This window comes from Paenibacillus sp. GM2FR, assembly GCF_002803325.1.
GTDB classification, from domain to species: domain Bacteria; phylum Bacillota; class Bacilli; order Paenibacillales; family Paenibacillaceae; genus Paenibacillus_AQ; species Paenibacillus_AQ lautus.
Map to the genome: position 1 here is coordinate 3,284,027 of NZ_MKZM01000008.1, position 57,671 is coordinate 3,341,697.

Annotated in this window: 57 protein-coding genes, 1 pseudogene and 1 riboswitch (2 of these 59 running past the window's edge); of the genes and pseudogenes, 18 read left to right on the forward strand and 40 right to left on the reverse strand. The window is 49.4% G+C overall.

The window, feature by feature from the left end; translation table 11 throughout:
* The 3 genes from PAEVO_RS14780 to PAEVO_RS14790 form a co-directional block, all read left to right on the forward strand.
* Positions 1-751 carry the 3' portion of a Gfo/Idh/MocA family protein gene (locus PAEVO_RS14780; RefSeq protein ID WP_100538219.1) on the forward strand. 272 nt of this gene lie to the left of the window's left edge, so the window shows 751 of its 1,023 coding nt (coding positions 273-1,023); its start codon lies off the left edge, out of view; it ends in the stop codon at positions 749-751.
* Between the two features lie 237 nt (positions 752-988).
* On the forward strand, positions 989-1,972 hold the full coding sequence (locus PAEVO_RS14785) for a Gfo/Idh/MocA family protein (RefSeq protein WP_100538220.1): 984 nt from the start codon (positions 989-991) through the stop codon (positions 1,970-1,972).
* Positions 1,973-2,165: 193 nt separating this feature from the next.
* The gene (locus PAEVO_RS14790; protein WP_100538221.1) at positions 2,166-3,128 is read left to right on the forward strand and encodes a Gfo/Idh/MocA family protein; all 963 of its coding nucleotides are present in this window, start codon (positions 2,166-2,168) and stop codon (positions 3,126-3,128) included.
* A gap of 158 nt (positions 3,129-3,286) precedes the next feature.
* Here the strand turns inward: PAEVO_RS14790 and PAEVO_RS14795 are convergent, their stop codons facing one another.
* From PAEVO_RS14795 to PAEVO_RS14815, 5 genes are all read right to left on the reverse strand, one after another.
* A complete protein-coding gene (locus tag PAEVO_RS14795) occupies positions 3,287-4,711 on the reverse strand; it encodes an NAD-dependent succinate-semialdehyde dehydrogenase (protein ID WP_100538222.1) in 1,425 nt (474 codons plus the stop codon).
* A 178-nt stretch (positions 4,712-4,889) separates the two neighbouring features.
* Positions 4,890-5,861, reverse strand: coding sequence for a siderophore ABC transporter substrate-binding protein (locus PAEVO_RS14800; RefSeq protein WP_100538223.1), 972 nt, complete (start codon positions 5,859-5,861; stop codon positions 4,890-4,892).
* Positions 5,862-6,063: 202 nt separating this feature from the next.
* Entirely contained in the window at positions 6,064-6,822 is a 759-nt protein-coding gene (locus tag PAEVO_RS14805; RefSeq protein ID WP_076325073.1) for an iron ABC transporter ATP-binding protein, read from the reverse strand.
* A complete protein-coding gene (locus PAEVO_RS14810; protein ID WP_100538224.1) occupies positions 6,819-7,766 on the reverse strand; it encodes an iron chelate uptake ABC transporter family permease subunit in 948 nt (315 codons plus the stop codon). The genes PAEVO_RS14805 and PAEVO_RS14810 overlap by 4 nt, the downstream gene beginning before the upstream one ends.
* The gene (locus PAEVO_RS14815; RefSeq protein WP_100538225.1) at positions 7,756-8,709 is read right to left on the reverse strand and encodes an ABC transporter permease; all 954 of its coding nucleotides are present in this window, start codon (positions 8,707-8,709) and stop codon (positions 7,756-7,758) included. The genes PAEVO_RS14810 and PAEVO_RS14815 overlap by 11 nt, the downstream gene beginning before the upstream one ends.
* Positions 8,710-9,232: 523 nt before the next feature.
* Here PAEVO_RS14815 and PAEVO_RS14820 point away from each other — a divergent pair.
* Both PAEVO_RS14820 and PAEVO_RS14825 read left to right on the forward strand, forming a co-directional pair.
* Positions 9,233-9,835 (forward strand): nitroreductase family protein, encoded by a 603-nt coding sequence (locus PAEVO_RS14820; RefSeq protein WP_100538226.1) that lies wholly within the window; start codon positions 9,233-9,235, stop codon positions 9,833-9,835.
* 182 nt (positions 9,836-10,017) lie between these two features.
* A riboswitch (TPP riboswitch) is annotated at positions 10,018-10,120 on the forward strand.
* Between the two features lie 84 nt (positions 10,121-10,204).
* On the forward strand, positions 10,205-10,810 hold the full coding sequence (locus PAEVO_RS14825) for a YkoF family thiamine/hydroxymethylpyrimidine-binding protein (RefSeq protein WP_100538227.1): 606 nt from the start codon (positions 10,205-10,207) through the stop codon (positions 10,808-10,810).
* Positions 10,811-10,883: 73 nt separating this feature from the next.
* Here PAEVO_RS14825 and PAEVO_RS14830 read toward each other — a convergent pair whose 3' ends face one another.
* Together PAEVO_RS14830 and PAEVO_RS14835 are read right to left on the reverse strand one after the other, a co-directional pair.
* Positions 10,884-10,979 (reverse strand): sporulation protein YjcZ, encoded by a 96-nt coding sequence (locus PAEVO_RS14830; protein ID WP_100538228.1) that lies wholly within the window; start codon positions 10,977-10,979, stop codon positions 10,884-10,886.
* Positions 10,980-11,101: 122 nt separating this feature from the next.
* Positions 11,102-11,800 carry a nucleotidyltransferase domain-containing protein gene (locus tag PAEVO_RS14835; protein WP_100538229.1) on the reverse strand — a complete coding sequence of 233 codons (699 nt, stop codon included), beginning with the start codon at positions 11,798-11,800 and terminating at the stop codon, positions 11,102-11,104.
* A 143-nt stretch (positions 11,801-11,943) separates the two neighbouring features.
* Between PAEVO_RS14835 and PAEVO_RS14840 the strand changes: the two genes are divergently transcribed.
* Positions 11,944-12,666 carry a class I SAM-dependent methyltransferase gene (locus PAEVO_RS14840; RefSeq protein WP_100538230.1) on the forward strand — a complete coding sequence of 241 codons (723 nt, stop codon included), beginning with the start codon at positions 11,944-11,946 and terminating at the stop codon, positions 12,664-12,666.
* Between the two features lie 184 nt (positions 12,667-12,850).
* On the forward strand, positions 12,851-14,101 hold the full coding sequence (locus PAEVO_RS14845) for a methyl-accepting chemotaxis protein (RefSeq protein WP_100538231.1): 1,251 nt from the start codon (positions 12,851-12,853) through the stop codon (positions 14,099-14,101).
* Positions 14,102-14,301: 200 nt separating this feature from the next.
* On the opposite strand, the gene PAEVO_RS14850 is transcribed toward PAEVO_RS14845, so the two are convergent.
* From PAEVO_RS14850 to PAEVO_RS14930, 17 genes and pseudogenes are all read right to left on the reverse strand, one after another.
* Positions 14,302-14,817, reverse strand: a complete 516-nt coding sequence (locus tag PAEVO_RS14850) for a histidine phosphatase family protein (protein WP_100538232.1) — start codon at positions 14,815-14,817, stop codon at positions 14,302-14,304.
* Positions 14,814-15,278 carry an NUDIX hydrolase gene (locus PAEVO_RS14855; protein ID WP_100538233.1) on the reverse strand — a complete coding sequence of 155 codons (465 nt, stop codon included), beginning with the start codon at positions 15,276-15,278 and terminating at the stop codon, positions 14,814-14,816. Before PAEVO_RS14855 ends, PAEVO_RS14850 begins: the two co-directional genes overlap by 4 nt.
* 3 nt (positions 15,279-15,281) lie before the next feature.
* Positions 15,282-15,989 carry a class I SAM-dependent methyltransferase gene (locus PAEVO_RS14860; protein ID WP_100538234.1) on the reverse strand — a complete coding sequence of 236 codons (708 nt, stop codon included), beginning with the start codon at positions 15,987-15,989 and terminating at the stop codon, positions 15,282-15,284.
* Positions 15,990-16,090: 101 nt separating this feature from the next.
* Positions 16,091-16,638 (reverse strand): annotated as a pseudogene (locus tag PAEVO_RS14865) (nucleotidyltransferase family protein).
* 348 nt (positions 16,639-16,986) lie between these two features.
* Positions 16,987-17,172 carry a hypothetical protein gene (locus PAEVO_RS14870; RefSeq protein ID WP_100539464.1) on the reverse strand — a complete coding sequence of 62 codons (186 nt, stop codon included), beginning with the start codon at positions 17,170-17,172 and terminating at the stop codon, positions 16,987-16,989.
* Positions 17,173-17,434: 262 nt separating this feature from the next.
* Positions 17,435-18,346, reverse strand: coding sequence for a ribokinase (gene rbsK / locus PAEVO_RS14875; RefSeq protein WP_100538235.1), 912 nt, complete (start codon positions 18,344-18,346; stop codon positions 17,435-17,437).
* Positions 18,347-18,366: 20 nt separating this feature from the next.
* Positions 18,367-20,487 carry an ADP-ribosylglycohydrolase family protein gene (locus PAEVO_RS14880; RefSeq protein ID WP_100538236.1) on the reverse strand — a complete coding sequence of 707 codons (2,121 nt, stop codon included), beginning with the start codon at positions 20,485-20,487 and terminating at the stop codon, positions 18,367-18,369.
* Positions 20,488-20,533: 46 nt separating this feature from the next.
* Positions 20,534-21,688: an ADP-ribosylglycohydrolase family protein gene (locus PAEVO_RS14885; RefSeq protein ID WP_100538237.1), complete on the reverse strand. Its 1,155-nt coding sequence runs from the start codon at positions 21,686-21,688 to the stop codon at positions 20,534-20,536.
* Positions 21,689-21,701: 13 nt separating this feature from the next.
* Positions 21,702-23,195 carry an extracellular solute-binding protein gene (locus tag PAEVO_RS14890; protein ID WP_100538238.1) on the reverse strand — a complete coding sequence of 498 codons (1,494 nt, stop codon included), beginning with the start codon at positions 23,193-23,195 and terminating at the stop codon, positions 21,702-21,704.
* Between the two features lie 70 nt (positions 23,196-23,265).
* Positions 23,266-24,138, reverse strand: a complete 873-nt coding sequence (locus PAEVO_RS14895; RefSeq protein ID WP_100538239.1) for a carbohydrate ABC transporter permease — start codon at positions 24,136-24,138, stop codon at positions 23,266-23,268.
* A gap of 14 nt (positions 24,139-24,152) precedes the next feature.
* The gene (locus PAEVO_RS14900; protein ID WP_100538240.1) at positions 24,153-25,046 is read right to left on the reverse strand and encodes an ABC transporter permease; all 894 of its coding nucleotides are present in this window, start codon (positions 25,044-25,046) and stop codon (positions 24,153-24,155) included.
* Positions 25,047-25,049: 3 nt separating this feature from the next.
* Positions 25,050-25,376 (reverse strand): DUF4387 domain-containing protein, encoded by a 327-nt coding sequence (locus PAEVO_RS14905; protein ID WP_100538241.1) that lies wholly within the window; start codon positions 25,374-25,376, stop codon positions 25,050-25,052.
* Between the two features lie 13 nt (positions 25,377-25,389).
* Positions 25,390-26,739, reverse strand: a complete 1,350-nt coding sequence (locus tag PAEVO_RS14910; RefSeq protein WP_243390775.1) for an acyclic terpene utilization AtuA family protein — start codon at positions 26,737-26,739, stop codon at positions 25,390-25,392.
* Between the two features lie 90 nt (positions 26,740-26,829).
* On the reverse strand, positions 26,830-27,528 hold the full coding sequence (locus tag PAEVO_RS14915) for a FadR/GntR family transcriptional regulator (protein ID WP_100538243.1): 699 nt from the start codon (positions 27,526-27,528) through the stop codon (positions 26,830-26,832).
* 349 nt (positions 27,529-27,877) lie between these two features.
* Entirely contained in the window at positions 27,878-28,171 is a 294-nt protein-coding gene (locus PAEVO_RS14920) for a hypothetical protein (protein WP_243390776.1), read from the reverse strand.
* A gap of 48 nt (positions 28,172-28,219) precedes the next feature.
* Positions 28,220-29,011 (reverse strand): lipid II flippase Amj family protein, encoded by a 792-nt coding sequence (locus PAEVO_RS14925; protein WP_100538244.1) that lies wholly within the window; start codon positions 29,009-29,011, stop codon positions 28,220-28,222.
* A gap of 157 nt (positions 29,012-29,168) precedes the next feature.
* The gene (locus PAEVO_RS14930) at positions 29,169-30,251 is read right to left on the reverse strand and encodes a Gfo/Idh/MocA family protein (protein ID WP_100538245.1); all 1,083 of its coding nucleotides are present in this window, start codon (positions 30,249-30,251) and stop codon (positions 29,169-29,171) included.
* A 365-nt stretch (positions 30,252-30,616) separates the two neighbouring features.
* On the opposite strand from PAEVO_RS14930, the gene PAEVO_RS14935 reads away from it, so the two are divergent.
* From PAEVO_RS14935 to PAEVO_RS14945, 3 genes are read left to right on the forward strand one after another with little or no spacing between them, the layout of a single operon-like run.
* Positions 30,617-32,155, forward strand: a complete 1,539-nt coding sequence (locus PAEVO_RS14935) for a spore germination protein (protein WP_100538246.1) — start codon at positions 30,617-30,619, stop codon at positions 32,153-32,155.
* Positions 32,156-32,180: 25 nt separating this feature from the next.
* Positions 32,181-33,272: a spore germination protein gene (locus tag PAEVO_RS14940; RefSeq protein ID WP_100538247.1), complete on the forward strand. Its 1,092-nt coding sequence runs from the start codon at positions 32,181-32,183 to the stop codon at positions 33,270-33,272.
* The gene (locus tag PAEVO_RS14945; protein ID WP_207797480.1) at positions 33,269-34,471 is read left to right on the forward strand and encodes a Ger(x)C family spore germination protein; all 1,203 of its coding nucleotides are present in this window, start codon (positions 33,269-33,271) and stop codon (positions 34,469-34,471) included. The genes PAEVO_RS14940 and PAEVO_RS14945 overlap by 4 nt, the downstream gene beginning before the upstream one ends.
* Here PAEVO_RS14945 and PAEVO_RS14950 read toward each other — a convergent pair.
* From PAEVO_RS14950 to PAEVO_RS14960, 3 genes are all read right to left on the reverse strand, one after another.
* Entirely contained in the window at positions 34,450-34,878 is a 429-nt protein-coding gene (locus tag PAEVO_RS14950) for a GNAT family N-acetyltransferase (RefSeq protein WP_100538248.1), read from the reverse strand. The genes PAEVO_RS14945 and PAEVO_RS14950 overlap by 22 nt on opposite strands.
* A gap of 14 nt (positions 34,879-34,892) precedes the next feature.
* On the reverse strand, positions 34,893-35,267 hold the full coding sequence (locus tag PAEVO_RS14955; protein ID WP_207797481.1) for a sensory rhodopsin transducer: 375 nt from the start codon (positions 35,265-35,267) through the stop codon (positions 34,893-34,895).
* A 101-nt stretch (positions 35,268-35,368) separates the two neighbouring features.
* Positions 35,369-36,475 carry a rhamnogalacturonan acetylesterase gene (locus PAEVO_RS14960; RefSeq protein WP_100538250.1) on the reverse strand — a complete coding sequence of 369 codons (1,107 nt, stop codon included), beginning with the start codon at positions 36,473-36,475 and terminating at the stop codon, positions 35,369-35,371.
* Positions 36,476-36,702: 227 nt separating this feature from the next.
* Between PAEVO_RS14960 and PAEVO_RS14965 the strand changes: the two genes are divergently transcribed.
* The 6 genes from PAEVO_RS14965 (at position 36,703) to PAEVO_RS14990 (ending at position 44,413) form a co-directional block, all read left to right on the forward strand.
* Complete coding sequence (locus PAEVO_RS14965; RefSeq protein ID WP_100538251.1) at positions 36,703-38,436, forward strand: cache domain-containing sensor histidine kinase; 1,734 nt, start codon at positions 36,703-36,705, stop codon at positions 38,434-38,436.
* Between the two features lie 13 nt (positions 38,437-38,449).
* Positions 38,450-39,997 carry a response regulator gene (locus PAEVO_RS14970; protein WP_100538252.1) on the forward strand — a complete coding sequence of 516 codons (1,548 nt, stop codon included), beginning with the start codon at positions 38,450-38,452 and terminating at the stop codon, positions 39,995-39,997.
* 143 nt (positions 39,998-40,140) lie between these two features.
* On the forward strand, positions 40,141-41,481 hold the full coding sequence (locus tag PAEVO_RS14975) for an ABC transporter substrate-binding protein (RefSeq protein ID WP_100538253.1): 1,341 nt from the start codon (positions 40,141-40,143) through the stop codon (positions 41,479-41,481).
* Positions 41,482-41,599: 118 nt separating this feature from the next.
* Entirely contained in the window at positions 41,600-42,499 is a 900-nt protein-coding gene (locus PAEVO_RS14980) for a carbohydrate ABC transporter permease (RefSeq protein ID WP_100538254.1), read from the forward strand.
* 5 nt (positions 42,500-42,504) lie between these two features.
* Positions 42,505-43,338 (forward strand): carbohydrate ABC transporter permease, encoded by an 834-nt coding sequence (locus PAEVO_RS14985; RefSeq protein ID WP_100538255.1) that lies wholly within the window; start codon positions 42,505-42,507, stop codon positions 43,336-43,338.
* 43 nt (positions 43,339-43,381) lie between these two features.
* Positions 43,382-44,413, forward strand: a complete 1,032-nt coding sequence (locus PAEVO_RS14990) for a glycoside hydrolase family 88/105 protein (RefSeq protein WP_100538256.1) — start codon at positions 43,382-43,384, stop codon at positions 44,411-44,413.
* Positions 44,414-44,513: 100 nt separating this feature from the next.
* Here the strand turns inward: PAEVO_RS14990 and PAEVO_RS14995 are convergent, their stop codons facing one another.
* Positions 44,514-46,583, reverse strand: coding sequence for a peptidoglycan D,D-transpeptidase FtsI family protein (locus tag PAEVO_RS14995; RefSeq protein ID WP_100538257.1), 2,070 nt, complete (start codon positions 46,581-46,583; stop codon positions 44,514-44,516).
* A 24-nt stretch (positions 46,584-46,607) separates the two neighbouring features.
* Positions 46,608-47,225: an NUDIX hydrolase gene (locus tag PAEVO_RS15000; RefSeq protein ID WP_100538258.1), complete on the reverse strand. Its 618-nt coding sequence runs from the start codon at positions 47,223-47,225 to the stop codon at positions 46,608-46,610.
* Positions 47,226-47,371: 146 nt separating this feature from the next.
* On the opposite strand from PAEVO_RS15000, the gene PAEVO_RS34350 reads away from it, so the two are divergent.
* Positions 47,372-47,515, forward strand: a complete 144-nt coding sequence (locus tag PAEVO_RS34350) for a hypothetical protein (RefSeq protein WP_243390778.1) — start codon at positions 47,372-47,374, stop codon at positions 47,513-47,515.
* Positions 47,516-47,618: 103 nt separating this feature from the next.
* Positions 47,619-47,861: a hypothetical protein gene (locus PAEVO_RS34355; RefSeq protein ID WP_243390779.1), complete on the forward strand. Its 243-nt coding sequence runs from the start codon at positions 47,619-47,621 to the stop codon at positions 47,859-47,861.
* 172 nt (positions 47,862-48,033) lie between these two features.
* Here the strand turns inward: PAEVO_RS34355 and PAEVO_RS15010 are convergent, their stop codons facing one another.
* The 11 genes from PAEVO_RS15010 to PAEVO_RS15050 all read right to left on the reverse strand — a co-directional run.
* Entirely contained in the window at positions 48,034-48,372 is a 339-nt protein-coding gene (locus PAEVO_RS15010; RefSeq protein WP_100538259.1) for a potassium channel family protein, read from the reverse strand.
* Between the two features lie 100 nt (positions 48,373-48,472).
* Positions 48,473-51,808, reverse strand: a complete 3,336-nt coding sequence (locus tag PAEVO_RS15015) for a DEAD/DEAH box helicase (RefSeq protein ID WP_100538260.1) — start codon at positions 51,806-51,808, stop codon at positions 48,473-48,475.
* Between the two features lie 245 nt (positions 51,809-52,053).
* A complete protein-coding gene (locus PAEVO_RS15020; RefSeq protein WP_100538261.1) occupies positions 52,054-52,563 on the reverse strand; it encodes a GNAT family N-acetyltransferase in 510 nt (169 codons plus the stop codon).
* A 106-nt stretch (positions 52,564-52,669) separates the two neighbouring features.
* Positions 52,670-53,560, reverse strand: coding sequence for a TIGR01777 family oxidoreductase (locus PAEVO_RS15025; RefSeq protein WP_100538262.1), 891 nt, complete (start codon positions 53,558-53,560; stop codon positions 52,670-52,672).
* A 129-nt stretch (positions 53,561-53,689) separates the two neighbouring features.
* On the reverse strand, positions 53,690-54,058 hold the full coding sequence (locus PAEVO_RS34360; protein WP_243390780.1) for a hypothetical protein: 369 nt from the start codon (positions 54,056-54,058) through the stop codon (positions 53,690-53,692).
* A gap of 14 nt (positions 54,059-54,072) precedes the next feature.
* Entirely contained in the window at positions 54,073-54,807 is a 735-nt protein-coding gene (locus tag PAEVO_RS34365; protein ID WP_243390781.1) for a hypothetical protein, read from the reverse strand.
* Between the two features lie 21 nt (positions 54,808-54,828).
* Positions 54,829-55,398 (reverse strand): methyltransferase domain-containing protein, encoded by a 570-nt coding sequence (locus PAEVO_RS15035; RefSeq protein ID WP_100538263.1) that lies wholly within the window; start codon positions 55,396-55,398, stop codon positions 54,829-54,831.
* Between the two features lie 23 nt (positions 55,399-55,421).
* On the reverse strand, positions 55,422-55,595 hold the full coding sequence (locus PAEVO_RS33845; RefSeq protein ID WP_165789669.1) for a hypothetical protein: 174 nt from the start codon (positions 55,593-55,595) through the stop codon (positions 55,422-55,424).
* A 21-nt stretch (positions 55,596-55,616) separates the two neighbouring features.
* Positions 55,617-56,831: a glycosyltransferase family 4 protein gene (locus tag PAEVO_RS15040; protein ID WP_100538264.1), complete on the reverse strand. Its 1,215-nt coding sequence runs from the start codon at positions 56,829-56,831 to the stop codon at positions 55,617-55,619.
* Positions 56,832-56,891: 60 nt separating this feature from the next.
* Positions 56,892-57,503 carry a hypothetical protein gene (locus PAEVO_RS15045; RefSeq protein ID WP_100538265.1) on the reverse strand — a complete coding sequence of 204 codons (612 nt, stop codon included), beginning with the start codon at positions 57,501-57,503 and terminating at the stop codon, positions 56,892-56,894.
* Positions 57,504-57,622: 119 nt separating this feature from the next.
* Positions 57,623-57,671: the 3' end of a phosphotransferase family protein gene (locus tag PAEVO_RS15050; protein ID WP_100538266.1), read on the reverse strand. The gene runs 881 nt beyond the window's last position; the window shows 49 of its 930 coding nt (coding positions 882-930); its start codon lies beyond the right edge, outside the window; the stop codon is at positions 57,623-57,625.

Sequence of the window (57,671 nt, forward strand, 5' to 3'; positions counted from 1 at the left end):
TGTCATATGTGAGAAACCGCTGGCCAGAAGCGAGGAAGACGCGCGCTTCATAATCAACTATTGCCACGAAAAAGGAGTACGATTATTTGTCGGTCATGTGCTCCGCTTTTTCCCGGAATATGTGAAGGCCAAGTCGCTTCTGGATCAGGGCAGCATCGGAAAACCCGCGGTCATTCGGGCAGGCCGTGGCGGCGGTTATCCTGTGGGCTGGAACCATTGGTACAGCGACTTCGGAGCGAGCGGCGGAATTACGCTGGACGCGATGATTCATGATTTTGACTACCTGCGCTGGTGCTTCGGCGAGGTGGAGCGCGTTTATGCCAAAGGGCTCCATGGTCGTCACCAGGCCCAGCTGGATTATTCGCTGGTAACCCTTCGTTTTCGAAGTGGTGTCATCGCGCATGTGGAAGGCACCTGGGCGCACGAGGGTTTCTCCATGAATTTAGAGATGGCGGGCACAAGCGGCATTATCGATTATGACAGTGCCAAGGACAGCCCTCTCCTCTTCAAAACACGGAGCAGTTCCGCCACCATCCCCGGCGTCGTCGTGCCGGAAAGCCCGCTGGAGCATAGTCCCTATTACCGGGAACTGGAGCACTTCATGTCGTGCATCCGCGATGGCTGCGAGCCGCTCGTAACGGCTGAAGACGCATACGAAGCGCTTCGCATCGCGCTTGCCGCTATAGCCTCGATGGCCTCCGGCGAGCCCGTGGTTATCGAAGATGCTGCGTTTACACTTACTTCACCATAAGAAAAATACGTATCGACGTAATTTCTCAGAAGACAGACCGCATATAGGGGAAATTTTTCTTGCGAGATAAGGAGGCTAAGCCTCTGATGTTTATCCTTTCTTATCTCTAAAGAAAATACGTATCGATGTAATTTCTCAGAAGACAGACCGCATACAGCGGAAATTTTTCTTGCGAGATAAGGAGGTTTAGCCTCTGATGTTTATCCTTTCTTATCTCTTTAAAAAGGAGTGAAGGCCATGAAATTAGGAGTGATCAGCTTTGCGCATATGCATGCGTTCAGTTATACCAAAGCGCTGCAGGGGATCGAAGGCGTAGAGCTTGCCGGGATAGCCGATCCTGTAGAGGAGCGCGGACGGAAATACGCCGAGTATTTCGGAACAGCCTATTATCGGGATTATCACGAGCTGCTTAGTCAGGGCCTGGATGGCGTCATTGTCACATCCGAGAATGTCCATCATAAGGAGCACGTTCTGGCCGCCGCTGCAGCCGGGGTGCATGTGCTCTGCGAAAAACCGCTTTCGACTAACATACAGGATGCACAGGTCATGATTGATGCGTGCAAAGCAAGCGGCGTGCTGCTGCAAACGGCATTTCCCGTACGTTACCATGCTGCGGTCGTTCGGGCCAAACAGATGGTTGATGATGGAAAACTAGGCCGTATCCTGGCGATGAAGGGGACCAACCGCGGGCGCAATCCCGGCGGTTGGTTCATCGATCCGGAGCTATCCGGCGGAGGTGCCGTCATTGATCATACGGTGCATGTCGCCGATATCATGCGCTGGATTACAGGTGCCGAGGTGAAGGACGTGTATGCCGAAGTCGACCATCTCATCTCGGAATCTCCCATTGATGATTGCGGCATTCTGACCATGGAATTCCATAATGGTGTGTTTGCCACGCTGGATTGCAGCTGGTCCCGCAATAAAGAGTTTCCGACATGGGGCGACGTCACCTTGGAGATTGTCGGCTCTGCCGGGACCCTAAGCGTTAATGCCACCAGCCAGAAACTGCACGTATACACCGATGATTCCGGCTACCGCCATCATGCATGGGGAGACAGCATGGATGTCAGCCTGATCCGGGATTTCGTATCCTCGATCTCCTCCGGCGCTGCAGAGGCATCCGTCACCGGTGAAGATGGTCTCAAGGCACTTGCCGTGGCTGTAGCCGCCTACCGATCGTCCGAGAGCCATCGGGCCATCACCATGTCGGAGCTGTAATCGTTAACCGGCACAGAAGGCATGCTCGTGGTATTTGAGGAGGTCTTCTGTGCTTTTTTTCATAGCGGATCCGTCAATCCAGGTTCAAATGAATGCTTGAATAATATGGATAGCGGGGCTATAATCACGTGTGAGTAATCGAGTTACCGGAATATGTAACCATCATCTTATACGATCAGGAGTGAGGCAATCTATGATTAAAGCAGGCGTGCTTGGAGCGGGAGGCATGGGCGCTGTCCATATCAAAAACCTTCACGGGAACGAATATGTTCAGCTGGCCGCGATATGTGATACGAATGAAGCGTTAGCCAAGCAGCAGGCCGAGCTGTACGGTACGGCTTATTACACGGACGGCAGCACGATGCTGGAGCAGGAGCAGCTGGATGTGCTGTATGTATGCATTCCTCCATTTTGCCATGGGGATATCGAAGAGCAGGCAGCCGCGAAGGGCATTCACCTGATGGTGGAAAAGCCGCTGGGTCTGGACGCCCAGTCCGTCCGCCACAAAGCCAAGGTCATTGCTGAAAGCGGAATCATTGCAGCCTCCGGCTATTGTCTGCGATACCTGGACACCGTTGCGATCGCCAAAGACTTTCTCAAGGACAAAAAAATCGGCATGGTCCGCGCCCACTACATAACAACGCCTGTACCAACTCCTTGGTGGCGAAAGAAAGCATTATCCGGGGGGCAGCTGGTTGAGCAATCCACGCATACCATGGATTTGGTTCGCTACCTGTGCGGCGATATCACCCGCCTGTATGCCGATATGAAGCTGCTGCTGGTGGACGACATTCCGGACCTCGACATACCGGATGTGGGCGCCATCCAATTCGTGTTGGATTCCGGAGCTGTCGGCCATATGCAAACTGGATTTATCCAGTTCGATCACCGCAGCGGGATCGAGATCATGGGCCGCGACTTCCGCGTCGTTCTGGACGGAACTACGCTCTCCATTGTAGACAAGGAGAAAGAAATCGTGTACCGGAGCAAAACGGACTTTTACAAAAAACTCACCAATGCCTTGATCGACGCCATTCGTAACAACGACCCGAGCCTCGTGCTGGCATCTTATGAAGACGGCTTCAAGACGCTGGAAGTGACGCTGGCCGCCAATGAATCCGCGGAAACCGGTAACCCTGTCATCCTACAGTCATAATAAAAAGGGGCATGCTCGTGGTCTGTAGACCCTGAGCATGCCCCTTCATGTTTGGTAAAAATGTTTAGTTCATATCGCGCAACACGGCAAGCTGCATTGTCTCCGGGCAGCTTGCCGCTTGCGCGTAATCATATGGGAGAGTTGAGCCCATTCCACTCTTATAAACCAAGCGAAATGTACTTCACCTCCAGGAACTCATCCATTCCGTAGTGCCCGCCTTCCCGGCCGAGTCCACTCTCTTTGAATCCGCCGAACGGCGCTTGCGCCGTTGAAGGTACGGGATCATTCACGCCCACAATCCCGTAATCCAGCGATTCCGCAATGTTCACCGCTTCGCCCAGATTCTGCGTAAATACATAGGCAGCTAATCCATAGGGACTGTTATTGGCACGCTGCACCGCTTCGTCTATCGTTTTGAACGTGGTAATCGGGGCAAAGGGGCCGAAGGTTTCCTCGTTCATGCATTCCATGTCGTCGGTTGCGTTCATTATGACCGTAGGCTCAATATAGTTGCGGCCCAGCTCAGATAATGCTTGACCTCCTGTCAGTATGACGCCGCCCTTCTCTTCTGCGTCCTTAATCTGCCTTACGACTTTATCCACAGCGTCCCGGTTAATCAAAGGACCGATATCGACGCCGTTCTCCAGTCCATTTCCTACCTTCAATTGCTTTACAAGCTCAGCAAACCTCGCGGCAAACTCCTGCGCAATGCCTTCCTGAACATAAACCCGGTTGGCACATACGCAGGTCTGTCCCCCGTTGCGGAACTTGGAGGAGATTAATCCCGCAGCCGCTTGATTCAGGTCAGCCTGATCCGTCACGATAAACGGCGCATGACCGCCCAGCTCCAGCGATATTTTCTTGACGTTAGCGGCAGCTCCGGCCATCAGCTGTTTCCCCACTTCGGTTGATCCTGTAAACGACAGCTTTCTTACGCGGCTATCCGCCTGCCACACGCCGGAAATGTCGCTTGAAGATCCGGTTACGATGTTCATGACCCCGGCAGGAATCCCGGCCTGATCGGCAAGCTCCACCAGCTTGATGGCCGTGAACGGCGTCTCACCGGATGGTTTGATCACCACGGTGCATCCGGCGGCCAGAGCAGGCGCCACCTTACGGGTAATCATGGAGGCCGGGAAGTTCCACGGCGTAATCGCTGCTACGACACCAACAGGCTGCTTGGTTACGATGATGCGTTGGCGGCTGGATGATCCGGGTATGGTCTCGCCGTAGATTCGCTTGCCTTCCTCCGCATACCAGGACACAAAGCTGTTGGCATATTGAATCTCGCCCGCTGCTTCCTTAAGCGGTTTCCCCTGCTCTGTTGTCATAATCCGCGCCAATTCATCCGTATGTTCCTCTATGAGCTGATGCCAGCGGCGCAGCAGTTCCCCCCGCTCATTCGCCGTTCTGCGGGACCACGCCGGAAAAGCATCGGCTGCCGCATCGACGGCAAGCCCGGCTTCCTTCTTGCCGGCCTTGGACACGGTGCCGATCACCTTTCCATCCGCCGGATTATATACATCCATCTGTTCCTCGGTCTGAATCCATTGTCCAGCAATATAGATTTGATTTCGAAACATAGTAAAGACCTCCTCATCGTCTCTTCATGGCTGCGAGTGCTTGTTGATCATCATCTGCTAATGTACGATCTGTCCTTCTTATTATCCGATACCCACTTACCCTAATGCAAAAAAATAAAACACTGGGGCTTCATGGGAAGCTCCAGTGTTTCCTCTATTCATAACGACTACGCTAAACTTATTTAATAGCTGCGTCTACTTCCGTGATCATTTCGGATACGGACGTCAGGCCGCCACCGGAAAGATACCAGAAATCCGGGTTCAAGTAAACGATGTGACCCTCTTTCGCCGCATTCGTTGTTTTCACAAGTTCATTCTCAACCACCGCTTTAGCGCCTGAATCCCCTTCACCGGTGGCAACCGCTGCGCCACGGTCAACAACAAAGAGATAATCCGGGTTCATCTCAACGATGTACTCATTCGAAATGTCTTTACCATGTGTGCTGACTTCAATGTTAGGATCTACGGCTCCGAAACCGAACACGTCATGCAGAATCCCAAAACGGGAACCTGGTCCGTATGCACTGATTTTGCCTTCGTTAGCCAGGATGATCAATGCCTTCTTGCCGGTTGCTGTAGCTTTCTCATTCAAAGCTTTGATGTTCTCATCGATCGCAGCAAGCTCTTTTTCAACTTCTGCTTCTTTACCGAAGATTTGACCCAGCGTGTTCATGTTTGCTTTAAAGGATTCCATGTATTTGCTTGTATCAACGCCCAGGAAGATGGTTGGAGCAATTTTGCTGAGTTCCTCATACGCATCTTGCTGTCTGCCGGAAATGATGATCAGATCCGGGTTAATGCTGTTGATTTTCTCAAAGTCCGGCTCTTTCAAGCTGCCCACATTCTCGTATTTCTTGTCTTCAAATTTGGACAGGTAGGCCGGGATATTCGCTTGTGGAACGCCCAAAACCTCTATGCCCAGTTTATCGACAGAGTCCAGAATACCGAAATCGAAAACAACGACGCGGGAAGGATTCTTCTTAACAGGCGTTTCACCCAGTTGATGGGTAATCGTGATTTCTTCGGTTGCAGCCGGTGTATCTCCAGCTGCATCTCCACCACCCGTGCCGCTTGTTTTATCGTCTTGACCACAAGCCGCGAGTACAAGCGTGAACATTGCTACCATAAATAAAGCCAACCATTTTTTCATTGTTTACACCCCATTTTTTATATTTAAAAAAGCTCTATAATTCAACATATATTTGAATTTATGGTTGAATATGTAATTCAATTCGAACAGATTAAATCATGCCGTCTTGTACCCAAGGCAGCCCTGTCCTTGTAAAGGATAAGGATTCCGTGCTGTTGTTCTCCTTAGAATCCTTATCCTCCACTCTCTGATACCATGTTGCTTAGCCGTAATATACGCATACCCGATTGTCATTAATCTCTTCGATCTCAATGTCCATGTCATAGATGCCGCGAAGCACATTGCTCTGAATGATGTTCTCGGTCTTCCCTTCGCTTTCAATGGCTCCATCCTTCAATGCGACGATGTAATCCGAATAGAAGGAGGCGAAGTTGATGTCATGAATAACGATGACAATCGTCTTGTTCAGATCAGCGACAAGCTTTCTGAGAATCTTCATAATCTGTACGGAGTGTTTCATATCCAGATTGTTCAAAGGCTCATCCAGCAGGATATACTCTGTATTCTGGGCGATAACCATCGCAATGTAGGCACGCTGGGTCTGACCGCCACTGAGCTGATGAAGATATTTATGCTGCATATCCCCAAGCTCCATATAGGAAATCGCTTCATCCACGTATTTCTCGTCTTCCGCATTCAATCTGCCCTGAGAGTATGGAAAACGACCGAAGGATACAAGCTCACGCACCGTCAGACGGAGGCTGATATGGTTGGATTGTTTCAGGATCGAAACCTTCTTCGCCAGATCGCCGCTCTTCCATTGGCTAACCTCTTTACCATCCACCGTAATTTGTCCGCTGTCCTTGCCTGTTAATCTGCTAATCATGGACAGCAAAGTACTCTTGCCGGCACCGTTCGGGCCGATAAAGGAAGTGATTTGACCTTTCGGGATCGTAACCGACACGTTATCAACGACTTTTTTGCCGCCATAGACTTTCGATACGTTCGTAACCTGGATCATGCTTTACTCTCCTTTAGTAGCAGGTATATGAAGTAGACACCGCCGATGAAGTTGATAATAACGCTGAGCGTTGTAGAGAACGTAAACACCCGTTCTATAACCAATTGACCGCCGACCAGCGCAATAACGCTAATCAGTATGGATGCTGCAATTAAATATGAATGCCTGTACGTCTTCATAACTTCGTACGCAACATTGACAACCAGGAGCCCGAGGAATGTAATCGGCCCCACCAAAGCGGTGGCCACCGAGATCAGAACTGCAACCACAATCAGAAGCCGCTTCACAACATAATCATAATTCACGCCGAGATTGATCGCCTGCTCACGGCCTAGTGCCAGTACGTTCAGGTACTTGGCAAACCGGGCAAAGTACAGCAAGGTCAGCGCAACAACAATGACGGAAAGGACCAGAAGCTCGGTCTTTACATTGTTAAAGCTGGCAAACATTTTGTCGGCCACAAACTGGAATTCGTTCGGATCAATCAGCACTTCCATGAAGGAAGACATACTGGAGAACAGGGTCCCAAAAATCATGCCGATCAACAGCAGGAAGTAAATGTTGTTTCCTTCCCTTTTGAACAAAATCTTATATAAGACTCCCGCAAACAGGATCATCCCGCCGACGTTGATCAAAAAGTTAACGTTGCTGCCCAGTTTGTACAGCGTAAAGGATCCGAAGACAAAGATGACGGTGGTCTGGATCAGGATATATAAGGAATCTAATCCCATAACGCTTGGCGTCAGTATCCGGTTATTCGTGACCGTTTGAAACACCGTGGTAGACAGAGCAATCGCTCCGCCGGTCAGAATAATGGCCAGCACCTTCTTGATTCTTCTTGGAAGCGCGTAATCCCAATTGCCGCCAAGATCAATGAACAGAAAGACTGCCACCAGGATGATTGCCGCTGCGGCCAACAGGCCGAGTTTGGCTTTATAAGTCATATGCCTTTCTCCTCATCAGTAAGAAAATGAATATACCGCTTCCGAGTACGCCCACGGTTAGACTAATCGGAATTTCATAGGGATAAATAATAATCCGGCCCAGGATGTCACAGAACAGTACGAACCCGGCCCCCAACAGCGCGGTATGCGAAAGGCTTTTTTTCAAATGGTCTCCTAAGTATAAACTGACAATATTAGGTATGATCAGACCAAGAAACGGAATCACGCCGACGGTCAGCACGACGGATGCCGTAACCAGCGCCACGATGACCAGTCCCAGATTCACAACTCTCCGGTAGTGAAGACCCAGGTTGGTTGCAAACTCCTCTCCCATTCCGGCCACCGTAAACTTGTTGGCAAACAGATACGCCAGAATCACAAGCGGGATACTAATATAGAGCATTTCATACTGGCCCTTCATGATCATGGAAAAATCACCCTGAAGCCATGCGGACATATTCTGAATAAGATCATATTTGTAGGCAAAGAAAGTGGCTATCGAACTGACGATATTACCAAACATCAGTCCAACGAGCGGGATGAAGATCGCATCCTTGAACTTGATCCGATCCAGGATCTTCATGAAGATAAAGGTTCCTGCCAGAGCGAATACAAAGGCCACAAGCATTTTGATAAGCGGTCCGCTTGTCGTGAAGACGAGCATCGCTACCAAAATCCCCAGTCTGGCTGAGTCCATCGTACCTGCCGTGGTCGGCGATACGAACTTATTGCGGCTGAGCTGCTGCATGATCAATCCGCAGATGCTCATGCTGACACCCGCCAATATGAGACTGACAAGCCTAGGAATCCGGCTTACAAGCATAATATGCTGTTGTTGTTCTGTCATCGAAAACAGTTGCAGTGGCGAGATATCTTTAACTCCAATAAATAATGAAATTACGGAGAGTACCACAACGGCTGCAAATAAGTATCTAATCTTCATGGCTCTTCCTTCTATGCGTATGTCTCTAAACACCCGGGATCTTGCAATTTTCATCACCATTCTCATTGAGATTGATTATCAATTGCGTTCTGATATGCATTATATCATCCTCATTCTGGCTCGACAAGTATAATTGAGAATGAAAATCAATTAATAGCTTCATACATGTATATTTTGTTCATGAATTGTTCATAATATGAAGTTTCGAGGAGACATAACTAATATCCACAGGCAGAGTCACACTTTCGTTAAGCTTCCCTTTAATGAGACTTCTCTAAAAACTAGACGAATTCAATTCATATTAAATACATAAGAAAAATTATATTTAATCAAAAGCCGTTGACAATTGCTCTAAGTTATATTAATATCCTAACATAATTATTATTTCTAACTAAACGTAAGTTAATATGGAATGATAATTAAATTGATTGCAATAAAAAGCAAAATGCATATTTGCTTGAAGTAAAGGACATCTTCTTATCAGGCGAATGCAAATTCGATTACACCAGGAGGTTTTTTTTCAATGTCTAAAGATTTTTCAACTGCACTCAAAAATCGCCGTTCTTATTACGGGATTAGCAAAGAATCCGTTATCTCGGACGAGCGTATCCAAGAAATCGTAAACGAAGCGGTTAAGTATACCCCTTCTTCTTTCAACTCCCAAAGTGCACGCGTCGTTGTATTGCTTGGCGAACAGCATGATAAACTGTGGAACATGACGGAAGGCATCCTGAAGGAAGTCGTTGGCGATGAAGAAGCCTTCAAATCCACGGCCGACAAAATGGCTGCATTCCGCGCTGGTTACGGTACGGTATTGTTCTTCGAGGACAACAACGTCATTGCCGGGCTGCAACAAAACTTTGCCGCTTATGCCGACAACTTCCCGGTTTGGTCCAACCAATCCAACGGCATGCTGCAATTTGTAGTATGGACATCCCTTGAAGCAGAAGGTCTGGGTGCATCCCTGCAGCACTACAACCCGCTGATCGACGAAAAAGTAAAATCCGAATGGAACATCCCAGAAAGCTGGAAGCTGATTGCTCAAATGCCTTTCGGTAAGCCGGTTGCTGAACCAGGCGAAAAAGAATTTGCACCGCTGGAAGATCGCGTGAAAGTATACAACTAAACCAATAGATGAAAAAACCGCCTTCCTAAGTTCCTGCAACTGGGATAGGCGGTCTTTTTTATAATGGGCAAAGATTGAAAAACCGATCGCAAAACGATACAATTACACAGGTAAGAACCCTCGAATTCCTACGATAACGGAGGCTCCGGGGCAAACTTGCAATAACCAACTACATAGGATGTTGGCTGTACTAGGGGTGCCATGTGCTGAGAGACGGCGGGCTGCCGTTAACCCTTATCACCCGATCTAGGTCATACTAGCGTGGGGAAGTGTAGCATTTATGTTTATTTCTTTTCGTAGGCATAACTGCACCTTCTTCATGGGGTGCGGTTTTTTTGCGTGGACTTATATTATGGGGAGGAAATGACAATGAATGAGCTTGTATGCGGAACCAGCCGGATCGTCGGATGCCGGTTCTCGGTATTTCCCATGACGGACCGGTTTGTAGAGGTCATCATGGACGCACTACAATCTGTGGATACGGAGAAAGTGTGGATTCAGACAGATGATGTGAGCACCTGTATTCGTGGACGAGCAGAGCATGTCTTTGATGTTACAAGTGCGATATTCGCCCATGCCGCGGCGAGCGGCGTGCACACCGTTTTTAATGGTACTTATTCCATCGGCTGCCCCGGTGATACGGACGCCGATGTATATATGACTGAGGATTCGACCCTCTTAAACCGTGACATCGGAGAACATGCCGAAATCGAGACTGCCTGCCAATTCGCTCTTTACCCCATGGGTACCGATAACTATATGGAAGTCATCTACAGTGAAGTAAATCGTGCGAAGGAAGCCGGGACATTCGCCGGAAGCGTTCATTACGCCAGCCGATTGGACGGGTCCCTGTCCCGGGTATTTGGATCGCTTGAAGACGCGTTTTTACATGCGATTCAATCCGACAGCAGCCATCTGGTCATGACTGCAGTTGTGTCCGCACACAGCCCATCAATCAAAGCCGCATCGAATTGAGTTCTATTGAGGCAGACAAAAGCCCGGCAAAAGCCGGGCTTTCCTGTCACTAGCTGCCAAGAATCTTGACAGTTTAAACCCAAGCACTCAAGATAATTACGAGCAGGATAAAGAGAACCAAAATAGTTCCTACTGAATTGCCCCATGCGCCGCCGTATTCTCCGCTCATGAAGATCCCCTCCTGGATTTAAAGAATGACGTGATGTAATCTAATCACACTATTATAGTATTGCCCGCTTTGTGCTAGTGTCACGGCTAATGTACCTCTCTTTATATATTGGTTAGGAAATATTATTCCTCAAAACCAATGAGAAGCTTCCCTCCGTACGGACGGAGCATTTCCTCGGTGAATGCCATCAGAGCTGAGGGATCATCCTGGCGATACATCGCCGCGAGCGCTGCTTCCAATCGGTCTCCCAAGATTGTGTCATAGCGGCTGAACAGCCGGAACAGTGTTTTCCCTTCACCCGTCCACTCCCGGTTCACCCTAAGTACAAATTCACAGAGAATCGCCGCGATTTTGTGCACCGTAAACCATTTTTCGCCATCCCTTCGTGGACCCTCCAAGTCCAGCATGTACTCGGTTAGCATATAACGGTATTGGTTCATGTCGGTTAGCGTCAAGGGCATGGGGCCGTAATTCAAATCGCTTCGGGCCTCCGCCCGTACCTCTTCTCCCTCGGGCAGCGCGCGCAGCACCGTCCCATCCGCAATCATCCGCTGCATTGACGGATTCGCCGCCATGACGCCCTCGTCGAAATATTCGCGATACGAGGATAAAGACAATATAAATATTTCCGCGATCCACCCATGTGCCTCTATCGTCTTCCTGCTGAAATCATATCCGTCCCGTTCTATGACCATGATGTCCAAATCGGATTGTTCATTATATTCGCCTCTGCTCGCACTGCCGCCGAGCACAGCAAGCAAACAGTCGGGATAATCGTGTTGAATGACACGTTTCGCTGCCTCTACCGGTTCCATCCTCATGACGTTTCCTCCAATATGACTCTAATCCTCCCGAAAAAAGGGCTCAAAATATCTAATTCAGCGAAAACCCTAAACGTACCTGAATCATATGGTAAATAAACGATTACCCTCATGTTGATCATAAGGAAGAAGGGATAGATGAGATGAACTATATTCATATGCTCTCCAAATTAGGCATGGGCAGTGCCCACCCGGGAGGATTCGAGGCAACGCTCAGAATGCTGAAGAATTATCCCATTCAACCGGGCAGCCGCATTCTGGAGGTGGGGTGCGGAACTGGCAGAACCGCATGCCATCTTTCGGAGATGGGGTATCAAGTGACCGCCATTGACCTAAACGAGAATATGATCAAAAAGGCCCGCGCAAGAGCCAAGGCTATGGAAATCGATGTCCAGTTCCATCAGGCGGATGTATGCGCATTGCCTTTCGAGGACAACCAATTTGATCTGATCATGGCGGAGTCCGTTACTGTATTTACAGATACTTCGAAATCGCTGCCCGAATATTACCGCGTTCTGGATCATGGAGGTGTCCTGCTGGACAGAGAATTGCTGCTAGATAAGCCCATGCCGGAGGCAAAGCTTCAGGAACTGCTCGAATTCTTCGGGATCCCTAATCTCATGATGAGGGAAGAATGGGCGGAGTCGCTCTTGGCTTGCGGGTTTAAACAAGAAGAGATTCTGGAGTACAATCACTTCAATGAGCAGTTAAAGGAAGAGCAAACACGTCATTTGGATACATTTGAACAGCGCGATAAAGGACTTCTGTTCGATGTTTCGCTTTGGGAAACGCTGTTCAAGCATGACCGCATGATCCTGGACAATACCGATTATCTCGCTTCCGCCTTATTCCGGGCTGTAAAATAAAATCATTTCCTATCTGTGCATTAAGGGGGATTCGCATATTCGCTGCGTATCCCCTCTCCCTCCTCAAATTTCAGTTCTTTCGACCTAATTCAACACTTTTTGTCATTTCGTTCTATCTAGTTTTGCCCGTCGATGCTATAATCATGGTAAATATATCCTATGTTGTTGAGGAGGACTCATTCTTATGGCATGGTTCAACAGACTCCCTATCTCGCGGAAAATCACCGCAGCCTGTTTTCTCATTGCCGCTTTGTTTGCGGTTCCAATGCTGCTTGCATTTATTCTAATGGGTAAAGCAATCATTGGTGTGGTCATCGTCGTGGCACTAACCGGTCTTACGGTTCCTCTTTCTCGCCTCATTGAGAAAGCGCTTACGAATTCCTTTGCGGAAATCTCCAGCGTTTCCGCCAAAATCGCTAAAGGCGACTTCACCTTCCAGGTAGAAGAGGTTGGGGGAATGAACGATCTCAGCCGAACGTTCAACAGCATGGTGGACAAGCTTCGTAAAATATTGCAGGAGACCTCGGATATCACCCACCAGGTCATGACGTCAAGCTCAAACATCTCGATTAAAAACCAGGAGCTCATTCAAGTGATGAATCAGGTCTCCTTATCCTCCAATGAGCTGGCCGTCGGCGCTAACGAAATTTCGGAAGACGTAGCCGAAATGACGCATTCCATCCGTGAGATCGAAGAGAAGGTCAGCAATTATACGCATTCAACCCAGGAAATGAATACCCGTTCGATCGAAACGCTGGGACTGGTTGAGCAAGGAAGGGACTCCGTTGCCAAGCAGTCTGCAGGAATGCAGCGTAATATTGACGCAACGGCCAAGGTCTCGGAATCCATTGATGCACTGGCCCAGAGTGCCAGGGGAATTACGCAGATCACGGAGACGATCTCGGAACTTGCCGATCAGACCAACTTGTTATCCTTGAACGCATCCATTGAAGCCGCAAGAGCAGGGGAGCATGGCGCGGGCTTTGCCGTCGTAGCCCAAGAGGTTCGTAAATTGGCCGAAGAATCCACGTCATCAACACGGGAAGTATTCAATCTCGTACGGAGCATCGAATCGGACGTGAAACATGCGACTCAGAACATTAAAATTAATGAAGAGGTCGTCAGGCAGCAAACCGAAATGATCCGTGAAGCTGAGCTGGTGTTCATGGAGATTGTAAACAGTGTGCAGTATATTTCGGAGCAGATCGCTGCTTTCTCCAAGGAGAGCGAATCCATGCTGGATAGTGCGAAGAGCATTTCTTCCGCGATTCAGAATATATCGGCGATCACACAGCAATCCGCCGCAGGAACGGAGCAGGTGTCGGCATCCATGAATGAAGGCATCTCATCGATCCAGAAGATGGCCGAGGAAGCAGAAGCGATGAATAATGCCGTCTTCCGGCTGCAAAAAACGATCAACATTTTCAAATTTTAAGTATGGTACAGACTACATAATGTATACTGCATTCGAAGCGACTACGGACCGAAAATGCAAGAAATGGCTGTGCGAGGATAACATCCTGAGCACAGCCATTTTTTCATTTGTACCATTATTAAATCTGACGAACCGTATGTCATGAGAGCAAATCTTCAAATGGGGCAGCTCCCTTTTTTATCATATAGAGTACACCAGCATTATTGCTCGCTCCATAACCGCGCTATATTCGCAAGCCGTCCTTCTTCAAACTCGACTCGGTATATATCCGGCAGCGTCATTCCTTGCCAGAACTGATAGTCGAATCGTTGATCATAGTGCTGCAGCATGAGTGTCATAATGTCGCCATGCGTGCCAATTACGACGCGCTTGCCTATATGCGTATTCAGGATTTCCTCCAGCACCTGGACTGCTCGGCTTTGCGCGGTTTTGCTGGATTCCCCTCCAGGGAAGGAAGTGGCTGGATCCTGAAACAGTATCTTTTTGGCATCGAGGAATGAATGCCCCTGAAAATCTCCGGCATTCCGTTCCCTCAAGTCCTCTTGCTCCGCAATCGGTAGTCCTAAAGCGTCCGCCAATGGTTGGACCGTATCCCCCAGGAGTAATTCCTTGACTCGAACCGCAGCGAGCGAACCCTCCGCAGACAATCCCCGCAACCTTTCCTTCCCTACGATAAAGGGAGATTCCGCATGTCTCACAAAATAGAAAGTTGTCATCCCTCAACCTCTGCTTCTTTACGAGTCTCACCCTTTAACACGGGCTCCATCATCATCTCTACAAATGGGGTTAACGGTAACAAGCCCAATGACTCCAAAGGAATCCATTTTGCTCCTAATGAGTCCTGGCCGTCACCGTCCGTCTTGATCACGGCCTGATGATCCAGCAGCTCGACATCATACATAATGCCGATGTGATGCAGCTCTTCCATCTGATTCGCTCCATACTGATATACGATCGTGTAGGATACAGCTATCCGAATGCTTCCCTTAATTGGAGAAAGCCCGGTTTCCTCTATAAATTCGCGCTGCAGCGTAAACTCCGGCTCTTCTCCGAACTCAATGGAGCCGCCCGGTAAATCCCACTTCCCCTTGTGCGGCCCTCTCGCTTTCTGGATCAACAGGATATGATCATGCTGAATCAATACTCCATAAACGCCGAGATGCGTATGTTTCACCACGGGTCAACACACTCCTTTTCTTGCAGTGAAGGTGATCCATTGACTTCGGAATCGTACGTCTCTCCCATCCTTCACTTCTTGAATATTCTGCTGCACCTGCCGCCTCGTTAGGATCTCCCATTCCGAATACAGCTCATCAAGGATGGAAAAGGCCCTGTCGGCGGATAGATTCAACTCGATTAAGCCTTCCTCCTCCAAGCCCGTTTCCTGATCGATTTCCTTAACCTCTGTGCTCATCAATATGCAATGTATACCCTGCTCCACGGTTCCTCCCTGCATCTGTTCGATCTTGGATACGAAGGCTTCCTCGGAGCTCATATGCTCCAGACATGAACATGCAACGATGTAATGATAGGTATCCTCGGCAATTTCATAGTGCTCCACGTCTGCCACAAGTGCCTCAAGGTTTGAGCTCACGCCATGCAATGCGGCATACTGCTGCAGCTTGTCGACTGCCGATGGCAGCAAATCCACGCAGGTGACCTTCCCGTTCGTCGATTGGATCCGCTGCGCAACCGGGATACTATTACGCCCAACGCCACAGGCCAGATCCAGTACCCGCATCTCTTGAAATGACAATAATTCCAAATGATCCAGGACCGTCTGAACGGGCTTGGCTAACCAGCTTCCAGGTTGAAATAATACAGCTTGTTCATATAGTTTCTCGTGATACGACATTTCCTTTTCACGTGCGCGGTTAAATATGTCCATACAACAGCCCCTCGTTCCGGCCGTTAATAGGCCACTCTATAAATTCCACATGGACAAGCTCATTTCCTTGCTCACCGCAGCTCCTGGTTGGATACCTTTGTCTAATCATCGCTTATCGTTAGCTGCGGCCAAAGATCCTTCCATTGTTTCTTCCATACCCGTTCCAAATAATAGCTTCGCTTATGGAAGTTAGGGCTTCTGCGAACCCGAAGCGCAAATAAATCCTCCAATCCGTAAGGACAGCAGAGCTCAAGCTCTCCCTCGGCGTTCAGCCTTGCCCCGACCGCGGTAGCCGTCTCCGGCCAATAGGTTAGCGCTGCATGGGTCGAGTTATAAGGCTCATCTCCATTCTTCACATGCATTCTGGCCTGATTCTTAACAGACCATTTCTGATTCCCGTCGAGATCCTTAAATGTTGCTCCAAGTCTGCATCCCGCTCTTCAGAAACATCCTCCGGATCGAAGTATACGACATCGATATCCGTATGCCGGTCCGTCCCTTCTAACCCATGAAGCAAGTTCCACACATAATTTCGAATGTAGCCTGCAGCAATATAGCATTGCGGCAGCCCCAAGTCGCGAACGCTGCCCAAATCGGTCATCAATTGCTTATGCTGGCTTATGTACTCCTTTAACCGTTCCTCTAACATACCATCCACCGCCAATGACATGATATTCTTCTTCGCCCTCTTACAATTCAACCTCCACCGGTTCATCTATTGGCTAGCCGCAACTTGAATAAGAGCATAACCCTAAAATCCTGTATCCGTGTAAAAAAGCATAGACCGCTTCACGAGGAAAACGGTCTATGCACGCTCATAGGTAAATCTATTATATTCCAAATAATCCCTGATCGGCAAGACAGGCAGGGATTATAGGGCGCAGCGGGCGATGCCCGAGCTGCGTATTGGGCCAAGCTGTGCATGCCGGGCTGGAGAGCAGGCTGCCCAGCCCAGCCACTGTAAGAGAGCTAGGCGTATTTATCATCGGGAAGCAGGCTAAACCGCCGCGTCCACTCGCTCCTGCGTAGCGCCGTCGCAGCGCTTGCACACCTTCAGGGCAGTCCCGTCCGATTTGGTTCGGGGATACAACAGTTTAGTCCGGGTACTCTTGCACACCGGGCAAGTACCGCGAGCGCGAGTTGGTAGGTTCCACAAGGATTTGCCTCTTTTTTGTTTTGCCATTAGCCAGATACCCCATTTCATAGATTCATTATCGTCACTCTTACATATATGAATGGGTTCGGCAGAACATGTCGGGCAGCTCCATTTAGATCTCACATAACATGACTCACAGCCATTACGGCCTCATCCGATCCGGAGTAGATGGGTCGAATAGATGGTGGATCGCCGTCATGACACGTCTCCGTCGCACGTTCGAAATGCGAGGGGGAAGATAACAAAAGCGAGAAGGCAACTAAAACGCCCTCTCGCTTTTTGCAACGGATTACTGATTCATAAAAGCCAAAATCTCTTCCTTGGACGGTATGGAGGATGCAGCGCCCGGACGGGTCACCGTCAGTGCAGCCGCTGCAGTTGCAAACTGAAGCGCCTCTTCCGTTTCCAGTCCCTCCGTGCAAGCCGCTGCATAAGCACCGATAAAGGTATCTCCTGCCGCCGTGGTATCCACAGGTTTGACGCGGAAAGCCGGAACAGTGAAACGCTCGCCCCGTGCATTCCCATAGAAGCAGCCTAACTCGCCAAGGGTGATGATCACGTTGGAGGTGCCTCTGTCGATGATCGATGCTGCAGCAGCATTAGCTGAAGCTGCGTCCTCTACCTTTAGGCCGCTTACCACTTCTGCTTCCGTTTCGTTCACAATCAATGTATCTATCAGCGGTAACACATCTTGAGGGACCTTTCGCGCAGGCGCCGGATTCAGCCAGACGCGAACGCCTGCATTGCTGGCCGATTGGATAACATATTGCGTCGTCTGCCACGGAATTTCATTCTGCAGCAGCACAGCATATACTCCATCCCACTTCACCTCGGCGGCAACATCCTCTTCGGTCAGCCGTCCATTGGCTCCTTCCGAGAGCACGATATAATTCTCGCCTTCATCGTTGACCGTGATGATCGCAATACCTGAGGTGCCTGGCTTGGAGAGGACCGATGTAACGCCAACCCCGCGCTCTTCCAAGGAAGTAACCAGCGTATTCCCAAATGGATCAAGACCAACCGCACCGACCATAGTACAATCCGCACCGGCCGAGGCTGCAGCCACAGCCTGATTCGCCCCTTTACCTCCAGGAAAAAAAGATGTGCCCCTGCTATGAATCGTTTCCCCCGGCCGGGGAAACTGCTCTACTTTACTCACAACATCCATATTAATGCTTCCAATGACAACCAGCTTACGCAAAGATAACCCGCTCCCTTCTCTTAAACCGGCTTCGGCTCCGTTTCACGGACGTGAACATCCTTGATCTCATTCTCGCCGTCCTCGAGGCAGCCAAAGCCGAACATGCCATGACCAAAGGCGGTTTCCTTGCATTCCAGCACATTCTCTCCATTAATATACAAGATGAACCGATCCTTCTCGGACACCAGCTTCAGGCGGTATTCTTGACCCAATGCCCAATCGTATCTTGCCGTAATCAGACGCGTGATCCCGAAGTCCTGTTTCATAAACGATACGGAGTTCGGGCCGTCGAAGCCGGCCAGATAATGACGCATGACGCCCTGTGCCCTCGTAATCAGACAATGGCTGTTGCCGGATATCGGTTTGATGGTAGCCTCCATCTCCATATCTCCGGCGTAGTAATTGCCGGAATAGGACGAGGTATCCCCTTGCGAAGTACAATGCAGCACGCCGTCACGCAGCTCCCATATTCCCCGATGATGCGAGAATGGAGTGATAGAAGCGAACTCTTTAGCCTGCTTGGCAAAATCGATTGTATAGTCCGCAGCTCCCATGATGCGGAATTGCCCGACGAACAAACTTCCGATGGCGCGGTTCAAGAGCGGCGACGGGCTCTCGAGTATCCAGCCGATCTCATCGATCATGGCGCCTTCGGTATCCGGAATGACGAATTCAACCGCATTCCACTCTCCGCCCGCAGGAGTATACGTTGCCAATCGAATGTCCTCCTGCGTATAGGTATTGCGCACATACGGAGTCAAGGTTACCGGTTCGCCTTCCCACTGATCCACATAAATTTGGGCGGATACGGTCTGTCCGCTGTAGGCCAGGGGGGCAAAGGTCGGCTTATATTTCTCATCATTAAACTCCGCCCGGCGATAGAACGGTTTATAGTAGATTTTGCTGCTATCGCCTTCGACCAGTCGGTCAAAGACGACTTCTAAGGAGCCTCTGCCGTCATAGGCATTCTTGGTTGAATGGCGCAAAACAGGCGTCTTAAACGAATGACTCGTCCGAAAGCCGTGCGTGGATCCCGGCAGGTCGAAATCGAAGTAGACCTCCCCTTGCTTCACCCGCCGCACCAACGCTTCAGGTGCCTTCTCTCCGTTGAGGCGATAACCCAGCAAGGCAAGCTCTTTTGCGAATGTTGGAAAATCCACCAGGTTCAAGTACCCCGACACGCTGGAGGCTACGATAAAGTCATTAATCGGCTTGCGATAGTGTTCTGGAATCCCCGCCAAACCGCCGTATACGCCGAGGATCGTCCCTACGTTTCCTGCATTGCAATCGGTATCCCAGCCGCACATTGATGCAATCTCTACCGTACGTGCAAAATCTCCCTCACCGTACAACAGAGCTACCACGCAGACCCCCGCATTCGGGATAATGTGGCATACGCCCGTATATTTATCGTATCCCCAGTGATCCTCCAAGTATTGACGACACGCCCGGAAATCCGATGGATGCTCCCGGTGGAAGTCCAACACCGCATGGACCACGCGTGCATAAGTGGAGTCATCCGGAATCATGCGAAGTCCTTCCGCGATAATCTCATCCATGGTTGAAGCATCAAAGGCTTTGGCTATGCAAGCAGCCATGAAGCGGGCACCATACAGCCCATTGCCGTCGTGGGAGACGCTGGCTGCTTTTTCGGCGTAATCCGCTGCTTTTTCCGCTTGCCCAGGGAACAGCAGGCCCCAGGAATCAATGAAGATCTGGCCGCCGATCTGCTCCGCCATCTCCGTGCCGTTGACCTCGATCGAACCCGAACGAGGGGCCGGGATGCCTTTGCGCAGATTCATATAAGCGCGGTGCTCGGTACTGATATCCTCGCCGCCCCACCAGAACATGCCGATCCCTTCCCTTGCGTAATTGAGCCATGCTTTGCCCACATCCTCCGGCTCTAACTCTCGGTCCGTCGCATCGTCATACAGCGCACGAATAAAGAAAACCGGACCGTTTGCGTCATCGTCCGCGGCAAAGGTTTTGTACGGCTTCACGTAATCCCGGATATCGCCGTATACGTCCCGAATGCGTTCATACGTCCAAGCAACCGGTTCAATGGGGGCACCGAGTCTTATGCCAATGTTCATACCGATGAATCCCGCATATACCGTCTCTACATAATGTTTAGGTATCATTTGCTCTCCCTCCTAGCTTTGAAACCATGTCCGTGCACATGAAAAGCTAACGATTCATCATTCGCTTTCGGTTCTCGTTGATCCGCAAATCCTCCTCAATGATCTTCGCGGCAATGCCGCTGAACCGGTCGGCGATGGCACACAGGTCCAAGCGGTTCACCTTATTCAATTGCTCGATATCTTCCTCGCGGATGACCTCGGCGCCATACATGGCGCCCAGGATTACCCCGGCCATGACGCCGATCGAGTCCGTATCACGTCCGGAGTTAACCCCGTCCAGAATCGAACGATAGTAATCGCCTTCATTGAGAACGATAAACGCCAGTGCCATGGGCAGCTCTTCAATCGACCATAAGCGGCTTGGGGTGTAATGGTTGCTTGGGATGCCAACCTTGTCGATATGACGGCTCACGTCATCGCCCATCGGCGAATATTTAAGCATGATCGCCTGAAACACCTCGATCACTTTGTCCATGTCTTCCCGCTCCTGCCGCAGATCATAGGCAGCTTGCGTCATCTCTTGAATGGCAGCTTTCGTGCCGTCTTTTGCCAAGCTGATGGCGGTGCGGACAATATCGTCCACACTCACCCCCGGCTCAAACGCCTTTGCCACGCAAGCGGCCAGTACGCCCGCAGCTTCCAGGCCGTAGCTGCTCTGATGACCCATCGCAAACAGGATGGCTTCATCATAAGCCGCCTTGGGATTGCAGGCATTGACGATCCCGATCGGGGCGATGTACATCGCCGCCCCGCAGTTCACCATATTCCCGATGCCGCCTTCTCTCGGGTCGCAATTGGCGAGCACATGACGCATAAAGATATATTTTTCCGGATAGAACAATCGATCGATGATCAACGTCTCCTCATTCAGCTCAGGGACAAACGTCTTGCGGAACGCAATCTCCTTCACGAATTCATTGCCCATATCATAGGCATCCAAATGCCTGCCCTCGGTAAGATACACATTCATGAGCGCAATGGTCATCAGCGTATCGTCCGTGACAATCCCATCGCCCCTTACCCGTCCAAGCCGGACGTCGGCCGGCAGATCCATCTTATGCCATCTTGTCATCAGGGATTCCACGCGTCCGTATTTGGACTTGATTTCCTCGTACGTTAATTTCTCGATTGGAGCTCCCATTGCGTCTCCGAGCGCGGTGGATATCACCACGCCCCTCACCCGGTCACGAAACGAAGTCATAGTCATAGGCTCCTTACTTGATGTTTTCGTTGGCGTATTTCGTAATTTCTGCACCGCCCGCAGCATTCCAGGCTTCAACGAATTGGTCGAATTGGGACAAGTCCTTCTTGCCCGTAATAAAGTCCGTCGAGTATTCCTTGTACAGGTTGTTCATTGCGTCCCAGTTGGCAATGAACTGCTCGGGAATGATAAAGTTGTTGTCTTCCGTGTAGAATTCGGTAGCCATTTTCAACGATTCGGAGCCCGGCTCACCCAGGAGAGGCGTTTTCAAAGGCATTTCGGATTTGATCTCGGTCGGCTCCCAGAAACGCGCATACCATTCGGTGTAGTACTTCTCGTTCAACTCAATCTCGCCGTCAACCACCTTGTAATGCTCATCTTCAAAACCGAGGCGGTCCAGCATTTGCCCCTTCGGGCTTGCAAGGTAATCGAAGACCTTGAACGCCACGTCTTTATGCGGCGACTGCGAAGAGATCGCAAGTCCTCTGGATTCCTTCGTCACATCGGTAGCCCCGAAGCCTTGAGCTTCGCCCTTGGCCGGCGGCAGCACTATCAGATTGGCGTCGTCTCCGCCCAGTTCCTGCATTCTTCCGTCATACAAATCGATGATTTTGCCGGCTGTGCCCGTAATAACGGCAGCTTCTCCTTTATAGAAGGCATCCTCCTTGGTATCCCACTGCTTTGTAATAAATTGCGGGTCAAGCAGCCCTTCCTTGTAGAGCTTATTGTAGAACGTCAGCTTTTCTTTTTCCTTCTGAGAAACCTTGGAGTACTCATAAGTTCCGTCTTCCTTCTTGAGCCAAGTCGTATCCAAGCCGAAAGCCGTATTAAAAATGAAGTTGATCTCGGCAATATCGCCTGCTGCCGTCAGCGCGTAACTCGGCTTGCCTTCACCCGGCTTCTTCTCCACCAGTTCCTTGAAGAAGGCGTAATAATTGTCGACGGTCGGGTTCTCCATCAAGGCCTTGGAGCTCTCCATGGCATTAAACCAATCGGCCCGAATGACCGGCGTCTTTGGTGCTAGCGGCTTGATCCACAGCAGATACGGATAACTCGCCATCCGGGTCTTGTTGTGCGGCTCGATGATATTTTTAATGTAGGTTGAATTTTCAATGTAAGGTGTCAGATCTTCCAGCAGACCTTGATCGGCAATTTGCTGGTCACCGCCCTGGAAATAGATGATATCTGGAATGGTTCCGCCTAACAGCAAGAGATTCAGGTTCTCGGCATAACTCCCTTGAGCCAGATCCACAAGCTCGAATTTCACGTTCAAGCCTTCGTCTTCGGCCAGGGATTTCTCCAAGGTCTCGAAGAATTTAACCGAAACAGGGTTCGCCGTTCCTTCATCCTTGTACACAATTTTCAGCGTAACGGGATCACCGCTTCCGTCAGGCTGCGCGGTCCCGGGTTCGGTCTGACCCGCCTCCGGTGTCTTCGAATTCGACGCACATGCTGACATAACCATAACCAGCATGGCAACGATGAATAACAGGCTTAATTTTTTCATGTTCATCTTTCTCCCCTTTTTTGAATTTGAACATTTATGCCTTATAAGTAAGCTGCCTTCGCCCTCCCGCTTAATCCTTCACTCCGCCCTCCAGTTCGCCTTTCGCGTAATATTTCAGAATGAACGGATATAGGAACAGCAGCGGTACAATCGCAATCATGATCGTACCTGCCTGCAGGGAAGCGAAATCAAAGTTGATCGAGCTGTCGAACATGTTTTGGTTGCCGATTAAGGACGTATTGTCCTTGCGGACAACAAACTGTCTGAGCACGACCTGCAGCGGCCATTTGGTCGGGTCCGAAATGTAGAGCGTGGCTCTGAAATATTCATTCCAGTGATACACTCCGTAGAACAAACCCAATGTCGCCAGCCCCGGTTTGGACAGCGGCAATATGATTCGGCTGTATAAGCGAAAATGACCTGCGCCGTCGATTCGGGATGCCTCCAGAATCTCCTCCGGAATGTCCTGAATAAACCGCATGAGAATAAAGAGATAGTACACGTTGATCGCTTTGTACAGGATCAGTGAAGTTAGCGTATTCATCAGTCCGAGATCCTTCACGAGCAGGTATTCGGGAATCATGCCCGGCTCGAACACCATAATGACGATCAGAAAGAATAACACGACCTTTTTACCGATAAATTCGGTTCTGGCCAGCACGTATGCTGCCATCGAGGTCAGCAGCAGATTTAGGAATGTGCCCGCCACGGTAATCCATACGGAATTCAGAATACTGCCCGTAATCAAGGGATTGGACAATAACAGTTGGTAATTGATCGTTGAGAATCCCTTCGGAAAAATGTCCAGTCCGCCCATCAAGTGAGCTTTGCCGGGATCGGTTAAGGACAGCGCCAGCAGATTCAGGAGAGGAACCAATACCATGAGCGTAAACACAAACAACATGAGATAAATGACGATTTTCGAAATTTCCAGCCGTCTCATCGTAAAACCCTCCTTTACCAGACGCCCTTGCCCGAGAAGCGCTTCGATATGAAGTGCGTGCCCAGGATGAGGATGATACCGATCACGCCCTTGAACAGACTCGCTGCGGTTGCATAAGCAAACTGTCCGTTCCCGATACCGATTCGGTACACGTACGTGTCCAGAATATCCACCACACTGATGATGGAATCGTTCATAAAGTTAAACACCTGATCGAAACCAGCATTCATGAAGAAGCCCAGATTTAGAATGAAGACGGTTACAACTGTGCTGTATAAATGAGGAAGCGTAATGTACCTCATCTGCTGCAGCCGGGTCGCCCCGTCGATCTTGGCTGCTTCATACAATCCTGGGCTGATCTTCATGATGGCTGCCAGATATATGATGGAATCCCAGCCGGCGCTTCGCCATATTTCGGAGAATACGAGCACCCAACGGATATGCTCCTTGCTGGTCATGTAATCCACGGATGGCAGTTGAAAGAAATTCGCAATCAGATTGACTCCGCCTTCGGCAGGATTCAAGAGACTGATCCAGATCCCGGCAATAACAACCCAGGACAGGAAATGCGGCAGATAGACTACGGATTGCACATATTTGCGGTATTTCGAGCTACGAACTTCATTAATAAGCAGTGACAGCATAATCGGAATCGGGAATACGAATACGATTTTCATCAAACTGATGATGATGGTATTCTGCAGCACGCTTGTGAAGGCGGGCGAGCTGAACAGCGTCTTGAAGTGCTTCCACCCGACCCATACATGATCCCCCAGAATCCGGTAATCCTGAAAGGCGAGTTTCATGCCGTACAGCGGAATGATATGAAAAATAAAAAAGTAGAGCAGAGGCAGCGACAGCATCGCGTATAGTACCCAATCCTGCCTTAAGCGTCTTAACACCTTCATGGCTTACCCCTCCTCCAGATATTCGATGGATAGCTTCATGAGGGGAGCATGCTGCTGGGCTCCGTACACGTCGCGGTCGCCGACACTGCCTGACGATATGTTCCGAGACATCGTGATTTTGAAGCCCAGCGCCTGGTCGAAGAATACCAGGTGATGAATCTGCTCCTCCCTGATCTGATACAGCTCGCATATCGTCCGTTTCGTAATGATACCGGACTGTTTCACTCTGTCATATTGCTCCTTGGAATCAAACAACACGTCTAACGTAATTTCGAAGGGGCCTGAGTTTTTACTTCGCAGCACCTTCGCCAAATCGCCGAGTTGAGTCACGGTTTGATCCTCCTTATCGATGCTCTATCCGAAAAGCATTATTTTTCATTTCCATCAGGTGGTAGACGGAGAATTCATAGACAGGACCGAACTCGATATCGCTTGGCGCGAATGGAAAAGCCAGATTGCCTGCCGTTGATTTACGGCCTTCGTAGCCATAATGCAGGAAGGTGGAACGCACCGTGGCGCAGATGCTGTTCGCCAATTCCTGCGTCTTGGCCACCACTTCGAACATGACGCCGACCTCGTGTCCAGCGAACGACTCGGGCTCCTTGCTTCCGAGAACGCCGTTCTTGCCATAGTTGTAGAATTGAATCCGATAATCCGATTCCGGAATTTCCCGGTAATATTCCCGTGCCTGGCTGCGAACATATTCCTCAACCTCTTCCAGCTTCCCGATCAGGATCGGATCCCGGATCCCCGCCACCACGAAGGTCCGATAAGCGACGCGTCTAGCGCCTTCCAGCTTGATGAAATATTTCTCCGCCGGAAGGAACCGGCTGCCGGTTACGCGAACGACACCTTCCTCCTCTTCCTCGAAGCGGCAGTTCTCCAAATCAAGCGTAAATCCGGGACCATGCAGAATATAAGGATGTTCCTTCTCATAAAAGGTATGTGCCGCAACGCTGGTCGGGCTGCACGTCCGGTTCGGGTTGAGTGACTGAACGGTAAACGAATCGTCGCTGATCGTGCCAAGAATGCTGTCTTTGGTTGTTCCCGGTTCCGCGCACAATGCGCCGCATTCCAATATTTTGCCCAGATGATAGGATAGCCCCGGGTCCTTGCCGTGATAGATCCCGATCGCCGCGAACGGGGAAGGATCATACGCCCGGCCGCAGACGATAATGTCCACGCCTTGTTGAAGCGCTTCCACAATAGGCTCGTGTCCCATCTGGGCAACGATGCTGTTGGTGGAGTCAATCAACTCACTGGTGAGTGGCGGAATATTTGGGCTTAGTGCCTTAATCCGCCCTTCTTCCTTCGCCTGATGGATTTCCTCCTGCGTAAAGTCGGCCCATATGACAGATACCTTGGCCTGAAGGCCCCGTTCATCCAAAATTTCATCAATGATCTCTAGCGTCCAATTCACATGGGTCCGTGCGCCCGAGCCGCCAGCCGAGCCAATGATGATCGGAATTTTTCGGGGCAAACCGTTCGTGAGCATAATGTCCAGGTCTTTCTTAACCGCCCGCTTGCTGACGATCGATACGCCGGCGCCCAGCTTATGGGGTCCCCCATCCGTTGAGCCTGCATCAACAACGATGCCGTGCGGATCGAACTCCAGGCCGTTCATAAAGGATTGTTCAGGAAAGCCATATCCCAGCATGCCGCAGGGTGATAGTATTCGAATGTCTGTATTCATCAGCAGTCCCTCTTTACCAAAATATTCACCCATGACCATTGGATAATTGGATTATCCAATTTGTGCTAAAAGGGGGACGTTTCTCCCCTCTTATACATGAATGTAGTTTTTCTGTATGTTTTCTTTAACCCGGCTGAGATGGTTCAGCAAAGCCAGCTTTGCTTTTACCGGATCGCGTTCCTTAATGGCTTGCAAAATAAGTAAATGCTCTTCGTAGACCTCGCTCTTGCGACCCGGAATCTGGGCGGTTTTGCTCAGCGTCCGCTGAAGCAAATCCATGTGCAATTCAATCATATTGACGAGAACCACGTTATGCGTGGCTTTGGCGATCGACAGGTGAAACGCCTGATCCGGCTTCGAACGATCCTCCGCATTTTGATCGATCTGTCCCCATGCTTCAAATGCAGCCACAATCTCGGCAATATCCTCATCGGTTGCCCGCTTCGCCGCCAGCTCCACGATTCCCGTCTCGAACAATTCCCGCGCCTCCAGCAATTCTATAATGGTAGCGCGTTCAATATTGTCCAGAATGCGGCTTCGATCCTCGGCTACATCCAGTGCTTTGCTCAGGAAACGTCCGCCGCCCGGTCTGGCTTCAATCAGCCCCTCGCGTTCCAGAATGCGAAAGGCTTCTCGCAATGTTCCGCGGCTAATGCCAAACGATTGGGCCAGCTCCCGTTCTGTCGGAAGAACGTCTCCCGGAGCCAGATTCCCTTCCAGAATCAGATTCTTGATCTGTTCGATAACATCCTCGTACACCCGATGATATTTAATCTTCTTAATGGTCATATGACTACCCTCTCTATCCCTACTTGCGCAAACGATAATTGGGTGATCCAATTAACCGCATGTTTAGCATAAACGCATCTGAAAAGGCTGTCAAGCATAAAAATAGCGCTTTCATTGCTGTTTTATAGGTATATAATGCCTTATTTACGTTGTGTACCGGATAATTGGGTGACCCAATTATCTTCATTTGTCCCTATTTGTCCCTATTTGTCCATACCGTCGAGTATGGATTACTTCAAATATGAGATAAGGTTTTGGATCCAACATCGATTATAAATCCCAAGACAAAATAACCCTGGCTTTGGACAGGAATCCATGACAGGGTTTATGCTCTCTAGAAAATCCAATGTTAGGATTGCGGTCTTCGTTTTGCCAACATCCATCTAATACTTCCATATAAGCTGCCTAATACAATAAAGCCTCCCATTACAGCCACGGTAAACCATTCGCTATTGCGCTCGATCATTCCAAAAGCTACCTGAGCCTGGACGGATTCCGCCTGTTCATATTGCAGAGCCAAATCTATATTCCGGACATGTCTCTGTGTTAGCACCATCCCTTGCAGCATCATAAATACAAAATAGCCTACATATATCGCTGCAGCAAACAGCACGGATTCCATCACTACACGTTTACGTGTCATTATGATTCTTCCTCTCTCCTTCTGACTTTCTAACCACAACCACTGTCCTTATATCCACTTCACAATCTCGCTGATCACACAAGCGGCCGGAATGATCACGAGCTGTGCCAGCATGGTTCCAAAAAACCTTGAAACCATCAGCATCGTATATACTTTGCCAAGCTGGTCCCTCGCTTCCTCGTTCCGAGTTGCCTTGTCGGTAATCAAGCCAAGCTGGGGATCGATAAATATCGTTAAAATAATCGTCGCGATTCCGTTGATTAACCCGGACGCTTGAGATGCTGTAGTGCTGTACTGAGGGATGAGATGAGCTGCGTACAGGGACGACAGAACACCGACTGTGTAAAAAGCCGTGACCACAATATTCAGCATAATAAACCGTTTAGGTACCCCTAAGTAACGAAACTGACTCCATTTCAAATTGGGCTTTCTTATGTAATGCCTTGTGTTCTTGAGCTGTCCAATGGTCACGCTTGATACCAGCTTCGGAATCGATCCGGCGACCTCCAGCTTGCTGATGACTCTGCTGAACAGATTGACGAAGGTAGGAAACAACGCGATTGCAACAATCGTTCCGATCGAGGCGGCCAACAAAATCGCCCTGAAATAGGAGAGCACGTCAAACGAAGGATCCACTTTCGCATAATCAACAAATTTGGCCGTCAGCGGGGCTTGAACTAAGTTGGACGTTCGGGAAACCAGCACAATGATCCCCGTCAACGATAATGCAACAGCAATCTTGTTTAGCTTCACCCCCGCATATCTTGCGGAGTATGACAAGGTTTCCGCCGTATGAATAATCATGGTCAGTACAAACACAACGATCAAGCTCTGTATCATAGAGGTTTCCTCCCCACCTGATGTTGGTCAAAACGTCGAACCCTATACTGTCGCCCTTGACCAATGGGGTCTGCAAGCTCCAGCCCACTCTTTATATCTATCCGATTTGCTATCGGATTAGTACGTGCCCTCCCTGCTCTTCCAGCATCACTTTCCATTAGCCATGCCGAATGATAGATCCATAATTAACGCTGACTCGGCTGTGCGTCTCGGACGACAGACGAATCGCATCCAGAACAGCTTGTACCCTGTGGCCATCCACGAAATACGGCATATTCAACGTTGATGGGTTTGCATTTATACTGTGGTATATCCCATCTATCATCTGATAAAAACCGTTATAGTAGTGCGCCGCTGGTGCCTCCAGATCCGTAGGCGGTTGGAACGTCTCAATATCGACAGACTCAAACGCCCCGCCAAAACTGCATTCGAGAGAACGGTCATCTCGCATGATCAGCGTTCCCTTGGTCCCGTAAATCTCCAACGTCCAACCCATGCCACGAATTCCCGGAAAAAATACATCCGCAAGGAGAGAGGCTCCGCCCTTAAAACGCCCCGAAAAAGTAAAGGCATCTTCCGCGTCCCTAAGCTCAAGCCCTTCATCTCCGTTATAGGCCGAGATCTGAATTCTCAGGTCGCCGTACACTTCCGTAATCTCTTCGTCCATCCACCATAAGAGTGAATCTACCATATGCGAACCGATCGCAAACAGGAATCCACCTCCATCCTCACGGCGTGCTTCCCATCCCCGGTAAGAATTAGCCATTAGGGAATACCCGGGGAAGCTTCCTGTATATTTGATATGCTGAATGTCTCCCAGCTCTTTACCCTGCAGCATGTGCTTTATTCGCTGCCGAATCGGCGTCCATCTCCATTGAAAATTAACGAAACCTTGTCGATCCACCCGTTCCGACTCACTCAGCATTTGTAACGTTTGCTCCGTATTCATGCCCAGAGGCTTCTCCGTCAGGACATGGTGGCCGGATTGCAAGGCGAGCATCGTCATTTCATAATGATGGACCGGTGCCGATACGATCGATATCAGATCCAACTGCTCATTCTCCAGCATCTCACGCCAATTCCTGTAATACGGAATTCCATTCCACGTGCGGCCCTCCGAGCGTTGTCGATGGACACTGGCAATGGATTTCACCTCCATCCCCGGGTGCATCCGAAAAATGGGAGCATGAACGCAACCGCCAAATCCGGTCCCTATGATTCCTACTGACAATGTCTTCATCCTATGGAACCTCCTAACATCAAGCTGCCCGCTTGATGTTATTTTAACATTATTTCCCTCCCTCGTATCCTGCGATTTTGACCAAGCGAACCTTTCCAAGATCAATGTACTCCCGCATCCCCGAGGTTTAAGTTTAAACGGTTGTTGCTTAGATAATAATGGGAAAGATAGAGGCTTATGCTTATACGACGCTAATGCTGGCTTAACAGGGGGATTAACATGTGGAACATGGTGCTTTCCTACCTTCCGGATTGGAAGGTTTTTATGCAGGGTTTCATCGCATTTATGATTCCGTATATGATCTCAAGGCTTTTTAAATGGATTCATAACTCAAAGGAAGACTGAGGAAATGGCAGGTATTCACAATGAAACAACATGAGAGCGAAAAAAACAAAACATTGAATTCTGCTCAACCCTCATTAGAGCATTTTACGGGGAAATTCGCCTTGGATCTTGAACTGGTGAGAAAAGAAATCGGTCATAACTCGGATGTGCACTTTAGGGAGTTTCACATGGGAGGCACAGGCATTTGTGCAGCCATCATTTTCGTAGAAGGACTGTCGGATAAAGAACTCATCGACAAACATATTATGAAATCTCTTATGGTGAGCTTCTCCGAAAAAAATAACCCAGATCCATCTTCTGTGCTAGGGGCCATTTCTAAAGAGTTTATTAAAAATCAAGTTCTTACCATTAGTGAAGTAACAGAAGCACCTCATGTAAACGACTTGGTGTCCAAGGTATTGACAGGTTCGACCGCATTGTTAGTGGATGGTGTGCAGAATGTGCTCATTCTCGGTACAACCAAAGGGAAATCGCGCAGTATTGAAGAGCCGACTTCGGAACCATTGGTTCGAGGTCCACGGGTAGGTTTCACGGAATCGTTAAGTGATAATACCGCCCTTTTACGACAGCATGGTGACAACTACAACTTATCCATCATCAAGTTTCAAGTCGGACAACGTTCGAAAAAAGAACTTGTCATCGCCTATATCAAAGACATGGCAGACCTTGCTTTGGTGGAAGAGGTCCAGGCAAGAATCAAAAAAATAAATATGGATGATGTACCGGAATCAGGCTATGTAGAGCAGCTGATCGAGGATAATTACCTCAGTCCTTTTACACAAGTACAGAATACGGAGCGTCCCGACCGCGTTTACAGTGCCTTGATGGAAGGACGAGTTGCGATTTTGTTGGATGGGACACCTTTCGCTCTGATCGTTCCGGTTTCATTTAGTATGATGCTGCACTCACCAGAGGACTATTACGATCGTTGGTTACCTACTTTTCTCATCCGTCTTTTGCGCTATTTCGCGGCCCTTATCTCGCTTTTTGGACCCTCCTTGTATATTTCGTTTGTCTCGTTTCACCAGGGATTGATCCCAACCAAACTGGCCTTGTCTATCATGGGCACGAGGGAAGGCGTACCGTTTCCCGCACTAATCGAAGCACTGATTATGGAAGTCGCGATCGAGATTTTGCGGGAGGGTGGGCTGCGATTGCCTAAACCCATTGGTCCGGCCATGGGTATCGTCGGTGGATTGGTCATAGGAGAAGCTGCCGTACAAGCGGGGATTGTCAGTCCAATTATGGTGATCGTGGTGGCGTTAACCGCCATTTCCTCCTTTGCCATCCCTCAATACAGCGCTGGAATTACGTTTCGCATGCTTCGTTTTATAGCCATGTTTTTCGCTGCTGTGTTTGGATTATACGGGGTCGTTCTGTTTTTCCTTTTCCTTTGCAGCCATCTAGTAAGGTTGGAGAGTTTTGGTGTTCCCTTTGTCACTCCGATCGTTCCTTATCGAGTAAGTGATTGGAAAGACTATATGATTCGTATGCCACTTGTGAAGATGAAACGCCGTCGGAAGGCGATACATAGGAAAGACTCCATCCGCAAAGGATAGCTCTCTATGAAAGGAAATAAACAACATGTTGGGTAGTCCAAAAGAACAAATTACGAATTCACAAGCAGTTGTTATCCTCGTCAACTATATTCTTGCTGCCGGGATCCTCACCCTCCCCCGAACATCTGTGGAGAAAGTGAAAACACCGGATGTGTGGATCACCGTTATTTTGGGCGGGATGATCGCCATGATCGTGGGGTTGATCATCGTGAAATTAAACCAGCGATTCCCCGAAAAAACCTTCTATCAATACAGCCAAGAAATTGTAGGAAAATGGGTGGGCGGGTTCCTCAGTTTACTTATTATCGGCTACTTTTTTACCATTTCTGCATACGAGGTCAGAACCATGGCAGAAGTAACCGGCCTTTTTTTGCTGGAAGGCACCCCCACCTGGGCCATTATCCTGCCTTTTATGTGGATAGGTCTCTATCTGATCTTAGGCGGAATAAACACGATCGCCCGTTTGTTTGAAATCATATTTCCTATTACAATCGTCATTTTTTTACTGGTTGCCTTTTTGAGCTTAGGCATATTTGAGATGGACAATCTCCGTCCCGTATTAGGATTGGGAATTGGCCCCATGCTAAAAGGAATAAAGACAACCGCTCTTGCATTTTTAGGTTCTGAAATTATGCTGCTCCTTGTAGCGTTTATGAAACAGCCGGACAAAGCCGTCAAAGTTGTTTTAGTTGGAGTATTCATCCCCTTGCTCTTTTACGTCATCACCGTTGTTATGGTCATAGGAGCCCTGTCTATCGACGGAGTGGTCACGAGTACATGGCCTACACTTGAGCTTATGCGAAGTTTTGAAATCCCCGGTTTGATCTTTGAACGTTTTGAATCTTTGCTGCTTGTGATATGGATTATGCAAATATTTACGACCTTTACCATTACCTACTATGCGGCAGCTTTAGGGCTGGCGCAGCTCTTCAAAAAGAAGATTCATCCCTTTACATATGGCTTGATTCCGATTATTTACGTCATTGCGATGGTTCCAAAAAATATCAATGACCTCTTTAAACTGGGGGATATCATCGGCAATGTCGCGTTATTATTATTTGCTGTACTGCCATTCATCTTACTTCTAGTATCGAGTTTGAGAGGTGGAAAAGCTTGAAGCACATCACGATACGGTTCCTCTTGAGTGCGCTGTTGATTCTTATACTCCTACCTCTTACAGGTTGCTGGAGCAAAAAAGAAATTGAAGATCTGGGCCTCATTGTAGGCACTTCTTTGGATTTGGAAAAACAAGGGGGGCCTCAAGAAGAGTCAGCGGGACAAGCAGGCGGGCGTCTTAACCGGGATCGAATTACGATAACCAATCAATTTGTCACCTCAGAAACAACAGGAAAAGGAGCAAAAACAGGTTCATCACCGCAAAAAGCTTACAATAACGTTTCTGAAACAGGAGATGCGATCCTGCCAACTTTACGCAATATGGTATTAAGAATCGACAAACGTGCCTTTGCCGAACATTCAAAAGTGATAATCATTGGAGAGGACCTTGCGCGTACCTTGGATATGCAAAAGATTTTGGATTTTTTTATTAGAGAACAAGAGATGAGACCAAGCGGCCTCCTTCTAATTGCTCAAAACCGTGCGAGTAAAACACTAGAATCGAAAAAACCGATGGATATCCCAGCATTCCGACTCGTTGAAATGACCCACGGTCACGGAAGAACCACCAAAATTTTACCTCCCACTACACTTACCAAAATAGAGGGGAAGCTGCATTCCGGAGCCAGCTTTCTTTTGCAAAATGTCGTCTCGTCATCCAATGGAGAAACGAAATTTTCAGGAGCTGCCGTCATTGAAGGGAAAACGAAAAAACTACGTGGTTTTTTGAATGAAAAGGAAATAGAGGGCTTAACGTGGATAACCGGAAAGGGGAAAGGCGGTTTGGTTAAAAGCGTTGATAAAAAGACAGGTCAGCCTGTAATATACGAAATATTGTCTATGAAAAGTAAAATTAAACCTCATGTTGATGGAAACAATATCTCGTTTAATATAGAAATCGAGTCTGAAGGAAGAATTGCCGAGCATTGGGTCGTTTCGGAGAAAACCATCGAAACTGAATTTTTGAAAAGAGTGGAAAAAGCGATTGAAGACGAGGTTGAACGTTTGGTAAAGAATGTACTCGATAAAATTCAACATGAATACAAGACAGACGTTTCCGGTTTCGGAAACAAATTAAGAATTAAGTATCCTCATATATGGAAGACAGCCAAAAAAGATTGGGATCAAACATTTAGTGAGGTTCCGATCCAGTATGAGGTAAAAATAACGATCAAAGATTATGGGACATCCGATGAATGAGTTCGCTGTATATCCTTCTTCATCCCAATGGTAAATCGCTGAAAGCCCAGCTTCTCATAATACGGTTCCAGCCCTTCCTCACACATCAGTTGCGGGAAGACCCGGGACTTCTCGCAATGTTCAACCAATCGATGGAGGATCTGTCGGCCGATCCCTCTGGACCGATAATCCGGATGTACGCCTAATCCGCATATAACGCCGGTAATAACCCCATCGGAGATCAAACGTCCCATGCCTACCAATCTCCGTCCTTCATATGCATAGATGGCATACCAGCTCTGCAAGCACATGGTTTTCAATTCCGTAACGGAGAGATGAATGGAGTTCCAACCTAGCGAAGCATACAAAGCCTCTAGTTGACGAAAGTCCTCAGGCGGCTCTGAGGTATATGTCACAGTCTGTACCATACAATCACCATCCTTTAGGATCTGGTTACCGGATACGCCATAACACTCATCAAGGCATTCTCAGCCTGAGTGGAATCGAGACGGCTGTATTGAACAAATACGGGTGCACTGCTCGTAACTTCCATGGCATAGGGAATACCTGGAGGAATACCTTGCCCGCCGTCCGTTTGAAGCGAGCTGGTTCGTATGTGCTTGGTTCTTCTTGCTGGTACGATGGTTTCCATTCCCAGCAATGGATCACGATCCTCGAAGTAAGCATGAATCGTAACCACAACGTCCTGCTCGGTTAAGTTCAACACACAGACGGATTCATGACTGGTTAGTTCTCCGCTGCTTTCAGGAGGGATATACCCGTCGGGAATAATCCATTGTTTTTCACCTTTTGACATGCGTTTCACTCCTCGCAACTCATCGATTTAGGCTGCATAAATAAAAATACATTCGCTATGGACACCGAAAATTCCTTTAATCCTCGTTCCGACCCATCAGGCTAGCGTAAAAACAGAGACAACGGCTGGAGTCCAAGCGCCTTCAAACGGCGAGCCACCATGTCGGCCAACCGGGCCGCACCGCGCTCTTGAAAATGAGTGTTGTCCGTTACACCCTGCGGAAACAGAAGAAACTCCCCTGGCCTCCCCCACATAAACACGGATTTGGTCCCTTCGGGACCCAGCTGGTTAAAATACTCCAAACTCAGCGCAGCCAAATCGATTAAGGGTATACGCTCCTCATCCGCCAGTTCCCGCACCGCCATGATATAATCGCCATGCGTATCCTCCAATAACCCCTTGCTATCAAAATAACGGCGGTGAACGGGCGTTACCAGAATCGGAGTCGCCTGTTTCTCCCGGCAAACATCCACGTATTTCTTCAAAGAATCCTTGTATGTCGAAAAAGGCTCGGTATACCTCTCCTCATCCCGCTTTTGATCGTTATGGCCAAACTGAATCAGCATATAATCATGAGGCTTCATCTTCTCAGATATTTGCTCCAGAATTCCCTCCGTAATAAAACTCTTGGAGCTTCGGCCGGAACGGGCATAATTGCTTACAGCCGCATCCGCTTTAATATAAGCGGGCAGCATTTGCCCCCACCCGGCATAGGGATAACCGTCAGCCGGTTGGTTCGTTACCGTTGAATCCCCCGCCAGAAACACATGGCAAGCATGCGGCGCAGGTGCCACTTCCAAAGCATTAATCCGGGGAGCACGGCCCGAGAAGGTCAATACGATTTTGCCTTGAACAGCCGGCACCGTCACACTAAATCGTTCAAAGTGACCTGCCGGTATGCGTTTCCCATCCAGCAGCATCTGCCCTTCCGTTCCCCGAATGGAGGTTTCGGTATCAAACCAGGCATCGCCGATCAGTAGATGCAGGGTGTACAAGCCATCGATCACATCGACCTGAAACGCAGCATGCAGTGGTATTACAAAATCTCGCATTAACGCCTTCTCCCCTGCCCGATTCACAGCGGATAGGTGAGATAAAGAATGGAATCCAAAGCCAAGTTCCGGACTATATAAGGTTTCAGCGGTTATTTTGGTATGTTCGTGGCCCGGCGCTTCCGTACCGAAATCGAATTTATACCTGCATTGCAACGAACTTCACCTCCCTTTGTCGCTTTCATCTAAAAACATTATCGTATGGGAGCCCCCAAACATAAATTCAAATAACCGACCTCCTTGTTCAAATAACCGACTACCTGACGAATCTTTGATATTGATATTCCAGATGCTGTAATAACGATGTCTATGTTGACAGCGTTTACAACCCGGTACATAATGTGTACACGACATTTTAGGCCCCTGCGCAAGGAGACGTTGCCGTGCAAAAATGGATGACGATCTATAAAAATATGAAAATCAAAAATAAGCTTTCCCTACTTATCAGCTTAATCGTTGCGATGGCATTTACCTTCGCCGTCATCGTCCAGCAATATGCATTCTCCATCTACGACGAGCAGCTTTACCTCAAATCATCACAGGTCTTACACCTGTCCTCCTCTGCGATTGAGTCAGAGCTCGAACGGATCGAACAGTTGTCCTTCAACATCATGACCGATACCCAGATTCAAAATATGTTACGTTCCATCGCCGGGAGCGACTCCGACTATGACCGTCTCATCCTGCGGCAGCATTTGGTGGACCGCCTCCTGAATTATGTAGGCTCCGAGCCGATGCTGTATTCCATCCATCTGATCGATTCCTACGATAAACAGCAGGATGTCGGCAGTGTCGTCCCGATTAATCCCGCCAAAAAGGAGTTTATTCTTCAGCTTGCCGGAGATGCGGATGGAGAAGAACGCTGGGTGTACCCGGACGAAACGGATTCGGCTCTTGTACTTTCCCGGGAAATAAGATCCTACTCTGGAACCTTATTCGATCTTAACTACTTGGGAACCATCATTATTCGGATCAATATGGACAAAATCGTCCGGAAATCCGCCGGCGGAGAAGGCGACCTGATCGTGACCTCGGGTGCGGATGTGATCTACCCTGCAACGCCGCACTTTGATCCGTCGGTCATTCAATTCTCCCTGTCATCCGGAAACGGGTACCTTACCCGCGAAATCGATGGCCATACCTACTTCATTGCACATAACCGATCGGGCAACACGGGGTGGACGTATATGAATGTCACGCCTTTTAATCAGACCTTCAAGCAAATCATATTCATTAAAGAGCTTGTCATCATCGTGTTTACCGTTATCTTCGCGGTTGCGATTCTGCTCGGCATCCGGTTCAGCCGAGGCCTGACACGTCCTATCGAAAGTCTCATCTCTCGGATGAAGCTTGCGGAAAAAGGAAACTTTGCGGAAGCCAACGTACTGCCTCAGGACGCTGCTCCTGTCGCCATGAACGAGCTGGGCCTGCTGCATCGGACGTTCCGTCTCATGATCGAGAGAATCAATGCGCTGATTACCGAGAACTATTCGAACCGGCTGTTAATCAAAGAGACCGAGTTCAAAGCGCTGCAAGCGCAAATCAACCCCCACTTTCTGTATAACACGTTGGAATCCGTGAACTGGCTGGCGAAGATGAACAAGCAAACCCAAATCTCCGACATGGTGCAGGCCTTAGCCTTCCTTCTTCGTAACTCCGTCAGCTTGAAAGAGCCGATTCTGACACTGGGAGAGGAACTCGAGATTGTCCGAAACTACGTCATTATTCAGAAGTTCCGGTTTGAAGACCGCCTAGATTTCACGATGGATGTGAAGGAGCAGGATTTGCAGCGCAAAATTCCAAAGCTGTCCCTTCAGCCACTGCTTGAAAATGCGATTCATTATGCGCTGGAGCCATCCGTTAACCCTTGCCGAATAACGTTGTCCTGCAATGAGACTCCTTCCGCTTTCTGCGTCATGGTTGAGGATGACGGCCCCGGCATGCCGCCGGATACATTGACCCGATTGCGAAACGGCGACTTGGCTACCAGCGGTAACGGGATTGGACTGTTAAACATCGATGAACGGATCAAGCTGGCTTTTGGCGACCACTACGGTTTAACCATCGACAGCGGATCGGGTCTTGGGACCCGCGTAATTCTGTCTTTACCCAAATAACGGAGGGATTCGGATGTACAAAGTTCTGCTCGTGGACGATGAACGAATTATTCTGGACGGCATATCTCAAATGGTGGACTGGAAGGCATATCGAACCGAGCTGGCGGGTACCGCCCAGAACGGAATTCAAGCGTATGAGAAAATCGTCAGGGAGAGCCCGGATATCGTCGTTTGCGACATTCGCATGCCCGGGCTGGATGGGCTTGAGCTCGTAGCCAAAACCTATGCCTCCCATCCACATATCAAATTTGTGCTGCTCTCCGGTTACGGCGAATTTGAATATGCCAACCGTGCCATGCAATACGGCGTGAAGCATTACCTGCTCAAGCCGACCGACGAGGTCAAGATCGGAGGGGCGCTGAAAGAGGTCACTGACGAGCTGACCCTGAACGAATACAAGGAGTCTTTTATCCAGGAGATGAAAGGCCGACTTCGAAAGGTGCTGCCTCATGTCAAAGAACAGGTGCTCAAGGAGTTTGTCACCAACAAAACCTATGGACGCCATGACTTGGAGGAGTACCGAAGCCTGTTCGAAACGAATTTCGATCAGCCCGTCCGTCTGCTGTTGTTCCAGCTGGAGGGCATCGTTGAATATGAGCATCAATTCGCCGTGAAGAACATTGCCGAGGATCTGTTGGACACAACGCTCCTGAGTACGACGATCGGGCAGCATGTACTGGTGCTCATTGAGAACCAAAAAGATCAACAGCGGCTCCATCAACAGCTGCAGGATATCCGGTGTACTTTTAAACAGTATTACAAGATGGACGTAACGATCGCGATCAGCGATCCCGGGCCTGTTACCCTGGCTCGAAAGCTGTACCGGGATACGCTGCAATGCCTGAACTACCGCTTCTATCTGGATGAGAGCGGGATGATCACTACGGAAGACACGCTTCACGCCGGCGGATTGGAAGGAACGTTTGTCCTCGACGAGGAACGCCTCTGCATGCCGGTCCGATCCGGCCACCGCAATGAAGCGGAGCTGGCCCTGACCGAATTCGTCCAGGAGCTGAAGCGTGCGCAGCTGAGCATCGAGATGACCAAATCCTATATCATTCAGCAATACGTGTCCCTCATCCGGCTGACCGATCCGGACCAGATGCAGGAACGTTACGCGCGGATCCCGGAAATCGCCGAAATGAGCACGCTCCAAGCGATTCAAGCCGTACTGGAAGAAACGGTACGGGAAATCACGCTGCGAAACTTCGAGCAGAACAAAGTCAAGTATAATGCCATCGTCCGCAAGGTAGTTGAGATTATCGAGGAGCAGCTGGGAAACTCGGAGCTTACACTCAATCTGGTGGCAAACGACATGCTGTATATGAACGCCGACTATCTTGGCAAGCTGTTCAAGAAGGAGACCGGTGAGAAATTCTCCAATTACGTGATGAAGCTTCGGATGAAGCGCGCAACCGAAATGATGGCAAGCGATCCCGATATCAAGATTTTTGAAATGGCCGAGCGGCTCGGTTTCGGTGATAATCCTCAATATTTCAGCCAGGTGTTCAAGAAACAGATCGGGTGCACTCCTTCCGAATATATGAAAAAGAGTGATTAACTTGTACGTACATCTCTGCTTTTTAAACAAATTGCACGGTTTTTTTCCTTACTCTTTCCCCGCGGAAACAAGATAATTGGGAATGTAAGCACTAACATTTGAAACGATATGAAGCGGTTTATCAACAAAGGGGAGGAAATGGAATGAAAAAAGTGTTAAACGCGGTTCTAATGTTTTCCCTGATCGGAAGCTTGATTGGCTGTTCGGGCGGCGGCGCTGCCGAACCACCAGCCAGCGGCGGAACCGGAACGGAGACACCGCCGGCGGCTGCAAGCGATAGCAAGGATCCGGTCAAACTCCGCATTGCTTGGTGGGGCGGACAGTCCCGGCATGATTATACCTTGAAGGTCATTGAAATGTATGAGTCCCAGAATCCGCATGTCACGATTGAGCCGGAGTACGCTCCATTTGATGACTACTGGAAAAAGCTTGCTCCCCAAGCGGTGGCTGGCGGACTCCCGGACATTATTCAAATGGACATCTCTTATCTGAATCAATATGCTGGCCGGAATCAGCTCGCGGATTTGAAGCCGTTCACCGAGAGCGGCGAGTTGGATGTCGCCGATGTCAGCGAGAATGCGCTGAGCGGCGGTGAGGTCAACGGTAAGCTCGTTGCCATGAACCTCGGCGTGAACGCACTTCAGACCACCTTCGATGTTGAGACGATGAAGAAGAACGGTATCGATATTCCATCCAAAGAATGGACTTGGGACGACATGGACACAATGGGTGCCCAAGCCAAGGAAAAAGGCCTGCAAATCGGAGGCTTTGCTTACCGGCATGACGTCTTCTTCCCGTACTACCTAAGAACCATCGGCCAGAAAATGTACAGCGCTGACGGTAAAACGATCGGATACAGCGACGATAAGCCTTTTATCGATTATTTCACCCGCTACCAGAAATGGTACGACAACGGATACATCCTGTCTCTGGACAAGGAAGCCCAGAAGAAAGGCGTAGCGGAAGAGGATGAAATCGTCCTTGGCAACTCCATATCGGGTACCGGCTGGTCCAACCAGTTCCTTGCTGTAGCCAACCTGGTCACCGATCGTCCGTTGGAGCTGAATCCGATGCCCGGGCCTGGAACGAAGGACGGTCTTTTCCTGAAACCTTCGATGTACTTCTCGGTCACCGAAACGTCCAAGCATAAAGAGGAAGCCGCTAAATTCATCAGCTTCTTCATCAATGATATTGAGGCGAACAAGCTGATTAAGGGCGAGCGCGGCGTTCCCGTATCCGCCAAGGTGAAAGAAGCACTTAAGCCGCTCCTCTCCGAGAATGAAGCCAAAATTTTCGACTATGTTACTTGGGCTGAGGCCAACAGCACGCCAGGCGATCCGCCTAACCCGATTGGCGCGGTGGAGATCGAGAAGCTGCTGCGAGATCTCAGCGAACGCATCCTGTTCAAGAAAATCTCGATCGAAGATGCCGCGGCCGAGTTCCGCAAGGAAGCGAATGCCATCTTGGCCAGATCTCAGCAATAACCAGGACACGGCTAGACAAGGCATCTCCGGCACATCTTTCCCGTGCAAGAGATGCCTTTTTACATCAGTGACCCCTGCACGGGGCGCAACCAAATCTGAATCGTAGGGGTTGAAATCTATGAAGAGGCTCCGTGAGAACGAGCACATCACCGGTTACGTGTTTTCAGCGCCGTTCGTTCTTGGTTTTCTCATCTTTACCTTATATCCCATCCTCTCGTCCCTGTATTATTCGTTCACCAATTATAATCTGATGGAAGCGCCAAGATGGCTGGGCATAGGGAATTATGAACGATTGTTCCTCGAGGACGACAAAATCGGCAAGTCGTTTCAGGTCACGTTCACCTATGTATTCGCCAGCGTTCCCCTTCGCCTCATATTTGCCCTCTTCGTTGCCATGATTCTGAATACCGCAACCAAGGCCGTAGGGCTGTACCGCTCCGCCTTCTACCTGCCTTCACTCATCGGCGGAAGCGTGGCCGTGGCCATCATGTGGCAGCAGATCTTCGGCGACAAGGGACTCGTGAACTCTGCCCTGTCCCTCTTCGGGATCCACTCCACGACCTCTTGGATCGGGAATCCCAGCACGGCGCTTTGGACGCTGATTGCATTGTCCATCTGGCAGTTCGGCTCTTCAATGATTATTTTTCTGGCCGGCTTGAAGAATATCCCAAGGGATTACTACGAAGCCGCCAGCGTGGACGGCGCCAACGCGGTCCATCGCTTTTTCAAAATTACGCTGCCTATGCTCAGTCCGATTATTTTGTTCAATCTGACGCTCCAGACGATTTCAGCGTTCCTGACCTTCACCCCCGCCTACATCATTTCGCGCGGAGAAGGCGGACCGCTCGATCAAACGCTGCTCTATTCGCTTTATTTGTACCGCAAGGCGTTCTCGCATTTTGAAATGGGTTACGCGTCAGCGCTTGCCTGGATCATGCTCATTATCGTCGGTATCCTGACCCTGCTCATCTTCAGATCATCCACCCGCTGGGTTCATTACGAGTCGAAAGGAGATTGACGATTATGACCAAATCCAGACGTGTTCTCTACCATACCCTGGTCGGATTGTTCGCCCTCGGCATGACCTATCCGATTCTGTGGCTGGTGGCAAGCTCGCTTAAACCGAACCATGAAATCTTCACGACGGCTTACAGCCTGATTCCGAGTCGGCTGGAATTCTCGAATTATGCTACGGGCTGGAAGGGATTCGCCGGGACCACCTTCGGCACCTTCTTCAAGAACTCGTTCATCATTGTCATCATTTCCACCATGGGTGCCGTCGCTTCCTCTGCGCTTGTCGCCTTCGGCCTGGCTCGGACCAAGTTCTTCGGACAGCAGTTCTGGTTCGCCTGCATGATGATTACGATGATGCTGCCCCATGATGTCGTGATCGTTCCGCAATATGTGATGTTTGCCAAATTCGGCTGGCTGTCTTCCTTTAAACCATTAATTGTTCCCCAATTCTTCGGCATTCCGTTCTTCATCTTCCTGATCATGCAATTTATCCGCACCATTCCGAAGGAACTGGACGAAGCCGCCAAAATTGACGGATGCAGCAAGTACGGGATTTTCTTCCGGGTCGTTGTGCCGCTGATCGTGCCCGCTCTCATTACGTGTTCGATTTTCTCCTTCTACTGGAGATGGGATGATTTCATCAATCCGCTCATTTATTTGAACAACCCGGAGAAATATCCGGTGTCACTTGCCTTGAAGCTGTTCCTTGACGGCGAGTCGCTTAATAACTGGGGCGGCATGTTTGCCATGGCTACCTTATCGCTGCTGCCGGTCGTCATCGTCTTCTTTATCTTCCAGAAATACATCGTGGAAGGGATCAGCACGACGGGATTGAAAGGGTAATTCATACACATCGACGCAATTGAATATGAAGGGAGTTTTAACAATGCCTGCACTTGTATTTGATGATCAACAGATTGAGAATGTCATAGACCGCGTGGTTGACCGGACCTTTCGCATGGATTTCAGCTGGGATTGGCCGGGCGGGGTTGCCTTTTACGGAGTATGCGAGGCCTATAAGGCCACTGGCAAAAAGGAGTATCTGGAACAACTGAAAGCCTGGGTCGACGAAAACATGGAGGAGGGGCTGCCGAAGCTGTCCGTCAACGGCGTCTCCATCGGCCACTCCCTCCTCACCTTGTACGAGGTTTATGAGGATGAGCGTTATATCGAAACGGCCAAGGAAATGGCCGATTATCTCACGCATGATGCGCTGCGTTTCGGCAACGGCATCTTTCAGCATACGGTGAACTCCGAAACGTATAACTTTCCGGAACAGGCGTGGGTCGATACCATGTTCATGGCAGGCTACTTCCTGCTTCGGATTGGCGTGATGCTGGACCGGAAGGATTACTTCGAGGATGGCTTGAAGCAGTATCACGGCCACGAGGATTGCCTGCAGGATCCCATCACAAATCTCTATTATCACGGCTGGGACAATATCGCCGGAAACCATATGTCAGGCGTCTTCTGGTGCCGGGGCAATGCCTGGGCTGCCATCACGATGGCCCGTGCTCTGGAGCTCGTCCCGGTAACGCATCCCTCCTTCATGATCATCGAAGGCTCGCTGCGCGACCAGCTTAGCGCCCTGGTCCGGCTGCAGCATGAATCCGGCCTGTGGCATACGATTACAACCGATCCGCAATCTCCGCTGGAAACGTCCGGCTCAGCCGGTATCGCTGCTGCCCTGCTCACCAAAGGACGCATCTACAATAAATACACGCAGAAATCGATTGACGGGATCTTGTCCAAGATCACCGAGGATGGTACCGTTACCGGCGTCTCCGCGGGAACGGCCGTCATGAAGGACGCCGCGGGATACAAAGGCGTGCCCGATAAGCGGATACAAGGCTGGGGTCAAGGCCTGGCATTAACCTTTCTCGCAGAAGTGCTCAAGATCAAGGACAATCCTTATTGATGAAATGCGACACAAAAAAGGCAGGATTGGAGAGGAGAAGTTCACCTCTACAGCCTGCCTTTGGTTTATGCAATTTAACGCGACTCTGCGACTACGCTTCTTATCTATTGCCCCCTGTCTCGTCCTCGCCGCTATCCTTCTTCTGCTCTTCAGTCTTCTTCGGATGCGGCGTTCCGTCAAGTCCGTAGACTTCGTCATAAGCGTCGAATATCTTCCTCGCAATCGGCGCGGCGCTTTGCGAGCCGAAGCCGCCTTCCGGCACAACGACGGCCACCGCCAGCTTCGGATTATCCCGCGGAGCAAAGGCGATGAAAACACCGTTATCAAGGTTAACACCTTTATATGATTGCTCGGATGTACCTGTTTTGCGGGCAAAGTCGTATTTAAAATCTTCGAAGGCTGCAAGACCCTGTGTATTCATCCCCCGCTTGACGGTCTGCCAGTATGCCTTGGGGAATTCAATCTCATCCAGGACCTCGCGCCCGAATTCCTTGACCACGTTGCCATCCTGATCCGTGATTTTGCTGACCAGCTGCGGCTTGATCCGCTTGCCTTCATTCGCCAGCATGACGGTGTATTGGGCAAGTTGAAGAGGGGTGTATTTCCCCATCTGCCCGAAGGACGCATAAGCTAACGCAGCCAGATTACTTCCCGCTGCCTTCGTATCGGTATACTCTCCCCGGCCCTTTAATTCCCCGGGCAAGCCACTCCCCGTTACAACTCCAAGACCAAACTGCTCCATATACTGACCCCAGACCTCAACGCCCTTCTCCCCGCCATACTTATTGACTAACCTTTTGCCAATCATATCGATCATAAAAGCATTCGAGGATTGCTGGATAGCTTGTTGAGCTTTAATGGGGCCATTTCGATGTCCACCTGAGTTAGAGATCTTTTTTTCATGTCCTTCCCGACCAATGGATGCAAAGCCCTGATCGGGATACGTCTCATTAAGACCGAATAATCCCTCATTCAGCCCGATCAACACAGACAGCGGTTTAATGACGGAACCGAGATAGATCATGGATTCGAACCCATGTCCCGATCTGCCTGAGCCAAATATCGTGATCGTGCCGTTTCCTGTCGCATCCACGATTTCCTGCGTAATTTTGCCACCATTTACCCGCACATTCGAGTCGTAATCCGGCATGCTCGCCATCGCAACCACATGACCGGTATCCACCTCCATGGCGACCGCATATCCAGTTAAGGCATCCTTATGTAACTTACCCGATACCGGATGAGTATGAAGATATTGAAGCTGATCCATGATGGCCTGCTCCGTGGCAAGCTGAATGTCTTTATGAATCGTGGTGTGAATATCATGGCCTTTTTCAGGGGCGACCATCGTCGGTACGCCGTCCACCATATTCTGAGGATTGATCGGAATGCTGAGATACCCGCTCTTGCCGCGCAGTTCTTCCTGATACATCCGTTCCAATCCGTCATAGCCAATCCACTCTTCTTCCGTGTAGATCAAGCCGGGATTCTTCTGATCCTTGTTGCTCTGATCAATAGCCTCATAATCCTTAAGGTCTTTAGAGCCTCTGAACTTCTTTAGAAATCCGATCGTCTGAACGGCCACCGTATCCGGATCATAGTGCCTTACATTCTCCTCCACGATCTGGATGCCGGGGAACTTGGCGCGGTTCTCCATAAAATAAGCGATCTCTTCCTTCGTCAAATCGGACTTGATTCGTCTCGGCTCATATCCATGCTGCTTGATATACTCCAAATCCAAGGCGTCAATCACTTCTTTGACGGTCATCGGCTCCATGTCCGGATCCCCATACTTGTTAAACGCCTGGACAAGCCGCTTCGCTATCTCCTCCGCTTCCGGCCGGTTTTCTTTTCCTTTGTCCGTCTTCTTGCTGTAATCCTTCATCAGGGTGATGTATAGAGAATTTGAAGCCGTAGAGTAAGCAAGCTTCGTGCCGGATGCATCAATGATGGACCCCCGGATCGGCTGCAGCGGGAAATGCTTCTGCTCTCCGCCGGTTTCCTGACTCGCCAGCTCCGGTCCCTCAACGAACTGCAAGATGGCCATGCGAATGATGATGACGCAAAAGATAAGAAATGCACTAAAAAAGAAAATATTGATCCGTCCATTAAATCTTCGTTTCATTTCCGCTTCATCTGGTACGTCCTTATAAGGTTTAAAACCTATCACATTGTCTACGCTCCTTTATATGGTTTAATCCAGCCAAGTTGGCAAATGTGGCTGTTTCTCGAATTCGAAGATTCGCTGTAATTGTTCCTTCGTATTTCGTTCCTCAGACAGCGGAGGCAGTTCGTCCTGCCGGAAAAAACCGACCTCGGACGTTTCGGTCCCCACGCCTGCAGCTCCGCCCGTAATGTCGCAATGAATAAACATTTTGTACACATGGAAGGCCGATGGCGGATGGTTATGAAATTTCTTGTCCAATACGGCCAGCAGCCTCCCTGCACGCACGTCGTAACCGGCCTCTTCCTTTACTTCCTTCACCACGACCTCCGCAGGCGATAGTCCGATGTCCGCCCATCCTCCCGGCAGCGCCCAAGCTCCGTCGGCCTTTTCCTTCACCAGCAGCAGCTTTCCGTCTTGAAAAATAACGCCGCGGACATCCACCTTCGGCGTTTGGTATCCGGTTTCACTCGCAAACAGGGTACGAATCTTCTCGTCGCCTGCTTCGGTATACTCCTGCATGATCTTGATGCTGAGCTCCCTCAGCTGCTCAAACCGTTCCTTGTCATAGACATCCCTCGTATATTCCAGTCCGGCCTGGCTGATCGCCTGTATCTCTTTTGCCCAATCCAACCATTTTAGTGTCATAGATTCATCCCTCTTCGATTTCTTCTCATATATATATAACGCCTGCTACTCACGATTGGTTTATAATGGAAGTGTTTGATTTCAAAATTATAACATATTTTCCGCCTGATTATGAGACGAGTGATATATTAAGGGGGCTTTATTACATGAAGAAAACCCGATCGGTTCTATATGTAATCCTGCTTATCGTTATGTTTGGTACAGGGGTATTATGTCGGATCAAGGTCAGAGAATTTAAAACCGATCTCAAAGGACAATGCGCGCCAAGCCGTTCAGTCCCTATGGGTTAAGTCCGTCGAACCTCCGATGCCCAAGGTGACAATCGACGGCACCGAAATCGCGGTGCAGCGAGGCTGGTACCTTTATTCATGGTGCAACGGGGATAAGTGTTCGATGACGGATGCAGTCCGACCGGAGCTGAAGGATATAACACCTGTTGTTGTCAAAGGCGGTGTGGACATTAAAACAACGCCACCCGAAGGAATACATGGCTTTACCATCCTAAATCTGACGGATCCCGATAACGACGGATATACCGTACCGACAGTACCCGGCTCGTATCTGTACGAAATTCACTGTACATGGCCTCTGGATCAGGGACGCGCCAGCTTTTATTTTGCGGTAACGGTCCAATAGGGTAAGCGGCTCATCTTAGCGATACCCGTGGACATAAAAAAAGATGACCCCTGACGAATTCAGAGGTCATCTGCTTGCTAGTTAAGTCCAAGACTGTTTTCTATGCACCTTCCACAAATCGGGTCACAGCACAAACGCCTGGAATGTTTCCTTTTTTCCATTAGGAATTCTTTCAGTCTTTCTCATCCCTTTGATTCGTTCGGATTAAGGCATACGCCAATTGTCCCGCCATCCCAAGGAATAAACCCGTACCAACGACAATATAGACCATCGTGAATGTTTTACCTAGCGGCGTCTGCGGCACGAATTCCGGATGACCTACCGTGCTCAACGTCACTACGCAGAAATATAGAGCGTCCAACACGGATAACCCTTCCTGCCTGGTATAAAACATCGTACCCGATAACAGCATAATGACAATCAGGACAAACAGCGCTACAAAATAACGCTGCTTAAACGCTCGAAATAAACCGCTGAAAAGACGTTTTAATGTTAGTAAAAAAGATATCATCCCAAAAACCGTCCTATTCTCTAACTGGAGTATACGTTACATAAATCACATACAGCTATTATATCAGCGTTTATGCCCTGCGCCCATCCTCACTTAGAGGCTAACCCTGAAGCGTCAGCAGCTCCCGGATTTCCGCCTCGGTCCAGCTTGGAAGCGACTCTCCTCCCGGTTGAACCAGTTCCTCGATCAGATCCTTCTTCTTCTGCTGCAGAGCGACCATTTTATCCTCGATGGTATCCTGAGCCACCAGCCGTATCACCTGCACAACCTTCTTCTGTCCGATGCGATGTGCCCGGTCCGTCGCCTGCTGCTCCACAGCCGGATTCCACCAAAGGTCATACAAGATCACCGTATCGGCCCCGGTCAGGTTCAGCCCCGTTCCGCCTGCCTTCAGCGATATGAGGAACACTTCCCGTTCTCCCTCGTTAAAGCGTTGGCACAGCTCCACTCGCTCCGAGGCCGGAGTCTGTCCATCCAAGTAGAAAAACGGAATCCCCCGATATCCGAGCTCCCCGGCAATCAGATTCAGCATCCCCGTAAACTGGGAGAATACCAGCATCCGTCTTCCCGCAAGGCGACATTCTTCAATGGTTTCCAGGAGCTGCTCAAACTTGGCCGAGCTGCCCTCATAGCCTTCCACGAAAAGGGCCGGGTGACAGCAGATCTGGCGCAGACGGGTAATACCCGCCAGGATGCGAATCCGGCTCTTCTGAAAGCCATCCTGCGCCAAATGCTTGAGCGTCTCCTGCCTTAACTTCGCAAGATAGGCGGTATAGAGCTTTTTCTGTTCGATCAGCAGACCCGATGACTGAACCGTCTCGATCTTCTCCGGCAGCTCCTTAAGCACATCTGATTTCAGCCTGCGAAGCAGGAAGGGACGCACCCTTCTCACCACGGTTTCTTTCGGCAATTCCTGAAACGCTTTTCGATCTCCAAAGAGTGCCGGGAAAACGGCATCATATATGGACCACAATTCCTCCAGTCGGTTCTCGACCGGAGTGCCTGTCAGCGCAAACCGATAACGGGCATGCAGCGTTTTTACAACCTGAGCCGTTTGCGTCGTGTAATTTTTGAAGAATTGGGCTTCATCCAGAATTAACGTTAAAAACGGCAGCTTCGCATAGCGTTCAACGTCCCTGCGTAGCAGCGGGTAAGAAGTAATGATGACATCTGCATTCCCCGCATTCTGTATGATTTTAGCCCGCTCGTTCTGCGTACCATCGGCAATGACGGCCTTGATCTCGGGTGCAAACTTCTGGAGCTCGTTATGCCAGTTATAGAGCAGAGAAGCCGGCGCCACGATGAGTGCAGGTTCGTTGCGATCTCTGATCTCCGGGAGCACCGATAGAATGAAAGCAATGCTCTGAATCGTTTTGCCGAGACCCATATCATCGGCCAAGATGCCGCCAAAGCGGTAGTGGGCCATCGTCTTCATCCATTGGAAGCCAAATTTCTGATAATCCCGGAGGACCGTGTCGAGGCTCGGCGGCACGGCAAAATCCAAATGATCCGGATTCTTCACGTGCTGCAGCATTCGGCGCAAGGATCGGCCAAGCTGGACCGTTGATCCCGTATCTTCCCAATCCAGCAGCTGAAGTCCTTGGACTGCCGGCATTTTGAACTGCGTGCCCTCCCCTTCGTATAACCAAGGCCCTACCCGGTTCATTAAGGCGACCACCGCCTGGAACTCGGCGCTTTCCAGGGGAAGCAGCGCTCCGTTTCGCAACCGGTGATATTTGCGTTTTTCTTCAAGCGATTTGACGATCTCCCGGATTTCGGCTTCTCGAATCCCCTCCATATCAAACTTCAATTCAAGCCAATCCGTCCGTTCGTCGACCTCCACCCGCACCTTGGCTCCCATCGGTTCAGTAAGCACCCGTTCCTTCACGGCCGTCGTTGCATAAACAACCAGCAGCTTCTCCAGCTGCGGTATCGTATGGTACAGGAAATCGTATTCGGCATCCTCATCGTTCATGAAGAAACCGCCATCGGTCTTGGCAAAGGAGGCGTTCTCCATGAGCTCGAGAATCCGCTGCTCCTGCTCTCCGTCGCGAACGAGGATTGAGCTGCTGCTGCGTATGGCACGATGTCCCTCCAACGGATTAATGGTGATGTCTCCGTAATGAAATTCGAGTCCGGCCAAAAGCCGGCCACGCACCCGGTCCAGATAGAGCTTCGCTTTTAAAGGCGTTTTGACAATGCGGTCGGATACAGTCTGCGCCACATGGACACTTCCAAGCTTCATCAGTCCCGGAACCACCCGTTCCATAATGGACTCCATCATCTCAGGTTGAATCCGGATATGCGGTTTATTCGAATTCTCAAGCAGCAATTTCATCTCGGAGAGTCTTCTGCAAGCATCCAATTCAAGCTGAATGAGCTTACCGTCCACAATGACGAGGCCGTAGCCTTCCAGAACGATCATTCGCTCCAGTCCCTCGATCTTCATCAGGTAATGATCATCCCCGGCTTCATCAAACTCGAATTGAAGGGGGATCGGATCTTGAACGAATTCCAGCTTATCCGTGAGGATCCCGTCCAAAGACAACAGGGAATGGTTCGAATGGGATAATCGTTCCCTTACCTGGGGCCAAAAAGTGGGAGGAATAATCAGCATTCGGTCACCGCTTCCGTTTTTTCCATGCGAGGTATACATGTCCATTGACTGTTTATACATGCTTTCATGATCGTATATACGAATCAGCTCCTGGAGAATATCATCATCCTCCTTTTGAAAGCTGTGGAAGTCCGGATCGTACGTGAAATTCTTCGTGAATATGCAGGTTTCAGCGTGTTTTACACACGCCAAAAACTCTCGAATCCGCTGTACGATGTACAGGCGTTTCTTACCTACTCGCAGTTCAACGCCGAACAAGTATTTCCGATTTCCGTAAGGATATAATTTGAAAATGAACTCCATCTCCAGCACCTCTCGGGTGTCAAACCTGGAAGCTGCCGTAGCTCTCCGGCCTTCAGAATATGAGAACAATCCGAGCAGCTGGCTGCTGAGCAGCGCATCTTGTTCCCCTTCATCCATGCTTCTGTCATGCTCCGGGGAGTACCGAGGCGTTAATTGCCCGTCTCCGGCATTTCCATTGACAGAAGGATGTAATAACGATGGATAGGGGCGCATTGGAGCTTCTACCATTTGCTCAATATCACGGATGTTCAGGAGCAGAGCCGCAATATGCCTGCAGCGCTTCCGGGAGAATCCATAATCGATACAGCTGCATTCGGTGAATACATCCCCGTTTGAGTCAATCTCGACATAGACGATACCCGACTCCTGATCCGTCACTTCAGCCTCGTATTTTCGAGTGTCCGGATCTTGTTTCCGCATCGTTACATGTCCATCTCTATATAAAACCCCGCCGCGATCGTAGGAGGTCTTTCCGCATAATAGCTTGATCACCCGTTCAGTCAGCTGGTAACCCATAACCACAATCCCTTCTCTATTTACTGCTAAAAAACAGTATACCATTTTGTGCGGAAAGGCCCATGCTTCCAAGTTTATACTTTCTGATATCTAAAAAAGAACTCGCCGCTACGGCAAGTTCTTGCGCTGCTTCTCATCATAACGGATCAATCGATCATAACGCTTGTTATTCCCTCTCCATGCCCCGATAGATATGATGAAACCGACTATCCGTCCCGCTCCATCCAACCCCTCCGCTTCGTGGCTTAGATACGTTTGTAATACAGCACCGTCCCGTCCAGTTGGCCGTTAGAGGATATGGCATAATCAGGAATGACTCCTGCTTGGATGTAACCCAGAGACTGATATAGCTTGTTGGAGGGGTCCCCCTCCCGGGTATCTAAGACCAGCAAGGTTCTGCCCTCTTCCTTGGCTTTAGGCTCGAGATGTTGCATCAACGCTCTGCCGATCCCTCCGCGACGGGATGCAGGATCCACCATCAGTTTCGCTACCTCGGCCCGGTGTCTGCCATTCGCCTTCATGGCGCACTGCAATTGAACCGTGCCGATCATCTGCCCATCCTGCACAGCTACCCACAGGGTAACCCCTGGGCCAAGCACATCCTCCCAGTAAGCGGAAGCTTCATCATAAGACAGTGGAGCTAAGAATCCCACCGATGCTCCCTCTTCTACTACCCGAATCAATAATTCCGTTAATTGATGATGCGTGTCGGTTTCTAATTGTTCGACCTCCATAATCGTAAACGAAGCATTCATGATAGGACACTCCCTCTGTCATCTAATAAACTCATTCTATCCGTTCGATTACCATATGCAATCATTTTTTTACGATGCGAAACCAAGGAGCGTGCTCGGAATCCCCTTATCGTTTTAAGATGTCAGCCAGTGCTTTATTCAGCGTGTCGTATGTAAATTGAAAACCTGCCTTGCAGAGTCTGTCCGGAATCACCCAGCGGCTCTTCAGCACGAGTTCCGTTTCGGTTTGAATAAGCCGAGCGCCCAGCTCAAGCAGCCATTTAGGTGATGGCAATCCCGTTCCACGATTCAATGCTAACCGAAGCTGCTCCATCAGTTCCTTGTTCGTAACCGGATAAGGAGAAGCACAGTTGATAACCCCGCTCAGCTCTGCCCTCTCTTGTAAAAACAGAATAATGCGATACAAATCCTCTACATGAATCCAGCTGAACTTTTGCTTGCCCGTGCCTTGAACGCCACCGAGTCCGTATTTTACCAAGTTAACATAAGGAGTCATGACGCCGCCGCCCGGTCCCAGCACGATAGCAATACGCAGGGCGATCTGTCTTGTCTGAGGCAGCAAGAACGAGAAGAAGGCACGCTCCCATTCCTTGGCAACCTCAACGGAGAAACCTGAGCCGATTTCGCCCTGCTCCTCCGTCATCGGCTTATCATCGGCATGGCGATAAATCGTGGCCGTACTGGAATTAAACCAAGTACGCGGAGGAGTATGGCATGCCTCGATGGCACTGCCGAGTATATTCGTTGTATCTATTCTTGAATTCAGAATAAGCTCCTTATTTTTTTCATCGTAACGGCAATTGACTGATTTACCTGCCAGATTAATCAGCATATCTGCCCCGTCCAGAGCAGCGACGATGGCTTCTTGATCGTTCCATGCGATATGGCCTTTCCGTCGGGATATCATCAGTATTTGTGTTTGCGGCTCATTCGTGAATTTTTTGGCAAGATAAGTTCCAATAAAACCAGTTCCACCAGCCAGAACGATCTTTTTCATAGAATAGAATCAGCTCTTTTCTCTATGATTTATCCACATCATAAACGTTCAATTTAACCATGGTTTCTTACAATATATCATTGTTTCAATAGAGAATAAAAAGAAAACACCTCCCATAATCGAAGATGTTCATTCATAGCTGCCGGAATTGTAGGATGATTTCAGATAAACACCAAACTCTCTCTTCTTCCCGGTTCCTTCGGTATCTGCCAATTTCTCATATCTGTCAAAATGCGTTCCCGCAAGCAAAATGGACTTCTCCTTCTCCGGCTCGGCCCCGGATTCCCAAAAAAGCATCCCTGTCACGCCCTGGTCTAATTTCCTCAAAAATGCTTCCCGTACCGGCACATCGTCCATCAAATGATAAAATACGGTTAAAAGCAATCCGATATCGAATGTATCCGAACAAGTTGAGCGTTCAAACCGTTCCTCCTTCAGGTCAAAGTGAACCCTTTCTAGAACGTTTAGCTGCCTTGCCAGCTCGTAATGCTCAGCCAATGGCTCATAGCCTGTTACGATGGCCCCCTGACGAGCAAAGTGTCTGGCATAAAATCCGATATCACCCTTTTTCCTCGAACGGATGAAGAACCCAAATACTCCATAATCAGGTCCATACGGGTTGGATAGGCATCATCCCGTTCACTTTTCAAATGCATGAAGTAAGGATTCAATATCGGAGTATATATCAACGTTCGAAGATGGCGGGAAAAGACCTCGGTTACCTGGTTCACAGCATCCGTATGCTTCCAAAACTCATAATCATCTTCGGTCATTCGGGCGGGGACCTGCCTAACTCCGCTGCAATACTGAAAGATGGCCCGATGGTGACCGTCTTTCACATGAAAATAACCGCCCTTTCTGTCGTATTCGACCATAATCGGATCTTTATTGAAATGATCCAGGTCATTGGTGAATAAGGCAGCCATCGTGCCATATTGCAAGCGCCGCTGCTCCAATAGATCGTAGTCCGAGATCGGCACTTCCATATCACGGGTGGTAAATATGGAGGCATGCCAACCCAGATACAACGTCGGGTATTCCCCTTGACCCATAAGGTAACGGAACAATTGCAAATGAGGTGTCAAGCGAGCAATGGGTAGATCCCCATATCTTTTATGGACTTCATACCAGGCGTCCGTGTAGTGTGGAATTAATACGGTTTTATGTTCTTCATCTATGAAGTCCGTAAACAACAATTCCAGCGGCACTTTCGTGACCATGGTCTGCAGATGTGGTTCGGATGACATCGTACAAGCCTCCCTACTGACCTACTTGCCTTGTATCGAAAACAAATACGTGGAAAAATCACGGTTAATGTAATCCTTAAAATGCCTTTTGTCGACGACGGGAAACAGTTCCAGATCCTCCGTTGTCCATGTGCTCAAGTGGGTCTCGAATTCATTGCCGTACGCAGCTCCCTGCGGCCAGTCTGTTCCAATCGGAATATTAAGCAGGACAAAGCGGGATTTTTCAATACAGGTCTGCAGCAGGACAAGCGCCGGCTCTTTTGTAAAGTGCTCCAGAACATCACCTAGAATAATCAGATCGAATTGTCCTGGCTGAACCTCCGCTTGTATATGATCGAACGCATCCGCAACGTGGATGATATTATAGAAACAGGAATGATAGGTATCAATATTGACCGGATAGATTTCAATCCCTTCGATTCGCGTGTCCCAATATGTGCGGAATACGCGCCCCTCCCAGACATCCAAATATTCACGGCAGATCATCCCCCATCGGCCAAAACCAACGCCGACATCCAGGACGGACTTAGGAGATACATACCGGATCAGATCCACACAATAAGATAAATTCTGCCAGTTTGATGTTCCCATTCCCCTACCTCCATTCGATCGTTCTATTTCATATTCATCATCATATTAATAATCCGGTAATCCGGTATGAAATAATCCTTAGGAAGCTTGCTTACCGTTTGCTCCCACACCACTTGATAGACCATTAAAGACGAATCGGAATGATTGACCAGAAACAAATGACGGTACTGGTCTCCGGGTACCTCTACCCCATGCATGGTCATTCCTCCCTTACCTAGTTACTGTGCCCTGCTCATCTCTTTTCGGTAAACTTCCAGTACTCGCTTCACCATGGAATCCAGACCACGATGAGCCAAAGCCCATTTCCGCGCTTCTTTACCAAGAAGCCCACGGTACGCTTCATCTTCCAACAACAGACTCAGATGTGCAGTAAGCATATCGTCATTTCCCGACTGAAAAAGAAGGCCGTTCACCTCATGCTGTACCGCTTCCTTAAGACCGCCCGCATCCGAAGATACGATCGGCAATCCGGCAATCTGCGCCTCCATGACAGAATAGGACAAGGTCTCCATTAGACTCGGTATAACAAAAATATCCGCAAGCCCTAACAACGTGGGAACATCGTCACGCGAGCCCCAAAAACGGACTGCCCCCTCTATACCCAGCTGACGAACGCGCTCTTCGTACAATGATCGCTGATCACCGTCTCCAACAAGCCAGCACTCCCAGTCCTGACGTAAAGTCTGGAGTTTACCCATGGCTTCCAACAATACGTGAATGCCCTTTTCATAACTGAGTCTGGAAGTGCAGATGATCACTTTTTTGTCCACCGGCCGGGTCAGTTCGTGTTCCTTCTTCAGCCTGTCTTCGAAGCTTAGAATATCCATCGCATAGGGAATCAATGAAATTCGGGATTCCGGCAGAGCGAAATGCGATACCATGACATCCCTAAGCCACACAGAAGCCAGCAGCACCTGATCGCTGGATGAGCCCCCGATGTTCTCGACAGATTTGTAATAGTTCCAGACGAGCTGTGGGCTGGAAGGTTTAATCCCTTGATCGTTCTGAATCATATCCAAAATGGTAAGTGCCACGGAGGCATGAATGCTGGTGATCAAAGGAATGCCCGCAGGCTTTACACGACTGACGGCTGCCGCGGCCAGTACATCCTGTGCATGAATTACATCGTATTGCTCCAAGTCCAAATAAGAAAGCGTCAACTCCAAACATAACCGCTCGCATTCAGCATGCCTGACCCAATTATCCGAGAAAATAGGCGATGCAGCAGGAAGATTCGACTCCAGCATCGGCCTGTAATGACTCTTGAACACCTTCCGGTTGTCATCTCCATATACATAAAAACAATCAATGCTATCACCAACCATGTCGACCTCATGGCCCAGTGCTTCAAGCCCCTGCTTGATCTGCTGCATATACTTCCATAATCCACCGACATGAGGAATCAGGAATATCGTCACGAGCAATATCTTCAAGTACCTCACCCTTTTCGTAGAAACCTCGTAATAACCAGCTTCCTTATATTGCGAAGTTATTTACAGGATCGGCTCCCCTAATCGGTAGTTGTGAAACTCATCTCTCGTTAAATGAACAATTTCCTCAACTCTCCATCGATAGAAAGTGAAGATGGCGGGTCCGCCGATTTTTCGCAGCTTATGCCGCTCCCCATAATAAATCAACCCATTCGGAGCGCTGTATACTCTGCCGTTAACAAGAAAAGGCGTAAGTAGCGATGAATCATGGATCAGATCCCCTTCAGGAAGTAAAGCGATTAGTTCGTCCGGCAAGGTGACGACACTTGAATAATTAAAATGGAGCCTGAAATACATTTCGAGGGATACAATCGGATGAAGACGCTGATCGCTCCACAGATAGATTTCCGACCCGCTGCTTTTTACTAGAAGGGTTGCAGGACTGTTCATGATGAAATCCCCGCTTATGTTTAGAGGTGAACCGGTCTCCATTCCTTCGAGTGTCGACTCATCCAATTTCACAATACCTTTCGCGGTAAATCCGTACGAATGGAATGTCACCATATCGCCAATGGGACGCTTCTTGCTATGCTCAACCAAATACACAGCAGAATCCAAGCCCCTAATTAGAATGCCATCCGGTACACGGCTCCTCACCCGATCGGTATGATGCATGACATTCCCACCCTTCAACTTAACCTAGTCCAGTATATTCTTGGCCAATCATTCTGGACTCGTCAGGTAACTATTCCGTTTCACACATTTCTCTCACAAAAAAAGATCCCCGTAGGGATCTATCGATTTAATAGAGATATGATTTGGTTTTTCATGAATTGATAGCTG

Excerpts from the sequence above, each read along its gene's own strand:
- PAEVO_RS14785 (WP_100538220.1), top strand. The coding sequence starts at position 989 with ATGAAATTAGGAGTGATCAGCTTTGCGCATATGCATGCGTTCAGTTAT.
- PAEVO_RS14790 (WP_100538221.1), top strand. The coding sequence starts at position 2,166 with ATGATTAAAGCAGGCGTGCTTGGAGCGGGAGGCATGGGCGCTGTCCAT.
- PAEVO_RS14795 (WP_100538222.1), bottom strand. The coding sequence starts at position 4,711 with ATGTTTCGAAATCAAATCTATATTGCTGGACAATGGATTCAGACCGAG.
- PAEVO_RS14800 (WP_100538223.1), bottom strand. The coding sequence starts at position 5,861 with ATGAAAAAATGGTTGGCTTTATTTATGGTAGCAATGTTCACGCTTGTA.
- PAEVO_RS14805 (WP_076325073.1), bottom strand. The coding sequence starts at position 6,822 with ATGATCCAGGTTACGAACGTATCGAAAGTCTATGGCGGCAAAAAAGTC.
- PAEVO_RS14810 (WP_100538224.1), bottom strand. The coding sequence starts at position 7,766 with ATGACTTATAAAGCCAAACTCGGCCTGTTGGCCGCAGCGGCAATCATC.
- PAEVO_RS14815 (WP_100538225.1), bottom strand. The coding sequence starts at position 8,709 with ATGAAGATTAGATACTTATTTGCAGCCGTTGTGGTACTCTCCGTAATT.
- PAEVO_RS14820 (WP_100538226.1), top strand. The coding sequence starts at position 9,233 with ATGTCTAAAGATTTTTCAACTGCACTCAAAAATCGCCGTTCTTATTAC.
- PAEVO_RS14825 (WP_100538227.1), top strand. The coding sequence starts at position 10,205 with ATGAATGAGCTTGTATGCGGAACCAGCCGGATCGTCGGATGCCGGTTC.
- PAEVO_RS14830 (WP_100538228.1), bottom strand. The coding sequence starts at position 10,979 with ATGAGCGGAGAATACGGCGGCGCATGGGGCAATTCAGTAGGAACTATT.
- PAEVO_RS14835 (WP_100538229.1), bottom strand. The coding sequence starts at position 11,800 with ATGAGGATGGAACCGGTAGAGGCAGCGAAACGTGTCATTCAACACGAT.
- PAEVO_RS14840 (WP_100538230.1), top strand. The coding sequence starts at position 11,944 with ATGAACTATATTCATATGCTCTCCAAATTAGGCATGGGCAGTGCCCAC.
- PAEVO_RS14845 (WP_100538231.1), top strand. The coding sequence starts at position 12,851 with ATGGCATGGTTCAACAGACTCCCTATCTCGCGGAAAATCACCGCAGCC.
- PAEVO_RS14850 (WP_100538232.1), bottom strand. The coding sequence starts at position 14,817 with ATGACAACTTTCTATTTTGTGAGACATGCGGAATCTCCCTTTATCGTA.
- PAEVO_RS14860 (WP_100538234.1), bottom strand. The coding sequence starts at position 15,989 with ATGGACATATTTAACCGCGCACGTGAAAAGGAAATGTCGTATCACGAG.
- PAEVO_RS14870 (WP_100539464.1), bottom strand. The coding sequence starts at position 17,172 with ATGGCAAAACAAAAAAGAGGCAAATCCTTGTGGAACCTACCAACTCGC.
- PAEVO_RS14880 (WP_100538236.1), bottom strand. The coding sequence starts at position 20,487 with ATGATACCTAAACATTATGTAGAGACGGTATATGCGGGATTCATCGGT.
- PAEVO_RS14885 (WP_100538237.1), bottom strand. The coding sequence starts at position 21,688 with ATGACTTCGTTTCGTGACCGGGTGAGGGGCGTGGTGATATCCACCGCG.
- PAEVO_RS14890 (WP_100538238.1), bottom strand. The coding sequence starts at position 23,195 with ATGAAAAAATTAAGCCTGTTATTCATCGTTGCCATGCTGGTTATGGTT.
- PAEVO_RS14895 (WP_100538239.1), bottom strand. The coding sequence starts at position 24,138 with ATGAGACGGCTGGAAATTTCGAAAATCGTCATTTATCTCATGTTGTTT.
- PAEVO_RS14900 (WP_100538240.1), bottom strand. The coding sequence starts at position 25,046 with ATGAAGGTGTTAAGACGCTTAAGGCAGGATTGGGTACTATACGCGATG.
- PAEVO_RS14910 (WP_243390775.1), bottom strand. The coding sequence starts at position 26,739 with ATGAATACAGACATTCGAATACTATCACCCTGCGGCATGCTGGGATAT.
- PAEVO_RS14915 (WP_100538243.1), bottom strand. The coding sequence starts at position 27,528 with ATGACCATTAAGAAGATTAAATATCATCGGGTGTACGAGGATGTTATC.
- PAEVO_RS14920 (WP_243390776.1), bottom strand. The coding sequence starts at position 28,171 with ATGACACGTAAACGTGTAGTGATGGAATCCGTGCTGTTTGCTGCAGCG.
- PAEVO_RS14925 (WP_100538244.1), bottom strand. The coding sequence starts at position 29,011 with ATGATACAGAGCTTGATCGTTGTGTTTGTACTGACCATGATTATTCAT.
- PAEVO_RS14930 (WP_100538245.1), bottom strand. The coding sequence starts at position 30,251 with ATGAAGACATTGTCAGTAGGAATCATAGGGACCGGATTTGGCGGTTGC.
- PAEVO_RS14935 (WP_100538246.1), top strand. The coding sequence starts at position 30,617 with ATGAAACAACATGAGAGCGAAAAAAACAAAACATTGAATTCTGCTCAA.
- PAEVO_RS14940 (WP_100538247.1), top strand. The coding sequence starts at position 32,181 with ATGTTGGGTAGTCCAAAAGAACAAATTACGAATTCACAAGCAGTTGTT.
- PAEVO_RS14950 (WP_100538248.1), bottom strand. The coding sequence starts at position 34,878 with ATGGTACAGACTGTGACATATACCTCAGAGCCGCCTGAGGACTTTCGT.
- PAEVO_RS14955 (WP_207797481.1), bottom strand. The coding sequence starts at position 35,267 with ATGTCAAAAGGTGAAAAACAATGGATTATTCCCGACGGGTATATCCCT.
- PAEVO_RS14970 (WP_100538252.1), top strand. The coding sequence starts at position 38,450 with ATGTACAAAGTTCTGCTCGTGGACGATGAACGAATTATTCTGGACGGC.
- PAEVO_RS14975 (WP_100538253.1), top strand. The coding sequence starts at position 40,141 with ATGAAAAAAGTGTTAAACGCGGTTCTAATGTTTTCCCTGATCGGAAGC.
- PAEVO_RS14980 (WP_100538254.1), top strand. The coding sequence starts at position 41,600 with ATGAAGAGGCTCCGTGAGAACGAGCACATCACCGGTTACGTGTTTTCA.
- PAEVO_RS14985 (WP_100538255.1), top strand. The coding sequence starts at position 42,505 with ATGACCAAATCCAGACGTGTTCTCTACCATACCCTGGTCGGATTGTTC.
- PAEVO_RS14990 (WP_100538256.1), top strand. The coding sequence starts at position 43,382 with ATGCCTGCACTTGTATTTGATGATCAACAGATTGAGAATGTCATAGAC.
- PAEVO_RS15000 (WP_100538258.1), bottom strand. The coding sequence starts at position 47,225 with ATGACACTAAAATGGTTGGATTGGGCAAAAGAGATACAGGCGATCAGC.
- PAEVO_RS34350 (WP_243390778.1), top strand. The coding sequence starts at position 47,372 with ATGAAGAAAACCCGATCGGTTCTATATGTAATCCTGCTTATCGTTATG.
- PAEVO_RS34355 (WP_243390779.1), top strand. The coding sequence starts at position 47,619 with ATGACGGATGCAGTCCGACCGGAGCTGAAGGATATAACACCTGTTGTT.
- PAEVO_RS15010 (WP_100538259.1), bottom strand. The coding sequence starts at position 48,372 with ATGATATCTTTTTTACTAACATTAAAACGTCTTTTCAGCGGTTTATTT.
- PAEVO_RS15015 (WP_100538260.1), bottom strand. The coding sequence starts at position 51,808 with ATGGGTTACCAGCTGACTGAACGGGTGATCAAGCTATTATGCGGAAAG.
- PAEVO_RS15020 (WP_100538261.1), bottom strand. The coding sequence starts at position 52,563 with ATGAATGCTTCGTTTACGATTATGGAGGTCGAACAATTAGAAACCGAC.
- PAEVO_RS15025 (WP_100538262.1), bottom strand. The coding sequence starts at position 53,560 with ATGAAAAAGATCGTTCTGGCTGGTGGAACTGGTTTTATTGGAACTTAT.
- PAEVO_RS34365 (WP_243390781.1), bottom strand. The coding sequence starts at position 54,807 with ATGTCATCCGAACCACATCTGCAGACCATGGTCACGAAAGTGCCGCTG.
- PAEVO_RS15035 (WP_100538263.1), bottom strand. The coding sequence starts at position 55,398 with ATGGGAACATCAAACTGGCAGAATTTATCTTATTGTGTGGATCTGATC.
- PAEVO_RS33845 (WP_165789669.1), bottom strand. The coding sequence starts at position 55,595 with ATGCATGGGGTAGAGGTACCCGGAGACCAGTACCGTCATTTGTTTCTG.
- PAEVO_RS15045 (WP_100538265.1), bottom strand. The coding sequence starts at position 57,503 with ATGCATCATACCGATCGGGTGAGGAGCCGTGTACCGGATGGCATTCTA.